The following is a 55,490-nucleotide window of genomic DNA, read 5'->3' on the forward strand; positions in this document are numbered from 1 at the left end:
CGCCCGCCATCACGTCACCGGCGAGCCGCTTCCCCAGGACATCGTGGACCGACTGGAAGAGTCCCGCCTGTGGGGTGAAGGCTTTGCCACCACCGAGTACCTGGGCGCCGCCCTGCTTGATCTGGCCTGGCACACCCTGGAGCCTGGCACCATCCCGGAAGACGCCCTGGAGTTTGAGGCCAAGGCCCTGGCCGCCGCGGGAATCGCCCACCCGCTGATTCCACCGCGCTACCGCACGGGGTACTTCCAGCACATCTTCTCGGGGGCGGGATATGCGGCAGGCTACTACTCGTACATTTGGAGCGAGGTCCTGGACGCGGAGACCGTGGACTGGTTCAAGGAGAACGGTGGCCTCACCAGAACCAACGGGGAACGGTTCCGGCAGGAGCTCCTCTCCCGCGGCAACAGCCGCGACCCGCTGGAATCCTTCCGCATCTTGAGGGGCCGCGAAGCCGGCCTCGAGCCGCTGCTCAAGCGCCGGGGCTTGGAGTAACCCCATCGATTGCAGAGCACTTGTCGTTCAGAGCCCCGAAAACGACGTTTACGGAGCAACCGATTTAAGAGAACGACGCCGGTCCCCCACCAGAGAAGGCGGGGAACCGGCGTCGTAATTACTAGCTGGCGACAATTGCACGTAACTCTCTTGGCTTAATAAGAGAGACTGCAGAGGCTCCATGAAGGAGGCGCGCCGGCGCCGAGTTTATGGAGAGGCAGTCGAACGGCAGAGGATCAGCGCCGCCAGGCGCCAGAAGGCGCCACAAGGAGAGAGTTACCAGCCGCGCTCGGCCAGGCGGTGCGGCTGGGGGATCTCGTCGACGTTGATGCCCACCATGGCTTCGCCCAGGCCGCGGGAGGCCTTGGCGATGACGTCGGGGTCGTCGTAGAAGGTGGTGGCCTTCACGACGGCGGCGGCGCGCTGGGCGGGGTTGCCGGACTTGAAGATGCCGGAGCCGACGAAGACGCCGTCGGCGCCGAGCTGCATCATCATGGCCGCGTCAGCGGGGGTGGCGATGCCACCGGCGGTGAACAGCACCACGGGAAGCTTGCCGGCAGCGGCGACTTCCTTGACCAGTTCGTACGGGGCCTGCAGTTCCTTGGCCGCCACGTAGAGCTCGTCCTCGGGCAGCGAGGAGAGCTTGGCGATCTCGGAGCGGATCTTGCGCATGTGGCCGGTGGCGTTGGAGACGTCGCCGGTACCGGCCTCGCCCTTGGACCGGATCATGGCCGCACCTTCGTTGATGCGGCGCAGGGCCTCACCGAGGTTGGTGGCGCCGCAGACGAAGGGGACGGTGAAGTTCCACTTGTCGATGTGGTTGACGTAGTCGGCCGGGGTGAGGACCTCCGACTCGTCGATGTAGTCGACGCCGAGGGACTGCAGCACCTGGGCCTCGACGAAGTGGCCGATGCGGGCCTTGGCCATGACCGGGATGGACACTGCGTCGATGATCTGGTCGATCATGTCCGGATCGGACATCCGGGACACGCCGCCCTGGGCGCGGATATCGGCCGGAACGCGTTCCAGCGCCATGACTGCCACGGCACCGGCGTCTTCGGCGATGCGGGCCTGCTCGACGTTGACGACGTCCATGATGACGCCGCCCTTGAGCATCTCGGCCATGCCGCGCTTCACGCGGCTGCTGCCCGTGACGCTGTTCGCGGACGAACCGGCCTCGTTGCTTACATCAGGTGTAGACACAAAAACCCCTATGGGTAGACAGATGATCTTCGCCGGGCATGCGGCGGCAGCTGCCGGGTGAGCACGCACGGATTGCCGGGTCCGTTGACCGGGCACTTATATACTAGTCCCCCGCCGGCCGGCCGGCTTAATCAGGCTTAATCAGCCGGAGTCGGTTCCGCCAGCGACTGCCGGCGTACCGAGATGACGCGCTGCACCACGGTGATGAGGCTTGCCGCGGCGAGGAGGACCAGCGTCACCAGGAGCACCACTGGCGGCAGGCCCAGGCCGGTCAGGCCGGTGACCACCAGGACGGAGACCAGGCGTTCGGCGCGCTCCGCGATTCCTACGTTGGCACTGAATCCCAGCGACTCCGCCTTGGCACGGGCGTAGGAGACGACCATTCCCAGGACGAGGCACAGTAGGGCTGCGACGGCGATGGCCGTGTTGTTTCCGCCGGTGAAGAACCAGACGGATACGCCGGCAAAAAGTGCCCCGTCCGCGATCCGGTCCAGGGTGGAGTCCAGGAAGTTGCCCCAGCGGCTCTTGACGTCCTGCATCCTGGCCATGATGCCGTCCAGGACGTCGGAGAAGATGAAGGCGGTGATGAACAGGGTGCCCCAGAAGAGCTGGCCCAGGGGGTAGAACACCAGGGCGCCGGCCGCGACCCCGGCAGTACCGAGGATGGTGACAGCGTCGGGCGATATACCGATTTTGAGGAGCCAGCGGGCCAGTGGGGTGAACAGCGCGGTGAAGAAGCCGCGGGCATGCCTATTCAGCATGCGACTCCCCGGGCCAGGCGTCGGCCACCTGCTGCCTGACCTCGTCAAGGGTCTGGGTGATGGCCTTGGTCTGGGCGATGATCGGGAAGAAGTTGCCGTCGCCGCCCCACCGGGGAACGATGTGCTGGTGGAGGTGGGCTGAGATCCCGGCCCCGCCAACGACGCCCTGGTTCATCCCGAGGTTGAAGCCGCCGGGGTTGGATACTTTGCGCAGCACCCGCATCGCCGTCTGGGTCAGCTCCGAGAACTCGGCTGTTTCTTCCACGGTGAGGTCTGTGTAATCGGGGATGTGCCGGTAGGGGCAGACCAGCAGGTGGCCGGGGTTGTACGGGAACAGGTTCAGCACCACGTAGCAGGTCCGGCCGCGGTGGACGATCAGTGCTTCTTCGTCCGTGCGGGCAGGACCTACGCAGAACGGGCAGTCATCCTGGTTCTTGAACTGGTGCTGCCCGCCCTTGATGTAGGCCATGCGGTGCGGAGTCCACAGGCGCTGGAAGGCGTCCGGGACACCGGCGAGGGCGAAATCGTCGGTAACGCCGGCATCGCCTGGATACCCTGCGCCTGTGTTCTCCTGCACTTGCTGCTTCCGTTCGGCTAGCTGGTCCGGTTGCGGACGGCGTCGGTAATCCGTTTCACTGCTTCGGCGACGGGCACCCCGTTGTCCTGGCTGCCGTCGCGGAAGCGGAAGGACACGGCGCCGGCTTCAGCGTCGTCGCCGCCGGCGATCAGCACGAACGGGATCTTGTCCTTGCTGGCGGTCCGGATTTTCTTGGGGAACCGGTCCGAGGACGTATCCACCTCGGCGCGGATGCCCTCGGCCTTGAGCTGGTCCACGACGTCGAACATGTACTCGTTGAACGCTTCCGCCACCGGGATGCCCACCACCTGGACCGGAGCCAGCCATGCGGGGAAGGCACCGGCGTAGTGCTCGGTGAGCACGCCCATGAAGCGCTCCACCGAGCCGAAGAGCGCACGGTGGATCATGACGGGCCGCTGCCGGCTGCCGTCGGCGGCCTGGAATTCCAGTTCGAAACGCTCGGGCAGGTTAAAGTCCAGCTGGATGGTGGACATCTGCCAGGTGCGTCCCAGCGCATCCTTGGCCTGGACGGAGATCTTGGGACCGTAGAAGGCCGCTCCGCCCGGGTCCGGCACAAGCTCCAGCCCGGACTCCTGGGCCACCTCCGCAAGGGTGCGCGTGGCCTCCTCCCAGGTGGCGTCGTCGCCGACGTACTTCTCGGGATCCTTGGTGGAGAGCTCGAGGTAGAAGTCGTTCAGCCCGTAGTCCTTGAGCAGGTCCAGGACGAAGGTGAGGGTCTTGGTGAGCTCGTCCTTCATCTGCTCGCGGGTGCAGTAAATGTGGGCATCATCCTGTGTCATGCCCCGGACCCGGGTGAGTCCGTGCACCACGCCGGACTTCTCGTAGCGGTAGACGGAACCGAATTCGAACAGCCGCAGGGGCAGTTCGCGGTAGGACCGGCCGCGGGAGCGGAAGATGAGGTTGTGCATGGGGCAGTTCATCGGCTTCAGGTAGTAGTCCTGGCCGGGCTTGCGCACGGTGCCGTCCTCGTTGAGTTCGGCGTCCACGTGCATGGCGGGGAACATGCCGTCCTTGTACCAGTCCAGGTGACCGGAGACCTCGTAGAGGTGGCCCTTGGTGATGTGCGGGGTGTAGACGAACTCGTAGCCGGCCTCGACGTGGCGCTGGCGTGAGTAGTCCTCCATCTCCTTGCGGATGATGCCGCCCTTGGGGTGGAAGACGGGCAGGCCGGAGCCGAGCTCGTCCGGGAAGGAGAACAGGTCCAGCTCAGAGCCCAGCTTGCGGTGGTCGCGGCGCTCTGCCTCGGCGATGCGTTCCTGGTAAGCCTTGAGGGCTTCCTTGGTGGGCCACGCGGTGCCATAGATGCGCTGCAGCTGCTGGTTCTTCTGGTTGCCCAACCAGTAGGCGGACGACGACCGCGTCAGGGCGAAGGCGTTGGAGATGAGTTTGGTGTTGGGCAGGTGCGGGCCGCGGCAAAGGTCGCACCAAACGGTGGCGCCTTCCTTGCGTTCCACGTTGTCGTAAATGGTGATGTCGCCGGCGCCGACCTCAACATTGACGCCTTCGCCGGCCTCGGCGGCATCGTTCTTTTTGCCCAGGAGCTCGAGTTTGTAGGGCTCGTTCTTCATGGCTTCGCGGGCCTCGTCCTCGCTGACCACGCGGCGGACGAACTTCTGGTTCTGGTTGATGATTTTCTGCATCATCTTTTCGAGGGTTTTGAGGTCCTCGGGGGTGAACGGTTCAGCGACGTCGAAGTCGAAATAGAAGCCGTCGGTGATGTAGGGGCCGATGCCAAGCTTGGCGTCCGGGCGCAGCTGCTGCACGGCCTGGGCCATGACGTGCGCGGTGGAGTGGCGCAGTACGTTCAGGCCGTCGGGCGAGTCAATGGTGACGCCTTCCACCTCGGCGCCTTCGGGAAGTTCCTGGTCCAGGTCCTTCAGCTCCCCGTTAACGCGGGCAACAACAACGTCACGGCGCTCAAAGAAGAGTTCCGCACCGGTGGTCCCGGTAGTCACCTTGGTCTCTTCGCCATCGACGAGAAGGGTGATCTGCTGGGCATCTGACACGGGTGTCTCCTATTCAATGTTTAGGCTTCATAGCTTGTGGCATACGGGGACCACAGCCAGCCACCGTCAATGCTATCGGTTCGGGTAAGGGCCGACCAACGCGGCACACGGCCGGGTTACCCGTTAAAGCCGGTGATGGCGAGTGTCCTGCTGATGCCGTCCAGCGGGTGCGGGCCGTCACCCGGGACCGGTGTGCCGGGCTCCGGGAAGGGCAGGGTCTCCGGCCTGGCAAGGTCCCACGCCATGCTTGCGCTGATGCTGATGCCCCGCGGGCCGGTCCTGCGGGTGGTGCCCCGGATCAGGAGCAGCCGTGTGCCAAACAGGAGCGGCCCGGCACTTTCCTGGGCTTCATGGAAAAAGACGGAATCGACGCAGCCGGTGCCGTCGTCGATGCTGATGAACACCACCCTCCGGCCGCCCCTCATCGGTGGAGTCTGGGTGGCCACCCGAACCCCCGCCACCAGGACTTCTGTGCCGTTCCGGAGGCTGAGGAGCTTGTCCGCCGTGGTGACGCCCAGCCGTTCGAGCAGGGGACGGTGGCTGTCCATGAGGTGGGTGCTGACGTCCACTGCCATCAGGTCCAGTTCGGCCCGGACGTTTTCCACCAGGGTGGGGGCGGGAAGACCTGGCTTGAGGTTGCGCAGTTCAATGTCCCCCAGGGGCAGGGACAGTTGCCCCTCCACCACATCTGTACCTTTGCGCGCCCCAGTGGAGGACTGCAGCTGCTGCAGGTGCTGGACCAGGTCTGCACGGTTGGCCGTACCCCCGGCTTCGCGGTGCAGGGAATCGAAGGCACCCAGCTGCGCCAGGCGGCGGATGCTTGGCCTGCTGAGCCGCGAGCGCGCCCGGAGGTCTGCCAGGGAGTCGAATGGCTGGCCGGCCACGATCCGCTTCAATTCTGCCGCGGACAACCCATAGATGCCGTTCAGGCTAAGCCTGATCCCCAGCCTTCCGGCATCCTTGCCTGACTCGACCCGCTCCACCCGGTATTCGGCCTTGCTCCTGTTGATGTCCAGGGGAAGGATGGGGATGCCAAGCCTTCGGGCTTCGGCCACCAGCAGGCGCTTGGGGTACATACCGGGGTCGTGCTCCCACAGGCCGGCCAGGAAGGCCTCGGGGTGGTGGGTCTTCAGCCAGGCTGACTGGTAGGTGGGAACGGCGAAAGCGGCACCATGGGCTTTGCAGAAGCCGAAACTCGCAAAAGACTTCAGCGTTCCCCAGACCTTGTCCACCACCTCAGGGGTGTATCCCTTGGCTTTGGCGTGGCGCCGGAAATATTCCTCCACCTGGGCTTCGCCGGCTTCGCTGCTCAAAGCCCTGCGGAATTCGTCGGCCTTGGCCAGTCCGCAGCCGGTCATGATGTCCAGGGTCTTCAGAATCTGTTCATGGAACACGGTGACACCGTGGGTTTCCTTCAGCACCGGTTTGAGGTCAGGGTGGGGATAGACCTCTGGGGCGAATCCGTGCCGGTGTTCCAGGAAGGGGCGCACCATGTCCGATTTCATGGGGCCCGGACGGAAGAGGGAAATATCGATGATGAGGTCGTTGAACTCCCGGGGGGCCATTTTGCCGATCAGCTCACGTTGGCCCGGGGATTCAATCTGGAAGCAACCAAGCGTGTGCGTGCTTCTGATCAGTTCATAGGTGGCTTCATCGTCGAGGGGAACGGCGTTGAGGTCAATCCGCCCATCGGCGGCGATGTAGTCGGGGCCTGAACCGTCAGGCCCTTGCGGGTGGTGGCCTGCCGCGACGACGTCCTTTTTGGTGGGGTGGATGCGGATGATCTCCCTGACGGCAAAGGCCATGGCACTTTGCATGCGGACACCCAGGACATCGAGTTTGAGCATGCCCATGGGGTCCATGTCATGTTTATCGAACTGGCTCATGGGCAGTCCGAGGCCGCTTGGCTGGACGGGAGTGCGGTCCAGGAGGGTGGCGTCGCCCAGGATCACGCCGCACGGATGCATGGAGATGTGGCGGGGCAGCCGGTCCAGCCGCTCGGTCAGGTCCACCAGCAGGTCGAGCTGTTGGTTTCCGTCGGCATCGCGCTGTTCCACCCGGCCGGCAAACTCCCGAAGCTCGGGTTTTTCCTGCAGCGCTTCACGGAACTTCCGGGCCGAAAACCGCCACAACTGCTTGGCGATCTCCCCCACCTCGCCGTCGTCCATGCCCAGGGCCAGTCCGGCATCACGCACAGCTCCCCGCGCCCGGTACCCGTTCTGCATGCTCATCAGGGTGACCCGCTCGCGGCCGAAACGCTCGAAAATCCTGCGGTAGACGTTGTGGCGTTCCGCGCTTTCGACGTCGATGTCAATGTCCGGGAGCGTGGCACGGTCATTGGAGAGAAACCGTTCAAAGATCAGGTCATGCTGGAGGGGGTTCACATGGCTGACCTCGATCAGGTAGTTGACCAGGCTGGATGCCCCGGATCCCCTGGCGGCGGCCCTGACGCCCATGTCCTGGATCATCCTGGATACTTCCGCCACGGTCAGGAAGTAGGAGGAGAACCCGAGGTTCCGGATGATGCGAAGCTCGTGGTCAAGCCGGGCCAGCATGTCCTGCTCCGGTTTGCCTGCCATCCCCGGAAACCGCCTGCCGATTCCGGCCTGGCAGCGCTGGATGAGCTCAATGTGCGGATCCTGGCTGATGCCTATGACTGATGCCTCCGGCACAACAGGCTGCTTCCAGCCCATGTCCGTGGCGGGATCGATCCGGCACAGATCGGCGAGCGCTTCCGTCTGCGCCATCAGCTGCCTGAGGTCGGCGGCACCGTAACCGGCAGCCGAAATGATTTCCCTTCCCAGGCCCAGCATCTGGTCCCCGGTCTTCAGCCACCCCTGGCCGGTGGGTTGCAGGAGCGGCTCACCTGCCAGTTCCGGGAGGGATTTCAAAGTGCGGGCAGAGTCCAGAACATCGGCGGTGGGGGCGCCGTCGGCGGCGCAGTACCGCACGGCGTTGGTAAGGATGGCGGGGACGTGGTGTTCCTCGGCAAGCCTCAACATACGGACAGCATGGGCTGTGCTGAAAGGCGACCCCGGCGCGCTGAGCTGGGAGACGATTTCGGCCACGACTGTCCCGGCGGGCATGGCATCCAGCCATTGCTTGAACAGGGTTCGGGGACGGAGGTAGCGCCGGCCGCCCATGGCCCGGCCGACGTCGGAATCGGGACCGAGCAGGACGGTCAGGACTGGCTTGAGGGTTTGGGGGTCGAGGGTCCGGGATGCGAGTTCGGCCCTGGTCACCGCCACGGGTACCGCTCCCCCGGCTTTACCGGAGGTCCTGGCGTGGGCATCGGAGACCAGGCGGCACAGCGCACGGTACCCGGCCCCGTTGTTGTGCCCGCGTGCAAGTACCACCACCCTGCCGGCAAGCTGGGTGCGGTGGTCGCCGTCGTCGTCAAATACTGCCAGGTCCACCCCGACGATGGGGTCGATGCCCGCAGCCATGCAGGCCTTGAGGTGCTTGATGGTGCCGTATAGCCCGTCACGGTCGGTACAGCCCAGGGCGGTGGCGCCGTCGGCGGCAGCTGCACTGGCCAGTTCTTCAGGCCAGGAGACTCCGTAGTGGGCGCTGAATGCAGTGGAGACGTGGAGGTGGGTGAAGCTCATGCTGTTCTGTGGTCGCGCCGGACAGGGCGGAGGGCATCATGTATCCGCAGCAGCCGCCAGCGGCCGCTGCGGAGATGGCGGGTCAGGTCAAGGGTGAGGGGCTCTTCGACTGCCGGCCCGGGTGCCGGCACACGCCGGGCCTTGGCGGGAAGAACCTGGACGCGCCAGATTTCGTGGTCCACCACACCCTGCCCGCTTCCGAGCGGAGCCCGGCTGTCTTCGGCCCACCACTGCCGGCGTTCGTACCAGCGGACAGGTTCGGCACAGACGGTGTAGGCCCTGCCCTGCCAGGTCAGGGATTCAGGCTGCCCTTCGGTGGAACACATCACGTCCACGGACTCGCTGAACATGCCCATGGCGCCTCCCGACGGTGATTTCCTCTGCTCATTCGAATAAGTGTTCGAATAAAACCAGTTTACGCCGGGCGGCCAGCAAAACATAGGCGGGGGTGGACGGGGCGTCCGGCAGGGAGCAGGATGTTGGCATGAGTACCGATGACGCGCTCCTGAAGCAGGCCAGCATCAAGACCGAGGACTCCACCCTCGTGGCACAGTTCGACATAGACGGCGCCATTCCGGATTCCGGCGCCTATGTAGTGGGTTTAATGGGTGCCTCGCCGGACTATTCACTGCAGCGGCGGCTGTGCATTGAGTTCATGAACGGGGAGGCCATTGCCTGCTACTCGTTCAACCGGGACCAGGGAATCGAGGAAGACTACGACCTGTCCGGAGTATCACACTCGGAGAACAGCATTACCGGCAGCTTTCCGCTCACTGCCCTGAACGGGCTCGGGCAGGGGCACGTCCTGTCAGCCTTCAGCGAGGCGGACGGCCGGGAATTCCAGCACGGGGTGCCGGTGGAGGAAGCCATCTAAGGCTCCTCCACCCCCGGCGCGGCTGGTCAGCTGTTTTCTTTGTGGATCTTCAGTTCAAGTTCAATGAATCCGGAGATCATTGCCCGGTAGGTTGATTCGACGATATCCGGGTCGATGTCCTTTTTCTCGGCCGCGGAGCGCACGTGCTCGATGATGCGCTCCACGCGGCCGGGCGCCCGTACCTCGGCGTCATCACCCTTGAGGGTTCCGGCGATCCTGATCAGCCGTTCGCGGCGGGCAATGAGGGTGACAATCTGTTCATCCACCTCATCAACGGCAACGCGAACGGCAGCGAGCTGTTCCTTGTCGGCCCGGGCATCCCTATCGTTTCCTTGAATTGTCGCCATCATCTGACAGTATCGAAGCATGGAGCCCAGAGTCGACTTTATCTCCCTCGGTGTCCGCAGTGTCCAGGAGTCGCGGGCCTTCTATATTGACGGCCTGGGGTGGCCGGTCCACCGCGAAGTGGCCGGCGAAGTGCTGTTCATCCAGGTGAACCACGGCCTGGTGCTTTCCCTGTGGGATGTCCGCCAGATGCAGGCGGAGGCCGGGGTCAGCCCTCCTGGCGGCGTCCCCCGCATTACCCTGAGCCATAACCAGCCCAGCGCGGCCGACGTGGACCGGGTGATGGAAGAGGCCGCGGCCGCAGGAGCAACCGTTATTGCCGAACCCGTCACCCAGCCGTGGGGAGGCTACACCGGGTACTTCGCCGATCCCGACGGGTTCCGCTGGGAGGTTGCCTACAACCCCTCCTGGACAGTGGACGACGACGGCACGGTCACCGTGTAGCGTCGCGGGGCCTTGGCGGGCGGCTGCTAGAACAGTGTTTGCACCGGGCGGATCAGTTCCGGGCCGTTGTTGCGGACATTGCCGACGTCCCGGCCCACGGATTCCACCTGCCACCCGGCGGCGGCTTCCTGCACTCCTGACCGCACCAGGTCCACCAGCGCCGCGGGGTCGCAGGCCTGCGGGTCCAGCCATGCGTCCGTCGTGGCCTTGTCCATGGGCAGCGGCACGCGGTCATGGAGTTCGGTGAGCTTGCCGAAAATTCCGTGTTCACTGCCCGGCGGCGGGGTGTCCGCCGTGAGGATGGATGTGGAGAGCAGCCAGCGGCCGGGCTCCCCGTCCGGAACCGAGGGGTCCTTCCACCATTCATAGAGGCCGGCGAACGCCAGGCTCCGGCCCGGGCCCGGGTGCACATAGTAGGGCTGCTTTGATTTTCCCGGGCCCTGTTTCCATTCGTAGTAGCCGTCAGCAGGGACGGCGCAGCGCCGGGACTGCACGGCCTTCCTGAAGGCCGGTTTCTCCAGCACGGATTCGCTGCGGGCGTTGATCATGCGCGAACCGATTCCGGGATCCCTGGCCCAGGACGGGACCAGGCCCCAGCGCGCCACGTGCAGCTGGCGTACCTGCCGGGCCGCGGCGCCGTCCCCGATGATGCGTTCCAGCACGATGGGGACGGCATCGGTGGGTGCCACGTTCCAGGACGGCGGAAGGCTGACCTCGTCCTCCAGGCCGGCATCGAATTCGGCCAGCAGGTCCCCCACGGCGCGTGCCATTACGTAGCGTCCACACATGGCACCAGCTTGCCAGGGCGCGCCATAAACTGTCATCCGGCCGCGCCCGGGCCTGTTCGGCACCGGGGAATACCGCCGGCCGCGCTACCGTTGACCGTAAGGAAACCTTTCAAGCGACGTTTAGGAGATCCCTGTGGACTTCACTCCCGAATCCGGCACCATCACCATGTTTTCCACCACCTGGTGCGGCTACTGCAACCGGCTCAAGAAGCAGCTGGATGCGCAGGGCATCGGCTACACGGAAATCAACATCGAAGAGGTGGACGGCACCGCGGAACTCGTGGAGCAGCTCAACGGCGGAAACCGCACCGTCCCGACGGTGCTCTTCCCGGACGGATCCGCCGCCACCAACCCGTCGGCCGCCGAGGTGAAGAGCCGCCTGGCCGCCTAGCCGGACGTCCGGCCGGGCCGCAGTGGACATGCCGCGCCGGCCGGTACCGGCTGAATTAGCTGCGGGTCATGCCCCCAGGCTGCTGAAGGAAGCAGTTTCCAGGGAGGCATGGCCCGCATACGTTTGCAGCAGGGCCTGCTCCACAGCGTCCACTCCGAGTCCCGGCACCAGGTCATTGGCGGCGCCGGCGGTGGCGGGGTCCCAGTCCAGTCCCAGTGCCGCGTAGCTGTCGGTGAGGACCTTGCGGATCGGGGCGGAATCCTCCACCACGATCACGGAGCTGAATAGCCAGCCGCCGGAGACCACCCGCTGGGCGGTTCCCACCAGTTTCACCCGGCGGGAACTGTCCGCCGGATCCGTTCCATGCACGCTGTATTCGCCGGGACAGTACTCACCGGGGATTTCGCCCACTGCGGCCTGCACCCCAACACTTCGCAGCGCCTGGGCGAAGAGCCCGCCGAAGTACCCGAAACGTGCCTTGGACCCTGCGACGGCGTCCGCGTCTGGTTCGATGTGGTCCACCACCAGCGTGCCCTGGTGGTAGGCCGCGGCACGTCCCCCCGCCCGCCGAACCAGGGGCTCGAAGCCGTTGTCGCGGCAGGCCTGGGCAGCTGCCTCGAAGCCCGGCAGCCTCGTATCCCGCTGCCCGAAGGCCACGGTGGGAGCGGGCCGGTAGAGCCGGAGGGTGGGGCCGATGCCGCCGTTCCTTGCCCGGGCGAGCAGCTCGAGGCCGAACTTCAGGTCGCGGCCAGCGCCGAGGGACACGTCCTGGCGCACCACCGTGAGCGTGCGAAGTCCAGTACCGGTGTGGTGCATTGTGGCGAAGCTCCCTGGCTAGGTGTCGGCGGTTCCGACAGGTTCGATGGCTTGCGGTCCGGGCAGGCCCTCCTTAGGTTACGCCCGACGGCGGCACCGGCCTTAACGCCCCCGGCGCCCCACCCAGAGGGCGTGCAGCAGCGGAACCGCCGACCCGGCCATCAGCACGCTGCCCAGCGGCAGGTCGTCGGAGCGGACGATGGCCCCTGCAACCAGCAGGGCACCGAACACCACGCCCGAGGCGGTGCGGCGCACGGCACGGTCCAGGCGTGCGGCCTGCCGTTCCAGGCGGGGAACGGCCACCTGCAGCGATCCCTCCTCCAGGCGCCCTGCCAGGGCGTCCAGCCGGCCGGGAAGACGCAGTGCGGTGCCGGCGGCCTCGACGGCCTGCCGGGCCGCGTCCTGGAGCAGGTTGCCGCGTTCATCCCGCAGCAGCTGCGCGGCATAGGGCTCCACGGAATCCCAGAGGTTGAAGCGTTCGTCCAAGGCGCTGCACACACCCGAGGTCAGGGACATGGCGCGGATGATCAGCAGGAAGTTCTCCGGCAGCTGGAACGGCAGCGACCGGACCACGTCACCGAACTCCACGGCAAAGTCACGGAACTCCCTCGGATCAACCTCGCGCAGTTCGGCGAAGCCCATGCCACCGAAGCGGGCAAAGAGCTGCGTCATGGCACGCTCCAGGGCCACACTGTCAGCGGAGGGCATCAGCACGCCGACGTCGTTGATCGCCGCAACGAGTCCCTTGCCGTCGCGGGCGGCGGCGGCAATCAGCAGCTTCCGCAGCCCGGTGCGCGTGCCGGCCGTTACTTCGCCCATCATGCCGAAGTCGATGAAGGTCAGCTTCCACGGCAGATCGCCCATGCCGGCGGGCTGCGGGGTGACGAAGATGTTCCCGGGATGGGGGTCGGCGTGGAAGAACCCGTTGGTGAAGAGCTGGTCGAACATGATGGACGCAAACACCGGGGCGACCGTTGCGGGGTCGATGCCGGCAGCACGCAGGCCCTTGACGTCGGTGATTTTGATGGCCGTGACGTCCTCGAGGGTCAGCACCCGGCGGGTGGTGCGTTCCCAGACAACGTCCGGTACCGCCACCCGGCTGTCGCCGGCGAAGTCCGCGGCGAAGCGCTCGGCGTTGACGGCTTCGTGGAGGTAGTCGATTTCCGCCAGGCTGGTCTGGGCGAATTCCTCCACCAGGGCGGGCATGTCGGCGCGCCGGGAGACGAGCCGGACGTGGCTGAGCCAGCCCGCCACCCGGCGGAGGGCAGCGAGGTCGACGTCGACAATCGCCCCGATGCCCGGCCGCTGGACCTTGAGGACCACGGCGTGGAGTCCGGTGTCGCCGGCGTCCACGGGGTTGAGCCGTGCCCGGTGTGCCTGCCCCAGCGATGCTGCCGCGATCGGCGCCTCGTCCACGGATTCGAAGACACGGGCCAGTGGTGTGCCAAGTTCCCTTGCTGCAAGGGCGGAGATGGCGGGAAATGCCACCGGCGGTACCTCATCCTGCAGTCCTTCGAGCTCCTTGGTGATCTCCGGGGGCAGGACGTCGAGCCTGGAGGACAGGAACTGGCCCACCTTGATCATCAGGCCGCCAAGTTCCACCGCCAGGTCGTGGAAGCGCCGCGCAAAGCGGCGCATCCGCGTGGAGCGTGTCCGGGCGGCGATCCGGCCCAGTCCAATGCGGGGCAGGAACAGCTCAAACCACCACGTCGAGGCGAGGTTCCAGGCTGCGAAGCGCAGGATCCGCCGGTAGCGTCCGGCGTGCTCCCGCGCGGGAAGCTGCGGGGCTAAACCCTCCTGGACTGTGGACGCCACCCGCGTCAGTCCTGGGCGAGGATGGCGTACAGCCGGCGCCGGGCCTCGTCCAGTACCGCCACCGCCTGCTGCACCTGCCCGGCGGACCCGGTGCGGCCAACCTGTGCCGCCGCCTGGGCCAGCTCCATCCCGGCCCTCGGAAGGGAGGTGACCCCGCCGGACGCGGCAGCTGCCGGATCCCAGGGGGCAGCGCCGTGCCGGGCCGCGGCCTCCTCGCGGCCGGCCTCCGTCAGCGAGTAGATCTTGCGGCCGTTCGATTCCTCGGCGCTGATGGATCCCTCATCGGCCAGCAGCTGCAGGGTGGGATAGACCGACCCGGCGCTAGGTTTCCAGCTGCCGCCGCTGCGCTCCTCGATCTCGCGGATGATCTGGTAGCCGTGCATGGGCCGCTCCGCGAGCAGGGCAAGCACGGCCGCCCGGACTTCGCCTTTCCCGGCCCGGCTTCCCATCCGCCGGTCGATGCGCGAACGCAACTCCTCGACCGCCTGCCACATGCCGTCCAGGCTGCTTCCGCCGTACCCGCCGGCGGGTGATGAAGCACGCATGATGGACTCCTTCGTCAAATCGTGAACGATATACAACGATACTCAGCGATACATGCGGCCACCACAGCTGCGGCGGCACCGCCGGTCATGGATGCAGGCGGCCACTCCGCCGGGCGCAGGCGGGTTTGCTCAGGTCCGGCGCAGGGTCAGGATCTGTTCGGCCCGCCCGAAGGGCCCCTGCCTGTCGTGCAGCACCGTGGACGTCAGCCCAATTCCGTCGCGGCCGAACGACACCGCGTTGTCCAGCCCCAGCCATTCCCCCTCGGGCCTGCGGTACATGTGGACCTGCAGGTCCAGGTTGGGGAACGCATAGCTCCCCTGGCCCGGAGGGACGCGGGCGGCGATGCCATTGGCTGTGTCGACCAGTCCCATGAGCCGGGCGAAGTCGCTGCTGTCCGCGTGATCGGTCAGGGGATGGTCGGTGCGGAGCCAGACTTTCCCGGCGCCGGGCCTGTGCCCTTCGGCCACCCTCATTTCGAGCGAGCGGATGTAGCCTCCGGGCCAGACAGCCGAGCCATCGTAGGGCTTGCATTCGTCCGGGCCGGGGATGGCAGCATCTTCGACGGCGGCCACGGCAGCCGTGTCACTGGTCAGCATGCGCCACCCTGAGGCCCGGATTGCCGTCCGCCCGCCGGCAACAAGCTCGGCCTGCACCAGTTCAATGGTGCGGCCGGGCCGCAGCGTGGTGGTGTCGATCCGGAATTCTCCGCCCGGGATCAGGCCCAGGATCTCATAGCTGATCCGGGCCATCCGCATGTCATCCCGCGGTTCGTGCCGCTCCAGGACGTCGGCCATCAGCCCTGATGCCGGTGCCATGTGCTGTTCGTGGACGTTCCATGCCCCCTGGGCGTGGATGGTGGACCGGAAGCGGCCGCCGCCAAGGTCCTGGTAGTAGAAGTTGCCGTCGGCTAGTTCGGGCAGGTCTGCAGTCAAGGCTGGCCCCTTACGGAAAGTCAGTGAATTGTCACTAACTCTATCCCGCGGTGCCTGCGGGCGGCGCGCTGCGGCGGCTGATGAAATGTTGGAAGCTGCGGGGGGCAATCGGACTAGACTCAGGAACTGGTCCTGTCAGCAACCTCGAACGAGGTGTTTTATGCGCGTCATCAGCTATAACCTCCGCAAGCACAAGGCCAGCGGCGAGCTCCTCGCCCTGGCACGGAACCATGACATCGATGCGCTGTGCCTGCAGGAGGTGGATTCCAGCGACCTTCCCGAGACCCTGGGGCCCCTGCACCTGGCCGACGCCACGAAAGGCAACCGGCTGGGGCTTGCCATCTATTACCGCACCAGCCGGTTCACGGCCCTGGACACGCAGTCCTTCGCACTGAAGAAATCGATGCACGACCGGGTCCTGGCGCCGGCGCACGAGCGCCTCATCGGCACCAGGGTTATGGACAACGAGACGCAGCACGAGCTGGTGATCGGCTCCTTCCACGCCGCCCCGCTGACGGCATCGAACTCGTTGCGGCGCAAGCAGATCCATGCGGCCCATGCCGAGCTGCTGAGCATGGGCAAGGGTCTGATGACCCTGATGGTGGGCGACTTCAACTATCCGTTCTTCACCAAGAACCTTGATATGCACATGAAGAACTCGGGGTATGCCCTGTCGCTGAGCAACCGGCGCACCTACACCCGCTACAAGGTCTTCAAGGGCCACTTCGACTTTGCCACCTCGCTGGGCCTGGACATCGCGAGCGTTGAAACGCTGCCGCGGGGCAACTCGGACCACCTGCCCATCCTGGTGACCGCAGAGTACGGCGAAGGCTACTAGGACGTCAGGGCGTGGGCAGCCGGTAAATCCGTGCGTCGGCGTTGCTGAACACGAGTTCAACACCTGGCTGGGATTTCAACCAGTCTTCCATCTGGGCGGAGTTGCGCTCGGTGGTCTGGCCCTGGAGTTCGAGGCTCGCCTCTGTTGAGCGCATGAGCAGCACGTAGGCACCGGCGGGGTTGTGCCGGCCGTAGTTGTAGAAAATCGGCCCGCAGCTCGCTGCCGACAGGTTTCGCCGGCACAGATCGTCCATTGTCCGGTACCGGTGTTCCAGGTAGGCGTCGCTTCGCCATGGCGTGGGGTGGGCAGCGGAGATGATGGCCGCGCCGTGGGGCGCCATCTTTTCAACTTCGGCCACCGCGGCCATCTCACTTCCCGTGAAGATGTCGAATTTGGTATTCCCGAACCTGCTGGTCTCGATCAGCAGGGAGAGCACCAGGAAGGTGGGGACGAGGACCGCCATGCTGCGGAGGGGAAGGCGCGCGCTGCCGTCCTTGGGCAGCAGGATCGAGGACGCCTGCAGGGCGACGAAGGGCAGTGCGAACAAGGAGACGCGGATGAGCATTTCCCCGCCGTAGGACTGCATCGGGAAGAGCAGGATCGGGGTAACTGCGAGCAGGACCACCCGGATGTCGAGGCGCTTCGCGCGCCAGTCCCGCAGCGCACCTGCCGCGGCGAGGGCCCACAGCACGATGGTCAGGACCATGCGGACCTTCACCACGAGCGAATGGCCGGGGGTACCCGTCACGCGGTCGACGACATTCGCCGCAACCGCCCCCTGTAGACCCGCGTCCTCAAGCGGCGGGTGGCCGATGAGATAGGCACTGGCAGGATAGACCAGCCAGAGCGCAAGGATCACGGCGGTGATCAAGGGCAGCCGGCTGGTCCAGACACGTCCGCTGAGGCAGAGGGCGATCATGGCAATGAGCATCATGAAGGGCGTCAGCTGGTGGCTGGCACAGATAACGGCGACCAGCAGGAGCACCGCCACGAACGCACCCACCCGGTGCCGCGGCCGCTCCTCGCAGGGGGACCGTCCCCGCCACCACGCCGCAAGGTTGGCGGGCCTGAAGCCGCGGAACGTCCCCGGCCGTGATGCCAATGGGCCGAACAGCAGGGCGATCACCACGAGGTACAGGAAGAAGGCAAAGGCCTGGGGCGACAGGTAGTCCTGGTCCTGCCAGTTACCGAGGCAGAAGAGCCAGAGAACAAGCCAGCGGCGGCGCGGATCAGCCGTCAGGAACCGCGCCAGGACACCCAGGCCGGCAAGCCACAATCCTACGTTCACCACGGGAGCCCAGAGCGCTATCGTTGCCGGCGCCAGGCCTGTGGCCTTGATGATCGTGGCCAGCAGCGCGAAATAGCCCGGCCAGTTGAAGTAGGCGTCAATATCCGGATCGATTTCCTGGGTGCTCGAAAGGGCGTCGGCGATCCCCAGATGCCGGAACGCGACTTCGCCGCGTGGTACATCGGTGACAAAGGCCGCCGTTCCGAACAGTTCCAGCACCAGCACCGCGAGCAGCCACATCATCACTGCCCGTCCCGCCGGTCCGCCGGCGTTGCCGCGCAGCGCCGCGACGAACGTGACGTTGATGAGCACGAGGCCTATCCAGTAGGGGTAGGGCAGCACCGCGACGAGGCCGAGGTCACTGGTGACGGGTACCGCCACGGTGGAGGCCGCCCCCGCAACGAGCAGCAACGATATGAGGCCCGCCAACGCGAATCCCAGGTCGTGGAGCCGCAGCCGCCCCTGGTTGCGCCGGGGGGCATCGACGGCGGCGGTCACAGTGCCTGCACCAGGGGGACGAACGGGTGCTGTGGGTATGCCTCGGAGGCGCCGAAAGCCTGATGCCGCTGATGTATGGTTCGGGCCGGGACCGCTGCCGGCCCGTGGCCTGGCAGTCCGCCGTCGGGCGCCGATGGTGCAACAGGTGAGAGGAGGGGAAGAGGCAACTGGCTCACCAACCTTGCTGTATTGCGCGGACTCATGTTCGGCCAATGGGTCAAGGCCCCGGAATGCGGCATGCCAGGGCTGCTGCGGCGGGTGTCCGGTTGCCTGTCTGTCCAGCCTTCCAGCAGCCACGACGTCGCCGTAGCCTGGAGCATACGGCTCCGGTCCTGCGGCGGGCACCAGTAGTGGGTACCTAATTTCGCAGCCGGACTTACCCTGTTTTGGGGGCAGTCACCAGGCGTTCTCCCGGGCGGAACTGCTTTTCGACGGGATCCAGCCCCTCAGCGCAGCGTCCGCGCGTGCATCAGGGGCAAGGCCTGGCTACCAGGATTCTTCGGCGTCCAGCCTGGCCATCAGGTCCGGCCAGGACGCGGCGAAGCCGGGATGCAGCTCCAGGGAGTCCACATCAGCCACTGGAATCCACAGCAGCGCGATGCTTTCAGGATCGCTGATGACGGGCTCGAAGGATTCCTGCACCCGCACCACCACGGTGGTGTAGGACCAGTAGCCATGGTCCAGCACCGAGGTGAACAGCACTTCCACGCTGTCCGGCGGGACGGCGGCTTCCTCGTAAGCTTCCCGGAGGGCACCATCAACCGCTTCCTCGCCCTCGTGCAGCGCACCGCCGGGCAGGCCCCAGGTACCGCCGTTGTGGCTCCAGACGGCACGGTGCTGCAGCAGCACCCCCTTTGCGGGGTCGTAGGCCAGGACTCCCGCGGCGCCGAACCTGCCCCAGTACCGGCCGCGGTCACCTTCCACCCAGGCGTCGCCAGGGTCCCGCGGACCGGTGCGCGGCGGCGGGGTGGAGGACATGCTGGAGGGCAGTGGGTGATCCATCACTCCAGTTTGACAGGTGAAGCGCCGGGATGCAGTCCCGCGTCAGGTGTCGCGTCCGTGGTCGACGGCGAAATCGCCGCCGGGATACATGACCGTTTCGTGCCCGTCGTCGAAGCGGACAACGTAGGGCGGGCGTCCGCCCTCGCCACGGACTTCCAGGATCACTCCATGCCGGTCCGAGGACCCCACCGTCCTTCCATGGACCACGATGCGGTCTCCTTGGGCTGCCTCCATGGCAATCACCTCCAGCCCCAGATTACGACTCCACGCAGGCGTGGAACAGGGCGACGTGGCAGGATTCCGGTATGCCGTTGAACCTGGTCCTCATCGCCGATACCCACGTGCCCAAACGCGCCAAAACCCTGCCCGCGGAGGTGTGGGCCGCCGTCGAAAAGGCCGACGTGGTGTTCCACGCCGGGGACTGGGTGGAGGCGGCGCTGCTGGACGAATTCGAACGCCGGAGCAGGCGGCTGCTCGGCGTGTATGGCAACAATGACGGACCCGACCTGAGGCGGCGGCTGCCGGAAACAGCCACCGCAACGCTCGGCGGCATCCGCTTTGCCATGGTGCACGAGACAGGCCAGGCCAAGGGCCGCGAACTTCGGTGCGAGGCGCTGTACCCGTCGGCGGACGTGCTGGTGTTCGGCCACAGCCACATCCCCTGGGACACCACCTCACCCCGCGGACTGAGGCTGCTGAATCCCGGGTCGCCCACGGACCGCCGCCGCCAGCCGGCCTGCACGTTCATGGAGGCGGTGGTCGATGCCGGGCAGCTGGCACGGGTCACCCTGGTGGAGGTCGGCCGCGGCTGACACCGCCCGGGCTTGGCAGGGCGGTGAATCTTTGCTTAGGCTGGGAAACGTAAGCATGCTTAGCTTTTGCTGTTGCCGGTGGGCAGCCGCAGTTTCCCCGGAGTCCGGGCGGTGGACCGGCCCGGAGTCCGCACGAACAGGAGGACCGCCATGACTGACCAGTACACGTTCCGCAATCCCGTTACTGCCTACGAAAAGATCTCCCCGCCCAAGCAGCACCAGCCGGAGCCGGGCCTGGATGCAGAACTTGAGCCCAGGGCCGACCTCGGCGAGGAGACGTACCGGGGCACGGGGCGGCTGGAAGGCCGCCGTGCGATCGTGACCGGCGCCGACTCGGGGATTGGCGCCGCGACGGCCATCGCCTTCGCCCGGGAGGGTGCCGACGTCGTCCTTTCCTACCTGCCGCAGGAAGAGGAGGACGCGGCCCGTATTGCGGGCATCGTCGAAGCGGCCGGCCGGAAGGCCGTGAAGGTCCCGGGAGACCTCAAGGACTCCGCAGCCTGCCGGGACCTGGTGGACACCGCGGTGGCCGTCCTGGGCGGCGTGGACATCCTGGTCAACAATGCCGGGAAGCAGGTGGCCCAGGAGGACCTGCAGGACATCACGGACGAACAATTCGACCACACGCTCAAGACCAACGTCTACGCCATGTTCTGGGTGACCAAGGCCGCCGTTCCGCATATGCCGGCGGGGTCAACCATCATCAACACCACGTCCATCCAGGCCTACAATCCGTCGCCAACCCTGGTGGACTACGCCACCACCAAGGCCTCCATCAACAACTTCACCAAGGGCCTGGCCCAGCAGCTGGCGCCTAAAGGGATCCGGGTGAACGCCGTGGCTCCCGGCCCCATCTGGACGCCCCTGCAGGTCAGCAGCGGCCAGCCAAAGGAGCAGCTGCCGGAGTTCGGCCAGTCCACTCCTCTGGGCCGCGCGGGCCAGCCCGCCGAACTCGCCCCCGCCTACGTCTTCCTGGCCTCCCCCGAGTCAAGTTTCGTGGTGGGCGAAACATTGAACGTCAACGGCGGCAGCCCCACCCCGTAGCGGCGGCTCCCGGGGACCGCCGGCGGTGACTGCGCTCAGCCGCCGGCCTCGTGGTCCGATGCATCCTGGGCCGCCAGGAGCTGGTCAGTGGCGGGGTCCGGCTCGCCGCCGAAGAATTGGGCCAGCACGGTCTTGAACACTGTTTCTCCGGGTGCGGCCCGGAGAAACAGTGTCATGGACGAGCGGAGCTTTTTGGCGTCAATGCCGCCGAAGATGTCCTCTGCCGACTGGTCGGCGTGGTTCGCCAGGACCATGGCACATTCAAGCAGCCGGGGCCCCAGGACCTCGTGGTCCAGGTACGCACGGGCCTCGGCGAGCGAGGAAATGGCATACCTGCGCGAGGTCTCACTCTGCCCGAGCCCGGCAATCTGCGGGAAGATGAACCACATCCAGTGCCCGGACTTGCTGCCCACCTGGAGCTCCCCCAGGGCCTGCTCATAGGTTCCGCCGCTGTCCTGGGCAGCGACGAAGCGGTCAAGGCCAAACGGTTCATTCATGGCGTTCTCCTGGGTGCGTTCAAAGGGACAGGTCTTCCTCAAGGGCTGCAGCGGCAGCCTGCAGCTGGGGGTCGGGGTCTTCCCGCCACCTCGCCAGGACAACGGCAGCCCGTTGCCGCTCCCGCTCCCCCAAACCGGCCAGCATCGGTGCCAGCACATCGGCGAGCAGCGGCGCTGCCAGGTCCCGCGACTGGGCGGACCGCAGGAACCCCTCCAGCCGGGTCAGGTCCGAGTGCCGGAGCAGCCCAACCCGCGACTGCAGCAGCACCACGGCGGCCAGGCGGCGTTCGAAAACCGGCCGGACGCCCGGCCGCGGCTGGCCCCACAGGGCGGAGGCCAGCATGACGGTGGCGTCATGGTCAAGGTCCTTGAACTTCCGCAGGGCATCGCGGACCGTGCCGCGGACTGCGCCGACCGAGGAGCCATAGGAGGCAAGAAGCCCGCCCACCCGGTGCGCCACCTCGTCCGCGCGGTACCAGGCACCTTCGTTCTGGAGGGTCCGGTCGATGAATTCCGCCGCGGCGGACACTGTCTCCGCAGCGCCCGTCATTGTCCGCGCCCCGTGGCGGCGTGCAGGATACAGAACGGCGTCCAGGGCCGCGCTTCCAGCCGGCCCTCGGCGATGGGTTCCCCGCACACTGCACAGAGGCCGTAGGTGCCTCCGGCGAGCCGGGCCAGGGCAGCTTCGACCTCATCAAGTCCGGCCGAGCTTTGCTTCAGGAGCGCCGAGGCCTGCGAGAGTTCGAAGGCGATGGTGGAGCCTTCGGGGTCATGCTCATCGTCGACGTTGGAGTCGCGGCGTGCCAAGTTTGCCGACTCAATGTCGGCGCGCAGCGCGGGCAGCAGTGCCAGGCGCCGTGCCCGCTCATCTTCGAGCAGCGCGCGGAACCGTTCGAAATCTGGCATGGGGAAAGCCTAGCGCGTCAGTCAGTACCAGTTCAGGGACACGGAGTGGTTCCAGGCGGCACACGGGGAGCCGTAGCGGTCCCGGATGTAGCCGAGGCCCCACTCGATCTGGGTGCGGTAGCTGGTCAGCCAATCGCCGCCGGCGCTGGCATACTTTCCCGGCGGCAGGGCCTGGGGTATCCCGTAGGCGCCTGAATAGGGGTTGGTGGCGGTGGTCAGCCACCCCGATTCCTTGGTCCAGAGCTGGGCAAGGCACAGGAACTGGTCCTGGCCCCAGCCGAAGGCGGCGAGGCGTCCGGAAGCGTAGCTTTTCGCCGCGGCCGGGTCATTCACGGACCCGCCGGGAACGGAAGGCACGACGACGGCGGGCGGGGATGGCGGGGCGGGTGCCACGGGAGCGGTGCCGGGAGCAGGCGGCCCAGGGTCGCCGGCGGGAACGCCGGGCTGCACGGGATTTGGCTGGACAGGGTTTGGCTGGACGGGTTTTGGCTGAAGTGGGTTCGGTTGCGTGGGGCTTTCCTGCCCTGGAGTACCGGACAGGGCCGGGGTCCCGGCGGGTGCGGGCTGCCGGGCAGCGGCGGCCGCTTGCCGGCGGGCCTGTTCCTCTGCCGCAGCACGCTTGGCCTCCTGGGCCTTTTCGTAGGCAGCCAGGGCCGCCCGGCCCTGCCGGTACTCCCCCTCAAGGGCCGCCGTCGTTCCCTTCAGGGCTGCGAGCTGCGCCGTCAGCTCCGTGCTGTGCTGCTGCTCCCGGGCCAGCTGCCGGTCGAGCGCGTCACGCGCCGAGCGGGCAGTATCCAGTGCTGCCTTGGCCTCCGCCGACAACCGCTCCCGCTCGTTCCTGGCAGCCCTTTCCTGCTCGGTGAGTGCGGCGGCGACCTGGCCCGTGGCCCCGGCCTTTTCAACCAGTGCGGCGGTCTTGTCCCCGACGAGCTTGACCAGGTTCAGCCCCTGCACGCTGTTGGTGCCGAGGGCGTCCAGTGCCACGAAGAAACCCGCGTTGGTGCCGCCGGTTTTGTAGGACTGCGCGGCAAGGGCGCCCAGGTCTTTCCGGTGCCTGGCCAGTTCATCGTTGGCCCTTGCCGCCTGCGCGGACAGGGTGTCCAGCCGCTGTGTCGCGGAGTCGAGTCCGGCCTGCGCCACGGCGTAATCGGCCGCCGACCGGACGGCAGCGTCCCCGGCGGCCTCCGATTGCTCCTGCAATCCGTCCAGGAGGCCGGTAATGGCGTTGATTTCGGCTGCTTTCGCGGCCTCCGATGACTGCGCGGCGTGCACGTCAGCCCAGGAGGGGTAGCCGGCAGTCGGGTCCTGATCGTCCGCCGTAGCCGCGTGAAGGGGGGAGCCGGCCACGGCCAAGGCCAACAGGACCGCGGTCAGCGGGAGCCGGGGGCGGATCACGAACAGGGGCATAGTCCCGAAGCCTACCCTCCGCTATGGCCCGCAGGCATGGATCCGTGTCGTGATTGTTACCCGGCCCTTCGCGGCGTCCACCAAGGTCACCACGGGAAAGTCGGGCCAAGTCCATTCGCTGGCGAATCTGAGAGAATCGCCTCGCATGTTATCCAAATGTGACAATTGCGGGGAGCTCGGGTTATGGTCGTTTGGTGTCCCTCTCAGTCGGGACATTCCCATCAGTATGCCGAGCCCTGCCGCTGATCATGGGATACAACCGCTCCAGCTGGCAGGGACGGGGGAACCAAGTTTCCACGGCCACATGTGGCCTAGGGGTTAAGTCGATAGCGCCTCCGTATGTCGCGGGGTGCTTCCGGCCGGGTATCTCCAGCCCGAACCCGACAGCTCACCCCGCAGGCATGGGAGAGGCGATCAACCGTGTCAAAAATTTCAACTTCTGCCCGTCACCGCGCGACTCCGGCCCGCTCCATTGTGCTCGAGGGCCTCGCCGTTACAGCCAAGTCCCAGGCCCGCACACTGGGCCGCCCTGCGCTCGCCGTAGCCGCGGCATCCGGCATTGCGTTCGGTGTGGGCGCCCCGGCCCACGCGGGTGTGACCGGAGCGGACACCACTGAGAACAGCAGCGTCCAGGCCTACTCGGCGCCTGCCGCGCCCGCCGTGGCCCCCGCGGCGGCCACGGGGAACGTGCACACCGTCGTTTCCGGTGACACCCTCGGCGCCATCGCCTCGGCCTACGGCGTCGGCCTGAACGACCTCCTGGCCGCCAACGGCCTGGGTCTGTCCTCGATCATCTACCCGGGCGACCAGATCCAGATCCCTGGCGCGGGCTACACGGCGGCTCCGGCACCGGCTCCGGCACCGGCGCCCGTCCAGACTGCGGCGGCCAGCGCACCGACGAACACCGGCATGAACATGTCCTACGCTTCAGCCACCCCGGCCGCGGCCACCACGGGCACCGGAACAGGCGCGGCCATCCTGGCATCCGCCTACAGCCAGGTCGGTGTGAACCAGGACTGCACCGCGATGGTCGAGAATGCACTGCGCTCCGTTGGCAAGAGCGTCGGCGACCTGGCCCCGACCCAGTTCTTCCAGTATGGAACGGTGGTTGGTGCTCCGGCCCCCGGTGACCTCATCATCACCTCCGGCCACGTGGGCGTCTACGCCGGCGACGGCCAGGTTGTGAGCGGCGGCGTTAACGGATACACCACCCAGGTCCACTCCATCAGCTGGCTCAGCGGCTACTCCGTGGTCCGCGTAGCCTAGGTTCCCACAGCTTCGCCCGGCGAAGCGGTGTCATACAGAAGGGCGGCAGCCGGTATACCGGCTGCCGCCCTTCCGCGTCCCGCCGGCGCGGCGAGCCTGCGGCCGGCGCCTTTGACAGGTCACGTACCGCAGAAGGTCATGTAGTTGCCGAAGTCTTCGGGGGCACCTTCCGCATACCTTTCCAGGCCGGTCCGCTCAGTAAAGGGGTCGGTGACGGCCTCCAACAGCCGCTGCAAGGGAGCAATGTCTCCCGCGGTCCCGGCGGACAGCGCCTCCTCCACGAGGTGGTTACGGGGGATGTAGGCCGGGTTCACGCTGTCCATCAGTTCCGCGTCGGGGTCCAGCGCCTGCCACCGTCGGATCCAGCTATCGAAGGCTGCAAGGTCAAGGACCATGCCACGAACCGGGCGCAGGTTGCCCCGGGCAGCCTTGCCGAGGTTCCGGAAGAACCGGGTGTAGTCCACCGGGCCGTCCTTCACGAGGGCGACAACGTCGTCCACCAGCGCTGAGGCGTCTGCGGCCTCTTCCCCGCCGGCCGCGGCCAGGCCCAGCTTTGCGTTCATCCCGCTGGACCACGCCGCGCTGTACTGGCGCCGGAAGCCGCCCAGCACGTCCACCGCGGGGGCCACAGCCTTCTCCTGGTCCTCGTCGATAAGCGGCAGCATTGCCTCGGCGAGCCGGGCGAGGTTCCATTCGGCAAGGACGGGCTGGTTGGCGTAGGCGTAGCGGCCGCTGACGTCGATCGAGCTGTAGACGGCGGCCGGGTTGAAGGCGTCCAGGAACGCACATGGGCCGTAATCGATCGTCTCTCCCGAGATGGTCATGTTGTCCGTGTTCATGACTCCGTGCACGAACCCGACGAGCATCCACCGCGCCACCAGTTCGGCCTGGGCGGAAACCACCGAGGCGTACAGCGCGAGATAGGGATTGTCCGCGTCGGCGGCGTGTGGATAGTGCCGGCTGATGGCGTGGTCCGCAAGGCGCTTGAGGAGGCCGGGGTTTTCGGTGGCCCTGGCGTATTGGAAGCTGCCCACCCGCAGATGGCTGCTTGCCACCCTGGCCAGGACGGCGCCGGGCAGCATGCCGTCGCGCCGGACCTGTCGTCCGGTGGCCACCACGGCGAGCGAGCGGGTGGTGGGAATGCCCAAAGCGTGCATGGCTTCACTGACAACGTATTCACGGAGCATTGGTCCGACGACGGCGCGGCCGTCTCCGGCCCGGGCGAACGGCGTGCGGCCGGACCCTTTGAGGTGCAGGTCCACCAGGCGGCCGTTGGTGTCCGTGAGCTCACCGACCAGCAGGGCGCGACCGTCACCGAGGAGCGGTGAATAGCTGCCGAACTGGTGACCGGCATAGGCCTGGGCCACGGGAGTGGCGCCGGCGGGAACATGGTTCCCTGCCAGCATCCGTATTCCTTCGGGGCTGCGGAGGTACGCGGGATCAAGCCCCAGGTCCTGGGCCAGCCTGGTGTTGAGGACCAGGAGTTCGGGATTGGGTGCGTCCTCGGCCTGCCAGGGAACGGCCAACTCCGCCAGTTCACGGGCGAAGCGGCCGTCGAAAATGACCGTGGATTCAGCTGCTGCCGTCATGATTAAACCCTATCGCCGTTGATTGGCCTGCTGCGTGCCGGGGTTGCCGCCGCGGGGGAACGGCAATGCGGTCCAGGTCGCCGGCGGCGATGACGTTGCTGGCGGGGGCCCGCTCCCGCGCCTGCTGCGCGAGGAGCGAAACGTCGTCGCCGTACCGGGACGAGAAATGGGTGAGGACCAGTGTCCGCGCCCTCCCGGACGATGCCAGGTCCCCTGCCTGCCCGGCGGTGAGGTGCAGGTATTGGGCCGCCAGCCCGCCGTCGTCGTCACTGAACGTTGACTCGGTGACCAGCAGGTCGGCGCCGTCGGCCAGTTCCTCCGCGCCCGGGCACGGTGCCGTGTCCATGATGAAGGCAAAGCGCTGGCCCGGACGCGGAATGCTGACCTCCTCCAGCGTCACTGGGCCGAGGCGGCCGGTGCGTTGCAGGCGGCCGGCGTCCGGTCCGTGGATCCCGGCGGCCCGGAGCCGCTCGGGCAGGATGGTGCGGCCGTCCGGCTCGGCCAGGACGTAGCCGTACGTCTCGATGCGGTGCTTCAGCGAACGCACGGCCAGGCCGTCGGCCACATGGCCCGCGGCGGAGTGCGGGTGCAGCCGAAGGTCGAGGCCGGGGGTGCTGACGGAGATGAGGGCCCTGACGACGTCGGCGCCTGAGGCGGGATAATGGAGGTGGACCGGGTGGGCTACGCCGTCCAGGACCATCCGGGACAGGACTCCGGGCAGGCCGAAGCAATGGTCGCCGTGCACGTGCGTCAGGCAGATCCTGGTGATGCTGCCGGCGGAGACCCCTGCATGGATCATCTGGCGTTGGGTTCCCTCGCCGGGGTCAAACAGGAACCCTTCACCGTCCCAGCGCAGGAAGTAGCCATTATGGTTCCTGGTCCGGGTGGGAACCTGGGATGCGGTTCCCAGCACCACGAGTTCACGCACCGCCGGCAGCTGCCGGTCCGGCCCGCAGGCCTTTGGCGTAGGCGGCCTGGCCAGCATGCTGGAGGCAGTCCCCCAAAATACTGACCAGCCGCACGCCCAGGGTCACGGGCGGATCCCAGTGCGTGTCCACCACCCGGTTCAGGCCGGAGTCGTCGGCACTGTCCAGGAATTCGGCAGTCTGGCGGTGGACGGCCCGGTAGTACTGCAGCAGCAGGTCCCCGGACGCCCGGACGGCGTCCACCTGCCCGCTCGAGTGCCCGTAGCCCGTATCGCCGGCCGCCAGCGGGAGGCCGAAGCTGGAAACGAAAGCCTCCGCGGTCCAGACCTGTTCCAGCCCGGCGGCGGCCGCGACCTGCGCGTCTTCAACGCGGCCAAGGTGCCAGACCAGCCATGCGATGGAGTTGCCGTTGCCGGACGGGCGCCTGTGCAGGTCAGCGTCGTTGAGCCCGTCGAGGATCTGCTCGACCAGGCCCGGAAGCCTGCCGAAGGCCTCCTGCAGCAGTTCTTTCGAGTGCATGGCTCCCCTCCCAGCGCCAGACCGGCCTGATTGCTAGCGTTCCAGGTCGTCGGGTTCGAACTCGCTCAACGGCGAGCCGCCGAAGTTCTCCTCGTCGTCGCTGGCATCCGCTTCGAGGCCGGTTGGTGCCTCGCCAAAGTCCACATCGGCCGCCGCCTCCCCCAGCGTTGGGGAATCCGGCGGCACCTGCTCGTCGCCGGCACGGTAGCGGGCCTGCGCGGTTTCGTCCCGCAGCGTCTGCTCGCTCAGGAAGTCTTCCTCTTCACCGCTTACCCCTTCGTCCTGCAGCAGTGGGTCTTCCCGCCAGCGGTCGGGGTTGTTTTCGGCAGCTCCGGGATAGCTGTCCGGCTCCCCGGAGACAGGGTCCAGTTCCAGGGATGACGCCGCGCCGGGAGTTTCGTCGAGAATCACGTCGTTATCCTCTACGACTTCCAGTTCATCGTCGGGGACATTCTGTTCAGTCATGTTGCTGCCTTTCTCGTTGTCCGGAGGCTCACAATAGTAAGCATACTGAGGAAGCGCCGTGCCTGGGAACCATGCGGTGCGCCAGGAGAAACTACGCTTTGAGGTTCAGTCACGGCAGGAGGACCCATGGAAAGCAATGCAGCGCCGGAGGGGCGGGGGGCGGAACCGTCCCGGCCGCAGTCCCTCCCCGCAAGGATGGCGGCACTTTGGGCGGACGGCCTGGGCCGGGCTAGCATCCGATCGGTCCAGGCACTCTCCGTCCTGGCGCTGGCCTGGGTGGTGGTGCAGGCCGTCACCCGGGTTCCGCTGGTCCTTGTCCCGGTCCTGATTGCTTCGATCCTGGCATCGGCGATGGCCCCGGCGGTCCGTTGGCTCGCCTCACGGGGCTGGCCGCGCGCCCTGGCGGTGCTGGCGTCCTTCCTGCTGATCGTTGCGGTCATGGCAGGTGTGGTGGGAGGCATCACGGCCGTGGTCCGCGACCAGGCGGGGGTCCTGGCGGCACGCGCCGAGGCCGGAATAGGGCAACTGCAGCAATTCATCACCACCGGTCCAGTCGCCCTGACCAGCGACCAGATCGATGCGGCCCGCGGGGAGTTCCAGAAATTCCTTGCCGGGGGCAGCCTGGGCGCCGACGCTTTGACCGGCCTGAGGACCGCCGGGGAGATTGCGGCGGGAACCGTGCTGACGGCGGTCATCCTGTTCTTCTTCCTCAAGGACGGCGGGCAAATCAGGGCATTCCTCATTGGGTTTCTGCCGGCGGGCCAGCAGGGCAAGGCACACCTGGCGGCGGAACGGAGCATCGTGGTACTCGGCGGGTACGTCCGCGGTACCCTCATCATCGCGGCCATCGACGCCGTGATTGTCCTGGCCGGGCTCCTGATCCTGCGGGTTCCGCTGGCCGTCCCGCTGGCAGCGGTGGTGTTCCTGGGCGGCTTCATCCCCATCATCGGAGCGACCGCCGCGGGCAGCCTCGCCGTACTGGTGGCGCTGGTGGAAAACGGACCGGTTACCGCACTGGTTGTCCTGGTAATCCTGGTGGCTGCCAACCAGTTTGAACACCACATCCTGCAGCCGCTTTTCATGGGACGCGTCCTGCGGATCCATGGACTGGTGATCATCCTCGCCCTGGCTGCCGGGGCGACGCTTGCCGGCGTCATCGGCGCCCTGTTGGCGGTGCCCGTGGCCGCCGTCGGCTGGACCATCTACAAGACAATTGCTGACAGGGACGCGCCGGGCCCGGAACCAATCGCGCCGGCGGCACCGGAGGCCCCGCGCTGAACAGCGCTTCCGTGACTTTTGGCCCTACAGTGCCTGCGGCTAGGGGGCCAGTCTGGAGTGGCAGGAAGACCAGTTCACGACGAACAGGAAGTGCGGCCATGCCATCCCGGAAACCCATCGCTGTATGCACCAACGACTCAGCCCAAAGCCAGGCAGCTGTCCTGTGGGCAGCGCGGCGCGCCCACCGCCAGGGCCTGCCGCTGGTGATCGTCCATGTGGTCGATGACCGCTGGGTCGCTGAACCCTATCCATGGTTCGGAACGCTGCAGCAGGCCGGCGAAGAGCTCCTCAAGACTGCCGCCGGGCGCCTCGAAGGGGCGGTGCCCATCACGCCGGCGACGGAACTGCTCACCGGAAGCGTGGGCGGGTCCCTGGCCAAGTACTCGAAGAAGACCTCCATGATGGTGGTCGGCTCAGGCAGCGGCCACATGGGCGGCGCCCTCGCTGACCGGGCACTCCAGGTGGCCACGGGGGCCAAGGTCCCGGTCGCCGTCGTCGGAACCCACGATCCCGAGGGCAGGTCCGGCGTGGTGGTGGGCGTCGACGGCTCAGCAGAAGCCACGCAGGCGGTGGCGTTCGCAGCCGCCGAAGCGGACCGCGACGGGGACGAACTGACGGTTGTCTACGCAGTGAACGCTCCAAATCCGGTCGTCGATGCCGGACTGACACCCGCTGCCCTCGCGGACGCCATCGTGGAGGAGGAACGGGTTGTGCTTTCGGAGACCGTTGCCGGCCTCAAGGAAGACTATCCGGACCTGACGGTGAACCAGCGCCTCGAAACAGATAAGGGAGCTGTGGATGCGCTCGTCGATGCGGCCGCCGGAGCACGCCTCCTGGTTGTTGGCAGCCGCGGCAGGGGTGCCTTCAAGCGCCTGCTGCTTGGTTCAACCGCGCACGGTGTCCTGAAGCATCTCCCCTGCACCACCATCATCACGCGGACCGAAGCAGCCAAAGGCACCATCTAGGCCGCACCGCCCGCCGATCCCGTTGCCCTACTCCGGCGTACCCGTCGCGGAAGGTTAGGCCGTCATGAAAAAACCTGCTGCCATCATCATGCTGATCCTCGGGATCCTGATCGCGCTTCCCGGACTGGCCGCGCTGGCAGGAGGAGCCGTGGCATCGGCCGTGGGCTCGATCCAGGGCGACGGATACCTGACGTCCGGCACGTCGCGCTTCTCCGTCAACTCCTTCGCCCTGACTTCGCCGCGGGCGGACGCGATCGGCGAGGACGTGCCGGGACGGCTTCCCTTCGACATCGGCACCCTCCGGCTGCGGATCGGCTCAGTAACGCCGGACAAACCCGTGTTCATCGGCATCGGGCGGCAGGACGACGTCGAACAGTACCTGTCAGGCGTGCACCACTCGGAGCTGCTGAACATCCGGCAGCGGCCTTTCCGCGCCGACTACCGTGACGTACCCGGCGGCAACCCCGCCTCGCCGCCCACCGGCCAGGGCTTCTGGACTGCCTCCGTCTCGGGGACCGGCGAACAGGAACTCACCTGGAACATCACGCCCGGGGCATGGGAAGTGGTGGTGATGAACGCCGACGCCTCCGCAGGCATCGACGTCCAGGCACAGGCGGGCTTCCGCTCCGACCTGATCCGGCCGGCAGCCACCGGCCTGCTCGTGGGCGGCGTCATCGCCCTGGTCATCGGCATACCGCTGATTGTCTTTGGCGCCGCTGGGTTGGGACGGCACGCAGGGCCGCCGATTTCCGGCGGGCCTGGTCCGGGTGCCGGAGGGCCGGCGGCCGGTGGACCTGTGATGGCGGGACCAGGTTACCCGGGCGGGGGCTACGCCGGCCCGTACCAGACCGGTCCGTACCCGCCCGGCCCCTACCCGCCAGGCCAAGGGACTGCCGGACCACCCCTCCCCGCACCGCAGGGAGGAGGAAGCCCAGGCCAGGTCCCGGCCTCCGCGCCGGCTGCAACGTGGGGGCAAGGCAACGCGACCGCCGCACCCGCCCCCGTGCCTCCGCTCCAGGCGTCCGGCACGGCCTCCGGCGGCCCCGGTGCTTACCCCGCCAGGCTCGTCGGGGACATCGATCCCGGCCTGTCCCGCTGGATGTGGCTGGTCAAGTGGTTCCTGGCCATACCGCACTTCATCCTGCTGTTCTTCCTCTGGTTCGCGTTCGTGGTGACCACCGTCGTGGCAGGGTTCGCCATCCTTTTCACTGGCCGGTACCCACGGGCCCTGTTCGACTTCAACGTGGGCGTTATGCGCTGGAACTGGCGGGTGGCGTTCTACGCCTATGCGGCCGTCGGCACGGACCTGTACCCGCCGTTCACCCTGAAACGCACCAACTACCCCGCCGACTTCGATGTGGACTATCCGGAGCGGTTGTCACGGGGCCTGGTCCTGGTGAAGTGGTGGCTGCTGTCCATTCCGCACCTGCTCCTGGTGGCGGCCTTCGCCGGAACCACAGGGTCGGTGTGGAGGTGGGAGGCGAACGACAACGTGGTGGGCAGCACCTATGAGCGCGGTTCAGGCCTATCCCTGCTGGGGCTGCTGGTCCTGATCGCGGCCGTGATCCTGTTGTTCACCGGCCGCTACCAGCGCCCGCTGTTCAACCTCATCCTCGGCGTGGACCGCTGGATCTACCGGGTCATGGTGTACACCGCGCTGATGCGGGACGAATATCCGCCGTTCCGGCTGGACCAGGGACCCACGGAGCCCGCATGGGCTGCAGCGCCTGCGTGGCCTGCAGGACCGCCCTCCCCGGGCGGCGCACCGCCGCCACCGGCGCCGTGACCTTAGGCCCTACCCCATGGCAGGTCCCCGGGCGATGATGGGCGGGACAACACGGATCCGATCAGGGAGCGGGACATGAGCATTGCCGGGGCACCGATAGCAAGGATTGTGGTGGGCGTGGACGGTTCGGAGGCGTCGGTGGAGGCGCTTCGCCAGGCCCAGCGGCTTGCCACCCCCCTGGGGGCCAAGGTGCAGGCCCTGGCCTGCTGGGAGTACCCCCAGATGTACAGCGGCTACGTCATGATGGGCGTCGAGGGCTTCGAGGAGGGGGCCCGGAAGGTCCTGGACGAGGCAGTGGCCCAGGCCTTCGGTCCGGGCATCCCGGAAAATGTCACCGCCACCCTGGTGCGGAGCCATCCGCGGGAGGCGCTGATCGACGCCAGCCGGGACGCTGACATGATCGTGGTGGGGCGCCGGGGGCACGGCGGATTCGGCGGCCTGCTGCTGGGTTCCGTCAGCTCCGCGCTGGTCGCCCACGCACATTGCCCGGTGTTGGTGGTCCACAGCCCGGAGACCCCACCGGGCGGCCCCAGCGGTTCCTGACCTGCCCAGGAGGGCATAGGCCAGGGTCAGCGCAAGGGGTGGGTGATGGCAGTGCCGGATGGTGGAGCGCGACGGCGGGCGCCCGCCGTCGCGCTCGCAGTCGCGTTGGTGGTGCTCGCCGTCGTCCTGGCCCTGCTGCTTCCGGCGCGGACGGCCGGTCCGCCGTCGTCATCCCCTTCCACGTCCGCGCCGGCATCCGGACAACCGTCCGGCACGACCGGCCCGTCCTTCTCCCCGCCGCCGTCGGAGACGGATACGCCTGAAGCCGGCCAGACTCCGGTGGAGCCGCCCGTCACGGTCCCGCCAATCGCCGAGCCCCCGCCCGCCGGGCAACCGGGTGAACCCCCGGCCCAGCCAACGGCGCCGGCGGAGCCAGGCGCACCCCCGCCGCCGCCGTTTCCGGAGTCCCTCCGCGGCCAGGACCTCACGGTCATCCCGGGGGCGGGCCGCGTGGTTGCCCTCACCTTCGACGCAGGGGCAAACGCGGCCGGATTGCCGAAGATCCTGGCCACCCTGTCCTCGAAAGGCGTTGCCGGAACGTTCTTCCTCACTGGGAACTGGGCGGCCAGCAACCCGCAGGGCGTGTCAGATATTGCCGCGGCAGGGCACCGGGTGGCGAACCACTCCATGACGCATCCGGGGTTCACCGGGCTGGACAGCGCCCGGATTACGCAAGAGGTGCTTGCGGCGGAGCAGGCAATCCTCGCAGCCGGCGGCGATCCGCGGCCCCTGTTCCGCTTTCCTTTTGGTGAGCGCGACGCCCGGACCATCGCCGCGGTCAACTCGCTGGGATATGTGCCGGTCAGGTGGACGGTGGACACGCTGGGCTGGAAAGGAACCAGTGGCGGTGCCAGCGTCCAGATCGTTGCGGACCGCGTCCAGGCAGGACTGCAGCCCGGTGAAATCGTCCTCATGCACATTGGTTCCAACCCCGACGACGGCACCACCCTGGATGCCGACGCCCTGCCCCAGGTCATCGATGGCATCAGGGCTGCGGGCTACGGCTTCACCACCCTCGATGCGTTGCTGGGCCGGTGAGGGAGGCGGTTCCCGGGAGTCGGGGGCCAGGGCTGCCGGCATGCAGGTGCGGCGGCGTGCGCCTTGCGTCGTTCAGCCCCGGCCGCGCGCGGGCACAGCGTCCGGGACAATGCGGAGCAGGACCAGGCCGGTGACCAGGGCCATCGCTGCCGCCATCAGCACGGCGGCAGCGACCCCGATAACGGCGACCAGCCAGGCTGGCTGGCCCGGCTGCCACAAGGGCGGGGCAACAAGCGTGAACACTGCCAGGCCGGCCGCCCAGGCTGCGGCGCTCCCGGCAATCCAGCGCCACGCCCGGCTGATCAGGTGCTGCCGCTCCAACCTCCGCAGCTCACACCACTGGGCGGTCCCGATGGAGCCGAGCAGCACAACGGCCGCCAGCGTGCCTGCGCCAATCCGCGCGGCCGGGGGCCAGTCCTGCCACCCTGCAAAAGTCGACGGCAGCATCCCCACGGACCAGGCGACGCCGGCGGCCAACCCCGTCAGCACAGTCCACCGGGCCGTGGACAGGCCCGGCAGCCGGACCCGCAGGATCCGGGCCTGGAACCAGCCGAGGATCCCGCCCTCGGCAAGGCCCGCCACAACCAGCAGCCCAAAGAGAGCGTCCGGCAGGAACGTGGCGGCAACGAACTGGGCAAGGGCCGGGGCCAGGAAGCCCAGGCTTTCGCCCAGGGTGACCCAGCCCACCCATCCGGCGAGGTATGCACGTCCGGATGTCCCGCCGTCGTCGGCCCTTGCGGCAGGTTCCACTGGCCGCCTTCCTTTCGCAAGCGCGCACTCCCATAAGCCACCCGCCGTCCAGCATCATGCCGGCGCCCGCCCCGTGCCAGTGCCGAAAGCCCCTCCGGCCGCCGGAACAGACGGCAGGAGGACCCCGCCTCCGGAACAGGACCAATGGCTCTCCCCCACGCACGCGCAGCGGCCAATACTGGTAACGGAAGCAGACGGTTGGCGTCCGCCTTCATGGACCGGAGGTCATGGAAGTGTACGGCTGGAATGACGGCATGGGCTGGTGGGGCTATGTGCTGATGAGCATCAGCATGGTGGTGATCTGGGGGGCAATCATCACCGGTATCGTCCTGCTGGCCCGTTTCCTGCGCACACCGTCCCCGCACGCCACCCAGCCGCCGCCTTCGCGTGCCGCGGAGGACGTCCTGGCCGAGCGGTTCGCGCGCGGGGAAATCGACACCGCGGAATACCAGAACCGGCTGGCTGTCCTGCGCGGCCACCCGGGCGCTTGAGTTTCTGGCCCTGGGCAAAGGACATAAGGGGGCAGTGGTGCCACTCTCTGAATTCGAGAAACGCGAACTTGAACTGATCCGCCAAGGCCTGGAGCAGGAAGACCCCAGGCTGGCCGCCCTGCTTGGCCGGCACGCCGTTGGACTGTCCCTGCGGAGCCGGGTCACGCGCGGCCTGGTCCTCTTTGCAGCCGGCGTCTGCGTCCTGCTCCTGGGCCTGGTGATCCGGGTCCCTTACGTGGGCATCGCGGGGTTCGCCGTCATGAACGCCGCGTGCTACTGGGCACTGAAGGACCTTCGCTGGTCTCCACGGAAGGTGGACGGCCAGGTCAACCAGATGGAAGGCAACAACGGATGAACGGGGCTACGGGGGCCGGCAAGGAGTCCTCCGCGGAAACGCGGGCGCTGCAGTCCGTGGAGGCCCACCATGCCGGGATGCTGAAGCAGTTGAACGTTCTGGTGGGGCTGCTCACCGAAGCGGTGGAGGCAGGGGACGCCGCTGCCGGGCAATCAACCCAGGCGGCTTTGCTGGATTGGTGCGACAAGGAACTCGTTCCGCACGCCCTGGCGGAAGAGGGCCCCTTGTACAGCGGGCCCCACGGGATGCCGGAGGCGAAGCTTCTGGTGGACGGCATGCTGGCCGAGCACCAGGTGATCGTGGACCTGGTCGAGGAGCTGAGGACGGCGGACGGGGTCCCTGCCGCGGTCGCCGCCGGCGCCATCCAGCGGATCTTCGCCCTGCATCTGGACAAGGAGAACCGCCTGCTGATGCCTTTCATCGTGGCCTCCCCCGGGCTGTCCCTTAGCCGGGCGGTTGAAGGCCTCCACGAACTGGTGGGTACCGGCGGGCATGCCGGTTCCCACCACCACGCTGCACCGCACGGCGAAGAAAAGGACCGCCACCGGCACGGGCAGCACGGGCACGGGTAATGCGGCGGGAGCAGTACGACGCCGGGTTGGGCCTTCGCGCTTCAGGGCACCACAGCGGCGCCGGCCCCGTCAGGACGGGTCCCGGTTGCCTTTTCGGGGGCGTGCACCACCAGCACGGGGCAGTGTGCGTGGCTCACGCATGCTGAACTGACCGAACCGGGAACGAAGCTTCCATGTCCCCGCCGGCCGACGATCACCAGGGATGCGTTGCGGCTGGCGTCAATGAGCACCGGGCCGGGCTTGCCGCGCACCAGCCGGGGATGCACAAAGCCTGGCAACTCCCCGAACGCGTCCGTCAGGGTCTGCTGGAGCACTTGGTCGGCCGCGTACCTGAAGCCCTCGATCCCTACTGCCAGGTACACCCCGTAGCCGGCCGGAACGTCCCAGCAGGCCCACGCCTCCACCCGGGCCGAGAGCGGCTCTGCCAGCGCCCCGGCCACGCGCAGTGCAGCCATGGACGCTTCAGATCCATCCACGCCCACGATGATCCTGGGGTGGTTTCCCGGGGCAGCCCCGGTTGCCACACCAGTGGCTGGTATCCCGTCCCCTGCTGGTGCCACGTTCCCTCCTTGGTGCTGTTGCCCCAGCCTGGACCGGAAACGCGCCCGGGAACAGTGCCAAAAGTCATCGTGCGCCGGGCTACCGGGAGGACGGGCAGCGGCGGATGGCGGGGTTCCCTGCGGCGCGCGGACTTTGGTCCCTTCCCGGGCACCCCTTGACGGGTAAGAATGGGGGCAGGCCCTCCCAGGGGCCACCCCGCTGTCGTCGGGGTACTGATCCTGAAAATGTGGGGAGCTCTCGGTGCATAAGGGTGAAGCAGGAACTGACGGGGCCACAGGATCTCCGGGACCCGTCCGGGTGTTCATCCTGGATGACCACGAGCTTGTCCGGCAGGGGTTGAAGGACCTGCTGGAAGGTGAAGGATTCCTCGTGGTCGGCGAAAGCGGATCCGCTGCGGAGGCCACCCGGCGCATCCCGGCCCTTCATCCGGACATCGCAATCCTTGACGGGCGGCTTCCGGACGGAACAGGGATCGAAGTATGCCGGGACGTGCGTTCCCTCGATCCGCGCCTGCGGTGCCTGATCCTTACGAGCTACGACGACGAGCAGGCACTCCGTGGCGCAGTCCTGGCAGGCGCGTCCGGGTACATCCTGAAGCAGATCAGGAGTGATGACCTCCTGGCCGGAATCCGCAGAGCCGCAGCGGGTGAATCGTTGTTCGAACCCGGGGTGGAGCAGCAGATCATCACGGGTCTTTCCACGGTGCACACCGATCCCAGGCTGGAGGGCCTCAGCGCCCAGGAGAAGAAGGTGCTGGCGCTGATCGGCCAGGGGTTGACCAACCGGCAGATCGGCGACGAGCTGTTCCTGGCCGAGAAGACCGTCAAGAACTACGTGTCATCCATCCTGGCCAAACTGGGGTTCGAGCGGCGGACGCAGGCAGCGGTCTACGTCACCAAGAGTTCCTCCGACTCCGCTTAACGGGCGGACCTGCCCGCAGGCGCACTAGGCAAGCCTGGCGGACCACCTTACGGTGGTGCCCACCCCCGGGGTACTTTCGATGGTGCAGCTGCCTTTCAGCAGTTCAGCGCGGCGCCGCATGTTCGCCAGGCCGCTGACGCGGGCAGGCTCCGTGAAGCCTTGGCCGTTGTCACTGATCACGAGCTGTACCCGTTCCCTGCCTGCTGCGGCATCCCCGGTGCCGGGATCCGGACGCTCCACGGCGACCGTCACCTGGATGTCGTCGGCGCCTGAATGCCGGAGCGCATTACTGAGCGCCTCGGACAGCACGGACAGGAGGTGGACGGACACGTCCTCCCGAATGGAGTCCACTGCTCCATCCAGGGACACCTTGGGTGTTACGGCATAACTGCGCGAGCTTTCCCGGACCGCCCGCAGGATACGTCCCGTCAAGGGTTCGCGCTCCTCATCCGCGGTGCGCAGCGAGTAGATGGTATCCCGCAGCTTGCGGATGGTTTCATCGAGTTCGGTGGTGACGGCCGCGATGCGCTCATGCGCCACGGGGTCCAGCGTGTACCGGCGCAGGCTTTGGATACTCAGCCCGGCAGCGAACAGCCGCTGGATCACCAGGTCGTGCAGGTCCCGGGCGATCCGTTCCCGGTCGGTGAAAAGGAGGTTCTGTTCACGCTGGGCGTTCGCCCGCGCAAGGTCCAGGGCAAGGCCGATCCGGCTTCCGAAAATGGCGCTGGACTCCGCTTCGGCCTGGTTGAAGACCGCCGTCCCCTGGGCGCGTGCCAGCAGGAGGACGCCGTTGTCGCTGCCGCTGTGACCCAGCGAACAGACCAGGACGGAGCCAAGCTTCTCCGCCACCCCGTCATCAAAGAGCTGCCGCGGATCCCTGGCCACGAACGATCCCCCGTTTTCCACAACACCCGCCAGCGAAGGCGGAACCTTCAGCTCCTGGCCCGCCCGGAGACCCTGCACGCCAACGGATGAACGGCACCGAAGGGCACCGCCGCCGGCCGGGACGGCAATGACCGCAAGCGTGGACTCCGACACCCTCAGGGCGGCATCGGCCACGATATCCAGTTGCTCCGCGTCCCCGGGCTGTGACGCCATGATCAACCGGCTGCTCAGTTCCATGCCTGCCTCCAGCCATTTCTGCCGGCGGCTGCTGTCTTCGAAGAGGCGGGCATTCTGGATGGCGACGCCCGCTGCGGCGGCCAGGGCCACGGCGAGGTCCTCGTCCTCGGTGGTGAAATCCTCGCCGCCCTGCTTTTCCGTCAGGTACAGGTTCCCGAAGACTTCGTCCCGGACGCGGACCGGAACGCCCAGGAAGGTCCTCATGGGCGGATGGTTGGGCGGGAAGCCGGAGGCAATTGGATGCTGGCCGAGGTCGTGGAGCCGCAGGGGCCTGGGTTCCCGGATGAGCAGGCCCAGGACGCCGTGCCCTGTGGGCAGGTCACCGATGGAACGGATGCCTTCCTCGTTAATCCCCACGGTAATGAAGTGGCTTAGTTTGCGGTCTTCGCCGATGACGCCCAGGGCACCATACCGGGCGCCCACCAGTGCGCACGCGGACCGGACAAGACGGTCCAGCACAGCTTCCAGGCTGAGGTCCTCGGCAAGGGCCACCACGGCGGCCAACAGGGCATTCATGCGCTCCTGGGTATCCAGGAGTTCATGCCCGCGGGCCGTGTAGTCCCGGAGCATGTCTTCAACTCTGTCCCTCATGGGCGCGTGCCAGGGGTGCTCCATGCTCACGTTCCACCTCCTGCGTCAGGAACCTGCGGCGCTGCAGGCTACCGGCGAGATCCAAGTGTCCGGAAAACGGAGTCCTGTCCCCGCCCCCAAACCGGACCTTCACGTCGATTGGAAGACCGGCCTGGGACCATTGTAGAAGCCCACGTCAACGGCCTGTCCTGCCGTCCGGCGGCCCGCAGCCCCGCTGCAGCGAAGGGCGGTGCCACCTGCGGGACCTTCTTCCCTACCGGCACCACTTTTCCCGCCCTAGGCTACGGCCATGAACAGCGCAGCGACTGCACCTGAAATCAAGGAACTCGGCGTCCACGACTGCTGGCGGTACCTCCGTTCAACCTCCATTTGCCGGATTGCCTTCAGGGACGGTGACGGCGTGGAAAACTTCCCGGTGAACTTCGTACCCACCAACGGCACCCTGCTGATCCGGACGGGCGAAGGGACCAGGCTTGCCGCCCTGGACGGGCGGACACCGGTCGCCGTGGAGGCCGATGGAATGAACCAGTACGGCACCATCGCGTGGAGCGTCATCCTCAAGGGCCACGGCGCCGTCGTCTCGGATGAGGAGGAGATCCAGGACGCCATGGACGCAGGACTGTCCCCGTGGCAGCCAGGCCAAAAGAACGTCCTGCTCCGGATCACGCCAGAGGAGCTCAGCGGCCGGCGGTTCGTCATCGCCGCACCCACCCACTGGTGGCCGCCCCGCGAGCCCTCGGCGGATTAGTCCCCCCGGGTCGGACCGGACCCCGGCCGGCCCCACCCCCCCCCCACCACGCACCCCGCACCCACAAGGATGGTTCTCTATGGCACCTGCCCAGCCCATCGCCGTCGGCATCACTGATTCCCCGGCGTCCAATGCCGCACTGTTGTGGGCGGCAGCCCGGGCCAACAGGCTCAAGTGCCCGCTCGCCGTCGTCAATGTTGTTGACGACCGGTGGATGGCAGCGGAAGTCCTTCCCTACCTTGAAGTCCTGCGTGAATCGGGGCTGGCCCTGCTGAAGGAAGCCGGTGAAAAAGCCACTGCCGCCGAACCGGGCCTGCACGTGACGCTCCAGCTGCTGGAGGGAGGCGTCGGTGCCGCGCTGGGTGACTACTCGAAAGAGGCCTCGATGCTGGTGCTTGGCACCAGCGGCAAGACCCGGGGTGCGCTGACAGACCGGGCCCTGCAGGCTGCTGCCGCGGCGGAATGCCCGGTTGCCGTCATCGGCGACGGCCAGGACGCCGGCCGCGGCATCCTGGTGGGCGTGGACGGATCCCGCGAAGCGACGCAGGCCGTGGCCTTTGCCGCTGCCGAAGCCGACGCGCTCGGCGAGGAACTCACCGTCCTCTACGCGTTCACCGGTCCCAACCGCTGGATCGCCGCCGGGCTCCCGCAGAGCAGCTTTGCCACCCACGTGATGGAGGAGGAGCAGATCGTGCTGGCCGAAACCGAAGCCGGGCTGCGGCAGGACTACCCCGACCTCCCGGTGCATTCGGTCATGGAAACTGTGCTGGAACCGGCGGACGCCCTGGTCCGTGCAGCCGCCGGCGCCCGGCTCCTGGTCCTGGGCAGCCGGGGTAAGGGCGGCTTCGAAAGGCTGTTCCTCGGGTCCACGGCACATGCTGTCCTGTCGCAGCCCCCATGCCCCACCGTCATCACCCGGATGCACAAGCAGCCGCATAGCGACTGATCCGCACTGCAACCGGGCGACGCCGTGCCAACAGCCGGGAAGAGCGAGGCAGCTGCCGGGGAAAACGGGGCAGCTGCCCCCGGCCTGGACAGCTGCCATGCCGGGGCAGGACTGTCCACCGCCGAGGTGCGGGAGCGGACCCTTGCCGGCCGCGTCAACAGTGTGCCGACGGCCACCAGCAGGAGCATCGGGGAGATCGTCCGGGCGAACGTCTTTACCCTGTTCAACGCGGTGGTAGGTGGATGCTTTATCCTCCTCCTGGTGCTGGGGCAATGGCGGGATGCTCTCTTTGGGCTGTCTGCCGTGAGCAATTCGCTGATCGGCATTGTCCAGGAGTATCGGGCCAAACGCTCCCTTGACCAGCTCGCCATCCTGGAGGCCGCCAGGACCACGGTGGTCAGGAACGGTGGCAGGGAACTTATCCCCTCGGGGGAACTGGTTCCTGACGACCTGGTGGTGCTCAACGCCGGGGACCAGGTCACCGCGGACCTGGTGCTCCTTGCCGGCAGCCCCCTGGAAGTGGACGAGTCCCTGCTGACCGGTGAATCCGAACCTGTTGCCAAGGCGGACGGCGACGTGCTGCTCTCCGGTTCCCTGATCCTTGCCGGCAACGGCCGCGCCGTCGTTCTCAAGGTGGGACCTGACACGTTCGCGTACCGGCTGGCAGCCGAGGCGCGGCGCTTTTCCCTGGTGACGTCAGAGATAAGGCGGGGCCTGGGGAAAGTCTTCGCCGTGATCAGCTGGCTGCTCCTTCCCACGGCCCTGCTTCTCACGAATGCGCAGATGCAGGACCAGGGCGGCTGGGCCGGAGCCATCGGATCCGGACGGTGGATCCCGGCCGCCGTGGGGGCCGTCGCGGGCATCATGGCGATGATCCCCCTCGGACTGCTCCTGATGACCAGCGTCGCCTTTGCCGTGGGCGGGCTCCGGCTGGCACGCCAACAGGTGCTGGTCCAGGAACTCGCCGCAGTGGAGGTGCTGGCGCGGGTGGACGTCCTCTGCCTTGATAAGACCGGCACATTGTCCTCCGGTTCCATCGTGTTTGATGCCCTCCACGGCGCCGGCACCATCCCCGCCCCCGGCTGGCAGGCGGCAGTGGAGTGGTTCGGCGCCAACGCGGACGCCAGCAGCACCAGCGCCGCCATGGGTGTGGCGTTTCCCGTGCCGGTGCCGCTGCAGGCCCTGGATTCGGTTCCGTTCTCGTCCGCCCGAAAGTGGAGCTCGGTGACCTTCGCGCCGGAATCCGCCGCACCGGGCACCTGGGTCCTGGGCGCCCCCGATGCCGTGTTCGGTTCTCCCCGCGCTGCGGAGGCGCACGGCAAGGCCGCCGCCCTTGCCTCAACGGGCCTGCGTACCTTGGCCCTGGCACACACACCGGCGCCGCTGCCGCCGGACACCGCAAATCCGTGCCTGCCGGCGGAGCTTGCCCCGGTCATGCTGCTGACCTTCCGCGAGAGCCTCCGCGCGGACGCGGCCGCGACCCTGGACTATTTCCGGCAGCAGGGGGTCGCCGTGAAGGTCATCTCCGGCGATGATCCGCGGACCGTCGCGGCGCTGGCGCGAAGCGTGGGTTTTGGCTCCGGGGAGGCGTATGACGCGCGCACGCTCCCGGACGACCCGCTGCGGCTGGAGGAAACCGTGGAGGCGCAGAGCCTGTTCGGAAGCGTGACCCCGTCACAGAAGCGCGACCTGGTCCTGGCCCTGAAGCGGCGGGGACATACCGTGGCAATGACCGGGGACGGGGTGAATGATGTCCTGGCCTTGAAGGAAGCGGACCTGGGCATCGCAATGGACTCTGCCTCGCCGGCAACCAAGGCCGTGGCGCGCATGGTGCTCCTGGATGGGCGGTTCGAACGTCTGCCCGCAGTGGTGGACGAGGGCCGGCGGGCCATCAGCAACATTGAGCGGGTCTCCCTGGTCTTCCTCAGCAAGACGGTCTACGCCACCGTCATATCAGTTATGACCGGCGTTCTGGTGCTGGCCTTCCCGTTCTTGCCGCGGCAGCTGTCGGCCCTGGACGGACTGACCATCGGGCTGCCGGCATTCTTCCTGGCACTGCAGCCCGGAGGACAGCGCTACGCCCCCGGATTCCTCCGGCGCTCCCTCGCCTTCGCCGTCCCGGCGGGCATCTGCACGGCCGTGGGCGTCCTGGCCGTCAGCGCCTACGCCCAGACCTGGGGCGGACACAGCCAGGACGCAGCGCAGTCCGCCGCCACCCTGACCCTGGGGCTGCTGGCCGCGTGGATCCTGGTCACCGCCTCCCGCCCCCTGAACCGGACCAAGGTCCTGATCCTCGCGGGCATGTACGCGGGCCTGGTCCTCCTGTTCACCGTTCCGTTGGCGCAGGACTTCTTCCGGGTCGAGTGGCCCACCGGCGGGCTCCTCATCCTTTCGGCAGTTGTTGCCGCGGCAGGCTGCATCGCCATCGAACTAGCCGCCCGCTTTGGCCGCAGGCCGGACACACGTTCCGGCTTCCCGCTGGGACCTTTGACTCTGGATGCGGGGTCACCGGAGCGGGATGGTGGAACTGCCGGACAACGCCAAAATCCGGCTCCACACAGCAGGAGGCAAGAATGACTGACCTGATGAAATGGTTTGATACCCGCCGCTCCCCCATGGATGTCATCGAACGGCTTTTCGAGGGTGACATGGGGACCTCCGCCATCCGGGTTGAAGAGATGGTGGACGGCAACACGCTCGTTGTACGGGCGGAGCTGCCCGGGATCGATCCGGAGAAGGACGTGGACGTGACCGTTGCCGATGGTGTCCTGACGATCAAGGGCGAGAGGCAGGAGAAGAAGGAACACAAGGAGAAGGACAGCTACCGGTCCGAGTTCCGCTACGGCTCCTTCGTCCGGCGCCTTGCCCTTCCCAGCGGCGTGCAGCAGTCCGACGTCAAGGCGTCATACAAGGACGGCGTGCTTGAGGTCCGGGCTCCCCTGCCGGAACAGGGGCAGGAGACCGGGGCATCAAAGATCCCCATCACCAGGGGCTGAAAAGAACGTACGACGCCGGTGCCTGGCCCCGTGGGGCCGGGCACCTTGGTGCCGCCCCACCGTGGCCCGTTATCCCCGTTGTTTCCTGCCGGCCGCGGCCTCTTCGGCCGCCGCGATCACCGGGAGGGTCCGGACGAACGTGTCCGGATTCAGGGACACCGAGTCGATTCCCTCACCGACCAGGAATTCCGCCAGGTCCGGGTGGTTGCTGGGCCCCTGCCCGCAGATGCCAATCTTGATGCCGGCGGCATGGGCCTTGCTGATTGCCTGGGCGATCATGGACATCACGGCCGGGTCCCGTTCATCAAAGAGCCCGGCGAGCTCCTCCGAATCCCTGTCCACCCCCAGCACCAGCTGGGTCAGGTCGTTCGAACCGATGGAAAACCCGTCAAAGCGCTTGGCGAATTCCTCCGCGAGGACCACGTTCGACGGAATTTCACACATCATGTACAGCTGCAGGCCCTCCGCTCCCCGCACCAGCCCGTGCTCTTCCATCGCCTCGATGACTTGGTCCGCTTCCCGCACCGTCCGGCAGAAGGGGACCATGACAATGACGTTGCCGAAGCCCGCCTGTTCCCGCACCCGTTTAAGGGCTTTGCATTCCAGCGCGAACCCCTCCCGGTAGTGGCTGCTGTAGTAGCGGGAAGCGCCGCGGAAGCCCAGCATGGGGTTTTCCTCGGGACGTTCGAAGGAGCTTCCGCCGATCAGGTGGCTGTACTCGTTGCTCTTGAAGTCGCTGAGCCGCACAATCACGGGCTTGGGATAAAAGGGGGCAGCGATCTTGGCGATCCCTGTGGCGAGCACGTCAATGAAATACTCCTGCGGGTCCTTGTAGCCGCCGGTGAGTTGCCGGATCCGTGCCGCCTCTTCCTGGTCAGCGACCCGTTCGGGGTGGACCAGCGCCATGGGGTGGATACGGATCAGGTTGTTGATGATGAATTCCATCCGGGCCAGGCCCACCCCCGCAGCAGGCAGCCGCCACCAGGTAAACGCCGCCGCCGGGCTGGCGATGTTGACCATGACTGCGGTGCTGGTGGCGGGGAGGCCGGCCATGTCCACCTCCTCCACCGAGAACTCCAGCAGGCCCTCGTACACGTGGCCCTCCTCACCTTCGGCACAGGACAAGGTGACCGGGGCGCGGTCGGCCAGGACTTCGGTCGCGTTGCGGGTCCCGACGACCGCGGGCACCCCCAGTTCCCGGCTGACAATCGCGGCGTGGCTCGTGGGGCCGCCGTGGTCGGTGATGATCCCGGCGGCGCGTTTCATCACAGGGACCCAGTCCGGGTCCGTCATGCGGGTGACCAGCACGGAGCCGTCAACAAAGGATTCGATGTCTTTGGCGTCGCGGACCACGCATGCCTGCCCGGCGGCGATGGAGTCGCCGATGGCGGCACCGCTGACCAGGACCCGTCCGGGCTGCGCCAGGTGGTAGGTCCGGAAGGAGGACGTGCTGCGGCGCGCCTGGACAGTCTCCGGCCGCGCCTGGACCATGAAGAGTTCCCCGGTTAGCCCGTCCTTGGCCCATTCCATGTCCATGGGCCGGCCGTAATGAGCCTCCACCGCCGCCGCCCAGCGTGCCAGCAGGACAATCTCAGGGTCGTCCAGCACCAGCGCGCGCTGCTCACGGTCGGTGGTCTCCACCATCATGGTGCGTGCGTCCCCGCCGTGGCTGTAGACCATTTTGCGTTCCTTGGCCCCCAGCTGCCGCTCGATCACGGGGCTGAAGCGCTGATCCGCCAGCAGCGGCTTGAACACCTGGTACTTGTCCGGGTTGATGGTTCCCTGGACCACCGTTTCCCCCAGCCCCCAGGCTGCGCTGATGACCACCACGCCGGGAAAGCCGGATTCGGTGTCGATGGAGAACATCACTCCCGAGGCCCCGAGGTCGGAGCGGACCATCCGCTGGACCCCCACGGACAAGGCAACGTCCAGGTGGTCGTACCCCTTCATCTCCCGGTAGCTGATGGCGCGGTCTGTGAACAGCGAGGCGTAACAGCGCCGGCATGCTTCCAGGACGGCGCGTTCGCCGGCCACGTTCAGGAAGGTTTCCTGCTGGCCGGCGAAGCTTGCATCCGGAAGATCCTCGGCGGTGGCGCTGCTGCGCACCGCAACCGCCAGCCGGGCCTGCCCGGTGCGCTCGCAGAGGACCCGATAGTGTTCCTGGATGTCCGCCGCGATGTCGGCGGGGAAGGTTGCCTGCAGGAACAATTCCCGGATGGCCGCCCCTGTCTGGCGGAGCGTGGACCGTCCCGTCCGCTGCTCCTCCATGAGGGTCCTGATCCTGGGTTCGAGTCCGTTGGCGCCAAGGAAGGCCCGGTAGGCGGCGGCCGTGGTGGCGAACCCTTCGGGAACCCGGACCCCGGCGGATTGCAGGGCACGGCTCAGTTCGCCCAGGGAAGCGTTCTTCCCGCCTACCGAGGGGATGTCCGCGATCCCGGTATCTTCGATCCACGTGACGTTGGCGTTGGCCAGGGAGATTTCTGTGGGGACGCTCATGGCTCGATTCTTGCCCCAGCCTGCCGGGGCAGTCAGAGGCTTTGGTCCTAGCTCCGCCGCAGCCGGCCGCGGACCGACTTGTGGATCCAGTCAGCGGCCAGGACGGCGGGGACTGCCAGGGCGGCCAGCAGGAAGCCCATGGGTCCCGGCGGTGCCTGTCCCAGCAGGCTTGCGAGGTAGGGCACGTACAGGCACACGGCCAGGACTGCCAGTTCGGCCAGCACGGCCCATACCAGGAGCCGGTTGGTCACCCAGCCCAGCTTCCACGGTGGCACCGTGGCGCTGCGGCAGGCAAAGGCATTGGCAAGCTGGCCAAGGACGACGGCGGTAAAGGCGGCACCGGAGGCGGCCATCAGCAGTCCGGCCGGTGGAACCTGGCCGCGGGTCCAGCCGCCGTCGGCCAGGACCGCGGAGAAGACGGCCATTTCCATGGCTGCTTCCACCGGACCGAGGATGCAGAAGACCCGGATAATCAGGTGGCGGTCCATGAGGTGGCGCCGCTCCGGCGGACGCGCCAGCACGCGTTCGCCCGGTGGTTCCGCGCCAAGTGCCAGTGCCGGCAGCAGGTCGGTGCCGATGTCCAGGGCAAGGATCTGCAGCACCCCCAGGGCCAGCGGAAACATCCCGCCGGAGAGCGCCCAGATCACGAAGGGGGTCAGTTCGGCCACGTTGTCGGTGAGGTGGTAGGTGAGGAACCGGTGGATGTTGGCGTAGGTGGCGCGGCCCTGTTCAATGGCAGCCACGATGGTGCCGAAATGGTCGTCGAGGAGGACCAGGTCCGCGGCTTCACGCGCCACGTCGGTCCCGCTCAGGCCCATTGCCACCCCAATGTCAGCCTCGCGCAGGGCGGGACCGTCGTTGACGCCGTCGCCCGTCATGGCCACCACGTGCCCGCGGGACTGCAGCGCCTTGGCCACCCGGAGCTTCTGCTCCGGGGAGACCCTGCTGACCACCACGCCGTCACGGTCCAGGAGCGCGCCGAGCAGCTGTTCGTCGTCAGGAAGGTCCGCCCCCTCCAGGACGTATTCCGGTGTACCGGTCAGGCCGATCTGGCGGGCAATGGCACCGGCCGTGGCAGGGTGGTCACCGGTAATCATGGCGATCTTCACGCCGGCCTGCCGGGCCGTGCGGATCACCTCTCCCACGTCCGGCCTGGGCGGGTCCTGCAACCCGACCAGGCCCAACAGCTCCATGTCCGTTTCCAGCTCGGACGCGGGGCTCGACAGCCACGTACCGGGCACTCCGTCCAGCCGGCGGCGGGCCACCGCGATGACCCGCAGGCCACGTGATGCCATCACCTCCACCTGTTCCTTGACCGGTCCTGGCACCGATCCGCACACGGGCAGCACGGTTTCCGGGGCACCCTTGCACAACAGGTCCGCCCCCACGATGGCCGACTCCCTGCGCCGGACCGGATCAAAGGGCAGCCTGCGTGACGGTGCGGCCCCGGCCTCCGTGCCCGTCAGCCGGCGGGCCAGCACGTCCAGGGCCGCTTCCATCGGGTCGCCCTGCGCGCGCCACTGGCCGTCATGCAGTTCCGCCCGCCCCTGCGACGCCGTCCGGGCTGCGAGCGCGGCAGCGGCTGCCCTTTCGACGCCCGCACCCTGGATCTCTGCGGAAGGGGCATAACCTTCGCCCGTGAGCTGGACGGATCCTTCCGTGGTGAAGACCTCGACGGCGTTCATCCGGTTCTGCGTCAGGGTTCCCGTCTTGTCCGTGCAGATGAAGGTGGTGGATCCGAGGGTTTCCACGGCTTCAAGGTTCCGCACCAGTCCGTTGCGGGCGGCCATGCGTTGGGCGCCCATGGCCAGGGAGAGGGTCACCGTGGGCAGCAGGCCCTCGGGAACCAGTGCCACGGCCACACCGATCGAGAAGAGGAATGAATCGCGCCATTGGAATCCCACCAGCAGGGATGCCAGGAAGAAGACTGCTGCGATGCCTAAGGCCATCCCGGCGGTAATCCGCACGATGCGGCGCAGTTCCTGGGCAAGCGGGGTGGGCGGAGGGATGGCCCCGCTGGTGAGCGCGGCGATGCCGGCAAGCCGCGTCCTGGCGCCGGTGGCGGACACCGTCGCCTCCGCATAGCCGTTGACCAGGAACGTGCCGCCCCACGCCGCATCCCCCGCCGCCTTGGGCACCGGGACGCTTTCGCCCGTCAACATGGACTCATCCACGGCGCAGCCCGACGCGGAGAGCAGTGTCAGGTCCGCGGGGACGCGGTCGCCGGCGGAGAGCAGCACCACATCGCCGGCCACCAGTGCACTGGCGTGGACCTTCCGCGCCGTCCCGTCCCGCCGCACCATCACATCGGCCGGCAGCAGGCCGCGGAGCCTGGCTGCCGCATGCTGGGCACGTTCCTGCTGGATATGGGCGAACACCCCGTTGACAATGACGACGACGATGATCGCCACGGCCAGTTGCGGCATGTCCGCGATGAAGGCGAGCGCGGCGGCGCACCACAGCATGAGCGCGAAGAAATGGGTCATCTCCCCCCAGAGCTTGCGCCACTGCGGGACCGGCTTTTCCGCTGGAAGCTGGTTGGGGCCCGCCTCCTTCAGGAGTTGGGCGGCCCGGTCAGAACTCAGGCCCTCCGCGGTCCTCACACAGGGTCCGCCTCCTGCCCCACCAGGAGCACCGGGCAGGCGGAATGCGCGGCGCATGCCTTGCTGACCGAGCCCATGGACGATTTCAGCAGGCCGCCCTCACCGTGCCGTCCCACCACCAGCATTTGTGCGCGGCGGCTCTCGTCCACCAGCACCTTCGCCGGCGGCCCGAACTTGATGCTGACATCGATGTTCTCCGGCCGCTCCCCGGAAAATGCCCGGCCGAGGGCATCCTCCACCAGGCGGCCTGCGGCGTCCTCGAGCCTTGCGGTGAACTGGCGGTCAGCCCCTTCGAGGCGGGACATGACCAGGTAGTCCGGCATCCCGACGCAGGAGATGACCTCGAGCCGGGTGCCCAGCCGGGAGGCCAGCGTCCCCGCATACCGGAGGGCGGCGGAGGAGTATTCAGAGCCGTCGACGCCGACGATGACGGGCTTCGCCCCTGTTTCTGCGTTCATGGACACTACGTTCCCGGCTGGGCTGTGGGCTGGGAAGGGCCAAAAGTCATGCCGGCTGCAGCTGCCGCACCGCACGTTGGCGCCCGGCACCGTGCAGCGCCCGCAGGCCATTAAGGATCGTGGCAAGATCCACCAGCTCCTGCAGGAGGGCACCGGTCACGGCCGGGATGTATCCCGTCATGGCGATGGCCATCAGGACAATGCTGAGTCCTATTCCGGTCCAGATGCTCACCAGGGCCACGGACACCGTCCGCTTTCCAATGGCCACGGCGAGGGCCACCTTGGACAGGTCATCGAGCATGACCACCACGTCCGCTGATTCACTGGCCGCCGTGGCACCCTTGGCACCCATCGCAATCCCCACGTCGGCCGCTGCCAGCACGGGAGCGTCGTTGACGCCGTCGCCTACCATCAGGACGGGCCGTTCCTGCAGGGCGGCAACGGTGGTGACCTTGTCTTCGGGGAGGCATTCCGCCTGGATCCTGCCGATTCCGGCTTCCCTGGCAATGTGCGCGGCCGTGGCGTGGACGTCGCCGGTCAGCAGCATGGTGTGCCTGACGCCCAGGGCGTGAAGCCGGGCAAGCGTATCCACCGCATCGTGGCGCAACGGGTCTTTCATGACCAGGGCGCCCGCATATTCGCCGTCCACCCCCACGTAGACCGCCAGTTGGCCGGCGCGCAGGACAGCCTCCTGGAAACCCGTCGACAGACTTCCCACCAGGCCGGCTTTGCCCACCACCACCCGGTGACCCCCGCACTGGGCCTCCACCCCCTTCGTGGCACTTTCCGTTGCGTGCTGGACGGGCAGGAGATCAAGGCCGGCGGCTGTGGCGGCCTGGATCACGGAAGCTGCCAGCACGTGGGAGGAATATTGTTCGGCGGAGGCCGCCAGTTGGAGGATCCTGTCCGCGCCCAGGGCGAAACCCAGTCCTGGCGCCACCCGGAGTTCGTCCAGGACGGGCCGGCCCGAGGTCAGGGTTCCTGTCTTGTCAAAGACGGCTGTCCTGGCCTTTGCCAACTGCTCCAGGGTGCGGGTGTTCTTGATGATGATGCCCTTGTGGGCCGCTTGGCTGGTCCCCGCCAGGAACGCCACTGGTGCGGCGATCAGGAGCGGGCAGGGCGTGGCAACCACCAGGACCTGCGCGAAGCGCAGCGCCTCTCCCGAGAGGAACCACCCCGTCGCCGCCATCAGCAAAGCGAGCAGGGTGAACGGCACGGCGTAGCGGTCGGCGAGCCGGACCACGGGGGCGCGGCTGTTGGAAGCCTCCTCGACCAGGGCGATGATGCGGCTGTACTGGGAGTCGGCAGCGGTGGCTGCTGCCCGCACGCGAATGGCGGCCTCCCCGTTGACCGAGCCGCTGAGCAGCCCTTCCCCCCTGCTGCGCTCCACCGGCAGGCTTTCCCCGGTCAGCGATGACTCATCGAGAACCGCCGAGTCGGACAGGAGTTCGCCGTCGACCGGTACCAGCTCGGAGGGCCGGACCACCAGGACGTCCCCGGGAACAACGTCGCCGATCGGCACCTCCTCCAGCGCAGCCCCGGGGCCCTCCCGGTGGGCGAAGCGGGGTGCCCGGTCCAGGAGGGAGCGCAGTTCCCGGGCGGCGCGCCCCTGCGCGAAGTCCTCCAGCGCCTCTCCGCCGGTGAGCATCAGGATGACCACCAGCGCCGCAAGAAACTCGCCCACGGCGACGGTACTGACGATCGCCATCAGGGCCAGGAGGTCGATTCCCCACCGCCCGGCACGCAACGACCGGACCATGCCGGCGGCGCGGACCAGCACGATCACGGCGGCATAGCCGGAAGCCAGTGTACGGACCTGCAGGTCCAGCCCCGCCTGCAGCAGCACCAGCGTGAGCGCCAACGCCAGGCAGGTGAGGGCGACGCCGGGATACCGCCTGAGGACGTCCCACACCTTAGCCAGTGGCGCTTTTGGTGCGCTCCCGTCATCAGCGCTGCCCGGGCTTTCACCGATCCCGGCAGGCAGGGAAGTGGGCCTCCTCATTCAGCCCCCTTTCCGCAGCCGCCGGTCAGTGTTGTGCCACATGAGGCCGAACATAGCCGGGGGCAGCCTGCCGGGCTAGGGCATTTGGGCCCCCGGCCTGTACCTGCTGCCCGCCGCGGGCATGACCTTCGACCCTGCCCCGGCGCCTCTGCCGCTGGCATGGTGAAGGCAGGAACGCCCGACCAGCCAGACCAGGAGCGCCGGATGAATTCCGTTTCCGCCTACAACGCCGCCGGTCCGGCCGATTCTGGTTCCCCGGCGGGCAGCGGCAGCGCTCAGGCAGACGTGCCGGCCTCGCAGCCCTGGACCCTGGAGCGGTTCTTCGACGGAGCACCGGCAGCGTTTGAGCTGTACCAGATGGCGGAGCGGATGGCGGCCGAACTTGGCCCGCACGAGGTGCGCGTCAGCAAGAGCCAGGTTTCCTTCCGCCGGCGGCGGGGTTACGCCTACTTATGGCGCCCCGGGATGTATGTGAAGTCCGCCGTTCCGCTCGTCCTTTCCCTCGCGCTGCCACGCAACGTGGACTCGCCCCGTTTCAAACAAGTGGCGAAGCCGGCACCTGGCATGTGGATGCACCATCTGGAACTCACTGACAGCGGGCAACTGGATGCCGAGGTCCGCAATTGGATGCGCGAAGCGTACGGGGCCGCGGGCTGAGACACTGCCCTAGAGTCCTATGGCACTGTCAGCCTGCCAGTGGAAAGGCAACGCTGGTGGCATGACTGACAATGGCCAGCAGCCGCACAGGGTCCACATCACCGGACAACCCGTGGCGGTGGTCCGGGAACGCGTCCCCATGGACTCCCTGACGGGCTTCTTCGACCGTGCCTTCGGTGCCGTGATGGCCGCCGTCCAGGCGCAGGGTGCCATCCCGGCCGGACCGCCCTTCGCGCTGTACCACGGCATACCGGGAGCGTCGGTGGATGTGGAAGCAGGGTTTCCCATCCAGGGGAGCTTCCACGGAACCGGTGGGGTAACCAGCGGGATGCTTCCTGACACCGACGCCTTCGAAGCCATCCACACCGGGCCTTACGACCAGCTCGGGACCACGTACGACGCCATCAGGGAACACATGCGGGCCGAAGGCGCTACTCCCGGCAGCGATATGTGGGAGTACTACCTGTCCGACCCGCTGAAGCAGCCGGATCCCGCTACCTGGCAGACGCGCGTGGTCTGGCCGGTCGCCTAGGATCCCGGCCCCTGGCATACCCTCAGCGACCTGGTGGGCTGGCTTACGGGGCCTTTCGGCGGCTGAAGGTAAGATCCCAGGGCTGCGCGCCCCGGCCCGTCTCGGACCAGCCATCCCGCGTAATGTCCTGGCACAGCTGGTGCAGGCTCGCCTGCAGCCCTGGAGCCCTGGAGCCCAGGCTTCCTCGGGCGGCGTCGCGTTGAGCGGCGGACCGGGAAAGGTGTCGCTCACGTAGAGACGGCGGCCGTCGCTGGCCCTGGCCACGAACCGGAGCTGTGTCCGCCCGTACTGCGAGCCGAGGGTGTAGAGGATGCGCGCCCACCATGTGCGGGAGGCTGCGTCCTCCAGCTCAACGCCCAGCCGTTCCTCCCCGCCTGGGCTGCCGGTGCCACCGGCAGGGCCGGATTGCGGGCGTTCCGTTGTCATGTCTTCCTCCGGGTAAATCCGTACGCTTTCAGCTCCCCAGTCTTCCAAGGGCCGGATGTATGCGGCAGGGCCGGTTGTCACGGCATGGCCCGCTGGCATGTTCCGCGACCAGGATCAGGGACTTTGGTCCCTATAACACGGCATGGTCCTTTGAGAGGGTTGGTGGGGCCGGAAGACGCACCGTGGCTGGGGTGTGCGTCCCGGTTTTGCTGGGCCGGGAGTCGGCCAGCCCGCCCCGGCGTCAATGACGACGCCGGACACGGCGGCAGGACGCTTGAGGAGAACAAAGCATATGGCAGGTACGTTCGAACTGTTTGTTGATGAAGAGTCCCGGATCCGGTTCCGGATGGTGATGCCGGATGGCCACGTGCTGGCGGTTTCCGGCCAGTTCACCGACAAACGGGCGGCGGCCGCTGCCATAGAAGAGGTCCGGGAATGTGCCGGGACCGGCCTGATCCGGGACGTGGTGCTGCCGGCGCCGGAAATTGTCCGTGCCTGCCCGCACCAGGCGCGCCACGCTGCGCGGCGCGGCGTACGCGCGTTGGGCTCCCTGGGCGCAGCCTGAGCAGGCACCGGGCGGGCCCGGCCTCACGTGGCCACGCCGGCGCCCCGGTTCTAGAAGCCCGAGGAACTCCCGGAGCCCGAGAAGCTTCCGCCACTGCCGCCATACCCTGTGGTGCTGCCGCCGCCCCTGGCGGAGTTGACGCTGCTGACCCCGGTATTGAAGCCGGAGTTGAAGGTGGCCACGGAGAAGAACGTGTAGGACGGGTACACCGTGCCCAGGATGCTCGGTTCGTAAATCCGCTGCCTGTGGTGGTCCAGGCCGCCATGGGCCGTCTCCATCTGCTCACGCATCATGGCGGCCTCACGCTCGTTCCTGGCGAAGCCCTGGATCACCGTCTCCGCATGGTTCTCCAACAGTTCCGAAAGCCGCGAGCGCGCTTCGTAGAGCCTGTCGAGCGATGTTTCCGGGCTGATCCGCCCCTCAGCAAGTTCCGCCGTCCACCGTTCAACCTCCCGGAGGCTTTCATCACGGAAGGACCGCAGGGCGGTGGCCGTGGCCGAATCCCCCTGGCCGTGGCGCTTGGCAAGAAGCTGCTCCAGCCCTGCCAGGTCCTTGCGGAACGGTGCGAGTTGCCGGTCCCAGGCAGTGGGCCAGGTGCCGGCCCGGTTCAGCAGGGCATTGCTGTCGGCGATGACGTCATCCAGGGCATCCAGCTCCGCGGCACTCTCCGCGAACTGCCGCGCAAGCTTGAGGCTTTTCCTGCTGCTCAGCGACCGTTTCCCGAGCGCGTGAACCCGGTTGGACAGTTCCGTGGCAGCGGCATAGCGCTCCATGAACGTGCGGTGCTTCTCGAGCACCTGGCTGCCGTAGCGCGAGGAACCGGGAATGGTGGACGCGTTCAGCTCTGTGACGTCCAGATCCATGCTGACGTTGGAGTAGCTGCGGTCTCCGCGATCAATCTGCCTGCGGCATGCTCCCCTGGTCACGGCACGCACGATCAGCCATGCCGCTGCCCCCAGCGCGGCGAGACCACCGGTTACCCATGCTGTTACCAGGAACGCGGTCGAGCGGTACCAGGGCTGGTTGATGAGTTCCGCGGCACGGCGGATTCCAGCCACCGTGCCGTCAGTCCACTGTGCGTCACGGAACAGTTCCTTTGTGGCGTCCTGGATGTCGCTGCGCTGCTCCAGCGATACTTTCCGGTCCTCGCCCATGTACGTGCCCACGTGGCGTCCCACCGGGTCGAGCGCGAAAATAAACAGGCCGTCGGCCCACTTTTGTCCGTCCGCGCTGATCCATTCGGAGTGCCTGGAGCGGGCGAACCTGAGGACCTCCTCATTGAGGTTGTCCCCGGCTTTTCCGTTATACGTGAAGACTGCAACCTTCGTGGGCTCGTAGAACTGGATGCGTTCGACGGCGGGGAGCAGCGCTTTTTGATCGAGCACCCCTGCCGTGTCCTCCACCACCACGG

At 67.4% G+C, this 55,490-nt stretch carries 55 protein-coding genes and 1 riboswitch (2 of these 56 cut by a window edge); of the genes, 24 read left to right on the top strand and 31 right to left on the bottom strand.

All coding sequences use genetic code 11. The features are described 5' to 3' along the window. On the top strand, positions 1–493 hold the final stretch of the coding sequence (locus PUN71_RS05310; RefSeq protein WP_277797591.1) for a M3 family metallopeptidase. It extends 1,520 nt beyond the left edge of the window; the window shows 493 of its 2,013 coding nt (coding positions 1,521–2,013); its start codon lies beyond the left edge, outside the window; it ends in the stop codon at positions 491–493. 276 nt (positions 494–769) lie between these two features. Here the strand turns inward: PUN71_RS05310 and pdxS are convergent, their stop codons facing one another. The 6 genes from pdxS to PUN71_RS05340 form a co-directional block, all read right to left on the bottom strand. Then, positions 770–1,696, bottom strand: coding sequence for a pyridoxal 5'-phosphate synthase lyase subunit PdxS (pdxS, locus tag PUN71_RS05315; RefSeq protein WP_043454486.1), 927 nt, complete (start codon positions 1,694–1,696; stop codon positions 770–772). Between the two features lie 137 nt (positions 1,697–1,833). After that, positions 1,834–2,457, bottom strand: coding sequence for a phosphatidylinositol phosphate synthase (gene pgsA / locus PUN71_RS05320; protein WP_277797592.1), 624 nt, complete (start codon positions 2,455–2,457; stop codon positions 1,834–1,836). Continuing rightward, the gene (locus tag PUN71_RS05325; protein ID WP_043454492.1) at positions 2,447–3,034 is read right to left on the bottom strand and encodes an HIT family protein; all 588 of its coding nucleotides are present in this window, start codon (positions 3,032–3,034) and stop codon (positions 2,447–2,449) included. Before PUN71_RS05325 ends, pgsA begins: the two co-directional genes overlap by 11 nt. Before the next feature lie 17 nt (positions 3,035–3,051). Next, the gene (gene thrS / locus PUN71_RS05330; protein ID WP_277797593.1) at positions 3,052–5,061 is read right to left on the bottom strand and encodes a threonine--tRNA ligase; all 2,010 of its coding nucleotides are present in this window, start codon (positions 5,059–5,061) and stop codon (positions 3,052–3,054) included. A gap of 116 nt (positions 5,062–5,177) precedes the next feature. Further along, complete coding sequence (locus PUN71_RS05335; protein ID WP_277797594.1) at positions 5,178–8,669, bottom strand: DNA polymerase III subunit alpha; 3,492 nt, start codon at positions 8,667–8,669, stop codon at positions 5,178–5,180. After that, complete coding sequence (locus PUN71_RS05340) at positions 8,666–9,025, bottom strand: DUF6504 family protein (protein WP_277797595.1); 360 nt, start codon at positions 9,023–9,025, stop codon at positions 8,666–8,668. The genes PUN71_RS05335 and PUN71_RS05340 overlap by 4 nt, the downstream gene beginning before the upstream one ends. Before the next feature lie 128 nt (positions 9,026–9,153). Here PUN71_RS05340 and PUN71_RS05345 point away from each other — a divergent pair, with 128 nt between their 5' ends. Beyond that, positions 9,154–9,543, top strand: coding sequence for a hypothetical protein (locus PUN71_RS05345; protein ID WP_043454503.1), 390 nt, complete (start codon positions 9,154–9,156; stop codon positions 9,541–9,543). 26 nt (positions 9,544–9,569) lie between these two features. Here PUN71_RS05345 and PUN71_RS05350 read toward each other — a convergent pair whose 3' ends face one another. After that, positions 9,570–9,893, bottom strand: a complete 324-nt coding sequence (locus tag PUN71_RS05350) for a chorismate mutase (RefSeq protein ID WP_043454505.1) — start codon at positions 9,891–9,893, stop codon at positions 9,570–9,572. A gap of 16 nt (positions 9,894–9,909) precedes the next feature. On the opposite strand from PUN71_RS05350, the gene PUN71_RS05355 reads away from it, so the two are divergent. Next, the gene (locus PUN71_RS05355; protein WP_277797596.1) at positions 9,910–10,332 is read left to right on the top strand and encodes a VOC family protein; all 423 of its coding nucleotides are present in this window, start codon (positions 9,910–9,912) and stop codon (positions 10,330–10,332) included. Between the two features lie 26 nt (positions 10,333–10,358). Here the strand turns inward: PUN71_RS05355 and PUN71_RS05360 are convergent, their stop codons facing one another. Further along, positions 10,359–11,120: an SOS response-associated peptidase gene (locus tag PUN71_RS05360; RefSeq protein ID WP_277797597.1), complete on the bottom strand. Its 762-nt coding sequence runs from the start codon at positions 11,118–11,120 to the stop codon at positions 10,359–10,361. Between the two features lie 133 nt (positions 11,121–11,253). On the opposite strand from PUN71_RS05360, the gene PUN71_RS05365 reads away from it, so the two are divergent. Then, the gene (locus tag PUN71_RS05365; protein WP_043454512.1) at positions 11,254–11,511 is read left to right on the top strand and encodes a mycoredoxin; all 258 of its coding nucleotides are present in this window, start codon (positions 11,254–11,256) and stop codon (positions 11,509–11,511) included. A gap of 66 nt (positions 11,512–11,577) precedes the next feature. Here the strand turns inward: PUN71_RS05365 and PUN71_RS05370 are convergent, their stop codons facing one another. The 4 genes from PUN71_RS05370 to PUN71_RS05385 form a co-directional block, all read right to left on the bottom strand. Then, entirely contained in the window at positions 11,578–12,327 is a 750-nt protein-coding gene (locus PUN71_RS05370; RefSeq protein WP_277797598.1) for a lipoate--protein ligase family protein, read from the bottom strand. Positions 12,328–12,429: 102 nt separating this feature from the next. Next, positions 12,430–14,142 carry an ABC1 kinase family protein gene (locus PUN71_RS05375; RefSeq protein WP_277797599.1) on the bottom strand — a complete coding sequence of 571 codons (1,713 nt, stop codon included), beginning with the start codon at positions 14,140–14,142 and terminating at the stop codon, positions 12,430–12,432. A 5-nt stretch (positions 14,143–14,147) separates the two neighbouring features. Further along, on the bottom strand, positions 14,148–14,687 hold the full coding sequence (locus PUN71_RS05380; protein WP_277797600.1) for a PadR family transcriptional regulator: 540 nt from the start codon (positions 14,685–14,687) through the stop codon (positions 14,148–14,150). Between the two features lie 129 nt (positions 14,688–14,816). Beyond that, the gene (locus tag PUN71_RS05385; protein ID WP_277797601.1) at positions 14,817–15,620 is read right to left on the bottom strand and encodes a thioesterase family protein; all 804 of its coding nucleotides are present in this window, start codon (positions 15,618–15,620) and stop codon (positions 14,817–14,819) included. Between the two features lie 160 nt (positions 15,621–15,780). Here PUN71_RS05385 and PUN71_RS05390 point away from each other — a divergent pair, with 160 nt between their 5' ends. Next, on the top strand, positions 15,781–16,458 hold the full coding sequence (locus tag PUN71_RS05390; RefSeq protein WP_277797602.1) for an endonuclease/exonuclease/phosphatase family protein: 678 nt from the start codon (positions 15,781–15,783) through the stop codon (positions 16,456–16,458). Between the two features lie 4 nt (positions 16,459–16,462). Here the strand turns inward: PUN71_RS05390 and PUN71_RS05395 are convergent, their stop codons facing one another. The 3 genes from PUN71_RS05395 to PUN71_RS05405 form a co-directional block, all read right to left on the bottom strand. Beyond that, positions 16,463–18,244, bottom strand: coding sequence for a glycosyltransferase (locus PUN71_RS05395; protein ID WP_277797603.1), 1,782 nt, complete (start codon positions 18,242–18,244; stop codon positions 16,463–16,465). Positions 18,245–18,730: 486 nt separating this feature from the next. Continuing rightward, on the bottom strand, positions 18,731–19,246 hold the full coding sequence (locus PUN71_RS05400) for an NUDIX domain-containing protein (protein ID WP_277797604.1): 516 nt from the start codon (positions 19,244–19,246) through the stop codon (positions 18,731–18,733). A 42-nt stretch (positions 19,247–19,288) separates the two neighbouring features. Further along, entirely contained in the window at positions 19,289–19,480 is a 192-nt protein-coding gene (locus tag PUN71_RS05405) for a DUF1918 domain-containing protein (protein WP_277797605.1), read from the bottom strand. Between the two features lie 71 nt (positions 19,481–19,551). Between PUN71_RS05405 and PUN71_RS05410 the strand changes: the two genes are divergently transcribed. Together PUN71_RS05410 and PUN71_RS05415 are read left to right on the top strand one after the other, a co-directional pair. Continuing rightward, positions 19,552–20,058 carry a metallophosphoesterase family protein gene (locus PUN71_RS05410; RefSeq protein WP_043454534.1) on the top strand — a complete coding sequence of 169 codons (507 nt, stop codon included), beginning with the start codon at positions 19,552–19,554 and terminating at the stop codon, positions 20,056–20,058. 150 nt (positions 20,059–20,208) lie between these two features. Beyond that, positions 20,209–21,102, top strand: a complete 894-nt coding sequence (locus PUN71_RS05415; protein ID WP_277797606.1) for a glucose 1-dehydrogenase — start codon at positions 20,209–20,211, stop codon at positions 21,100–21,102. 35 nt (positions 21,103–21,137) lie between these two features. On the opposite strand, the gene PUN71_RS05420 is transcribed toward PUN71_RS05415, so the two are convergent. Genes PUN71_RS05420 through PUN71_RS05435 form a run of 4 tightly spaced genes read right to left on the bottom strand, consistent with a single transcriptional unit; the run spans position 21,138 to position 23,912 of the window. Continuing rightward, positions 21,138–21,599, bottom strand: coding sequence for a DUF1810 domain-containing protein (locus PUN71_RS05420; RefSeq protein ID WP_277797607.1), 462 nt, complete (start codon positions 21,597–21,599; stop codon positions 21,138–21,140). 19 nt (positions 21,600–21,618) lie between these two features. Continuing rightward, the gene (locus PUN71_RS05425) at positions 21,619–22,149 is read right to left on the bottom strand and encodes a DNA alkylation repair protein (RefSeq protein ID WP_277797608.1); all 531 of its coding nucleotides are present in this window, start codon (positions 22,147–22,149) and stop codon (positions 21,619–21,621) included. Then, positions 22,146–22,505 (bottom strand): TraR/DksA family transcriptional regulator, encoded by a 360-nt coding sequence (locus tag PUN71_RS05430; protein WP_277797609.1) that lies wholly within the window; start codon positions 22,503–22,505, stop codon positions 22,146–22,148. The genes PUN71_RS05425 and PUN71_RS05430 overlap by 4 nt, the downstream gene beginning before the upstream one ends. A 21-nt stretch (positions 22,506–22,526) precedes the next feature. After that, entirely contained in the window at positions 22,527–23,912 is a 1,386-nt protein-coding gene (locus PUN71_RS05435) for an aggregation-promoting factor C-terminal-like domain-containing protein (RefSeq protein WP_277797610.1), read from the bottom strand. Between the two features lie 247 nt (positions 23,913–24,159). Continuing rightward, a riboswitch (cyclic di-AMP (ydaO/yuaA leader) is annotated at positions 24,160–24,329 on the top strand. 3 nt (positions 24,330–24,332) lie between these two features. Between PUN71_RS05435 and PUN71_RS05440 the strand changes: the two genes are divergently transcribed. Next, positions 24,333–25,178, top strand: coding sequence for a C40 family peptidase (locus PUN71_RS05440; RefSeq protein WP_277797611.1), 846 nt, complete (start codon positions 24,333–24,335; stop codon positions 25,176–25,178). Positions 25,179–25,297: 119 nt separating this feature from the next. Here PUN71_RS05440 and PUN71_RS05445 read toward each other — a convergent pair whose 3' ends face one another. The 4 genes from PUN71_RS05445 to PUN71_RS05460 are packed head-to-tail and all read right to left on the bottom strand — an operon-like array spanning position 25,298 to position 28,677. Further along, the gene (locus tag PUN71_RS05445) at positions 25,298–26,767 is read right to left on the bottom strand and encodes a protein adenylyltransferase SelO (RefSeq protein ID WP_277797612.1); all 1,470 of its coding nucleotides are present in this window, start codon (positions 26,765–26,767) and stop codon (positions 25,298–25,300) included. Beyond that, positions 26,751–27,695 (bottom strand): ribonuclease Z, encoded by a 945-nt coding sequence (locus tag PUN71_RS05450; protein ID WP_277797613.1) that lies wholly within the window; start codon positions 27,693–27,695, stop codon positions 26,751–26,753. Before PUN71_RS05450 ends, PUN71_RS05445 begins: the two co-directional genes overlap by 17 nt. Continuing rightward, positions 27,688–28,212, bottom strand: coding sequence for a mycothiol transferase (locus PUN71_RS05455; RefSeq protein ID WP_277797614.1), 525 nt, complete (start codon positions 28,210–28,212; stop codon positions 27,688–27,690). Before PUN71_RS05455 ends, PUN71_RS05450 begins: the two co-directional genes overlap by 8 nt. A 33-nt stretch (positions 28,213–28,245) precedes the next feature. Then, entirely contained in the window at positions 28,246–28,677 is a 432-nt protein-coding gene (locus tag PUN71_RS05460) for a hypothetical protein (protein ID WP_277797615.1), read from the bottom strand. A gap of 126 nt (positions 28,678–28,803) precedes the next feature. Between PUN71_RS05460 and PUN71_RS05465 the strand changes: the two genes are divergently transcribed. The 5 genes from PUN71_RS05465 (at position 28,804) to PUN71_RS05485 (ending at position 34,287) form a co-directional block, all read left to right on the top strand. Further along, the gene (locus PUN71_RS05465; protein ID WP_277797616.1) at positions 28,804–29,955 is read left to right on the top strand and encodes an AI-2E family transporter; all 1,152 of its coding nucleotides are present in this window, start codon (positions 28,804–28,806) and stop codon (positions 29,953–29,955) included. Between the two features lie 98 nt (positions 29,956–30,053). Then, the gene (locus PUN71_RS05470; RefSeq protein WP_043451125.1) at positions 30,054–30,920 is read left to right on the top strand and encodes a universal stress protein; all 867 of its coding nucleotides are present in this window, start codon (positions 30,054–30,056) and stop codon (positions 30,918–30,920) included. Between the two features lie 64 nt (positions 30,921–30,984). Then, positions 30,985–32,706 carry a DUF4389 domain-containing protein gene (locus tag PUN71_RS05475; RefSeq protein ID WP_277797617.1) on the top strand — a complete coding sequence of 574 codons (1,722 nt, stop codon included), beginning with the start codon at positions 30,985–30,987 and terminating at the stop codon, positions 32,704–32,706. A 75-nt stretch (positions 32,707–32,781) separates the two neighbouring features. Further along, the gene (locus tag PUN71_RS05480) at positions 32,782–33,249 is read left to right on the top strand and encodes a universal stress protein (protein WP_277797618.1); all 468 of its coding nucleotides are present in this window, start codon (positions 32,782–32,784) and stop codon (positions 33,247–33,249) included. A gap of 45 nt (positions 33,250–33,294) precedes the next feature. After that, positions 33,295–34,287 (top strand): polysaccharide deacetylase family protein, encoded by a 993-nt coding sequence (locus PUN71_RS05485; RefSeq protein ID WP_277797619.1) that lies wholly within the window; start codon positions 33,295–33,297, stop codon positions 34,285–34,287. 72 nt (positions 34,288–34,359) lie between these two features. Here PUN71_RS05485 and PUN71_RS05490 read toward each other — a convergent pair whose 3' ends face one another. Further along, complete coding sequence (locus tag PUN71_RS05490) at positions 34,360–35,037, bottom strand: hypothetical protein (RefSeq protein WP_277797620.1); 678 nt, start codon at positions 35,035–35,037, stop codon at positions 34,360–34,362. A gap of 227 nt (positions 35,038–35,264) precedes the next feature. Between PUN71_RS05490 and PUN71_RS05495 the strand changes: the two genes are divergently transcribed. From PUN71_RS05495 to PUN71_RS05505, 3 genes are read left to right on the top strand one after another with little or no spacing between them, the layout of a single operon-like run. Then, the gene (locus PUN71_RS05495; RefSeq protein ID WP_277797621.1) at positions 35,265–35,528 is read left to right on the top strand and encodes an SHOCT domain-containing protein; all 264 of its coding nucleotides are present in this window, start codon (positions 35,265–35,267) and stop codon (positions 35,526–35,528) included. Positions 35,529–35,565: 37 nt separating this feature from the next. Beyond that, positions 35,566–35,883, top strand: coding sequence for a DUF3040 domain-containing protein (locus tag PUN71_RS05500; protein ID WP_277797622.1), 318 nt, complete (start codon positions 35,566–35,568; stop codon positions 35,881–35,883). Continuing rightward, entirely contained in the window at positions 35,880–36,455 is a 576-nt protein-coding gene (locus PUN71_RS05505) for a hemerythrin domain-containing protein (RefSeq protein WP_277797623.1), read from the top strand. The genes PUN71_RS05500 and PUN71_RS05505 overlap by 4 nt, the downstream gene beginning before the upstream one ends. A gap of 41 nt (positions 36,456–36,496) precedes the next feature. On the opposite strand, the gene PUN71_RS05510 is transcribed toward PUN71_RS05505, so the two are convergent. After that, a complete protein-coding gene (locus PUN71_RS05510; RefSeq protein ID WP_277797722.1) occupies positions 36,497–36,979 on the bottom strand; it encodes a universal stress protein in 483 nt (160 codons plus the stop codon). Between the two features lie 334 nt (positions 36,980–37,313). Between PUN71_RS05510 and PUN71_RS05515 the strand changes: the two genes are divergently transcribed. Beyond that, a complete protein-coding gene (locus PUN71_RS05515; RefSeq protein WP_043451113.1) occupies positions 37,314–37,937 on the top strand; it encodes a response regulator in 624 nt (207 codons plus the stop codon). A 24-nt stretch (positions 37,938–37,961) separates the two neighbouring features. Here the strand turns inward: PUN71_RS05515 and PUN71_RS05520 are convergent, their stop codons facing one another. Continuing rightward, positions 37,962–39,674 carry a GAF domain-containing sensor histidine kinase gene (locus tag PUN71_RS05520; RefSeq protein WP_277797723.1) on the bottom strand — a complete coding sequence of 571 codons (1,713 nt, stop codon included), beginning with the start codon at positions 39,672–39,674 and terminating at the stop codon, positions 37,962–37,964. Between the two features lie 265 nt (positions 39,675–39,939). Here PUN71_RS05520 and PUN71_RS05525 point away from each other — a divergent pair, with 265 nt between their 5' ends. From PUN71_RS05525 to PUN71_RS05540, 4 genes are all read left to right on the top strand, one after another. Further along, positions 39,940–40,398: a pyridoxamine 5'-phosphate oxidase family protein gene (locus tag PUN71_RS05525; RefSeq protein ID WP_043451112.1), complete on the top strand. Its 459-nt coding sequence runs from the start codon at positions 39,940–39,942 to the stop codon at positions 40,396–40,398. Positions 40,399–40,477: 79 nt separating this feature from the next. Continuing rightward, on the top strand, positions 40,478–41,344 hold the full coding sequence (locus PUN71_RS05530) for a universal stress protein (RefSeq protein ID WP_277797625.1): 867 nt from the start codon (positions 40,478–40,480) through the stop codon (positions 41,342–41,344). A 24-nt stretch (positions 41,345–41,368) separates the two neighbouring features. Further along, entirely contained in the window at positions 41,369–43,921 is a 2,553-nt protein-coding gene (locus PUN71_RS05535; RefSeq protein ID WP_349361802.1) for an HAD-IC family P-type ATPase, read from the top strand. Next, positions 43,918–44,340, top strand: coding sequence for an Hsp20/alpha crystallin family protein (locus tag PUN71_RS05540; RefSeq protein ID WP_043451108.1), 423 nt, complete (start codon positions 43,918–43,920; stop codon positions 44,338–44,340). Before PUN71_RS05535 ends, PUN71_RS05540 begins: the two co-directional genes overlap by 4 nt. 69 nt (positions 44,341–44,409) lie before the next feature. On the opposite strand, the gene ppsA is transcribed toward PUN71_RS05540, so the two are convergent. Genes ppsA through PUN71_RS05560 form a run of 4 tightly spaced genes read right to left on the bottom strand, consistent with a single transcriptional unit; the run spans position 44,410 to position 51,899 of the window. Beyond that, positions 44,410–46,836: a phosphoenolpyruvate synthase gene (gene ppsA, locus PUN71_RS05545; RefSeq protein WP_277797626.1), complete on the bottom strand. Its 2,427-nt coding sequence runs from the start codon at positions 46,834–46,836 to the stop codon at positions 44,410–44,412. A gap of 47 nt (positions 46,837–46,883) precedes the next feature. After that, a complete protein-coding gene (locus PUN71_RS05550) occupies positions 46,884–49,439 on the bottom strand; it encodes a cation-translocating P-type ATPase (RefSeq protein WP_277797627.1) in 2,556 nt (851 codons plus the stop codon). Continuing rightward, the gene (locus PUN71_RS05555) at positions 49,436–49,897 is read right to left on the bottom strand and encodes a universal stress protein (RefSeq protein WP_043451166.1); all 462 of its coding nucleotides are present in this window, start codon (positions 49,895–49,897) and stop codon (positions 49,436–49,438) included. The genes PUN71_RS05550 and PUN71_RS05555 overlap by 4 nt, the downstream gene beginning before the upstream one ends. A gap of 46 nt (positions 49,898–49,943) precedes the next feature. Continuing rightward, positions 49,944–51,899 (bottom strand): heavy metal translocating P-type ATPase, encoded by a 1,956-nt coding sequence (locus PUN71_RS05560; protein ID WP_277797628.1) that lies wholly within the window; start codon positions 51,897–51,899, stop codon positions 49,944–49,946. Positions 51,900–52,103: 204 nt separating this feature from the next. Here PUN71_RS05560 and PUN71_RS05565 point away from each other — a divergent pair, with 204 nt between their 5' ends. The 3 genes from PUN71_RS05565 (at position 52,104) to PUN71_RS05575 (ending at position 54,079) form a co-directional block, all read left to right on the top strand. Then, positions 52,104–52,556 carry a DUF5655 domain-containing protein gene (locus tag PUN71_RS05565; RefSeq protein ID WP_277797629.1) on the top strand — a complete coding sequence of 151 codons (453 nt, stop codon included), beginning with the start codon at positions 52,104–52,106 and terminating at the stop codon, positions 52,554–52,556. A gap of 61 nt (positions 52,557–52,617) precedes the next feature. Continuing rightward, positions 52,618–53,088, top strand: a complete 471-nt coding sequence (locus PUN71_RS05570; RefSeq protein WP_277797630.1) for a GyrI-like domain-containing protein — start codon at positions 52,618–52,620, stop codon at positions 53,086–53,088. Between the two features lie 718 nt (positions 53,089–53,806). After that, entirely contained in the window at positions 53,807–54,079 is a 273-nt protein-coding gene (locus tag PUN71_RS05575; RefSeq protein ID WP_277797631.1) for a YegP family protein, read from the top strand. Positions 54,080–54,129: 50 nt separating this feature from the next. On the opposite strand, the gene PUN71_RS05580 is transcribed toward PUN71_RS05575, so the two are convergent. Next, positions 54,130–55,490, bottom strand: partial view of a DUF5129 domain-containing protein gene (locus PUN71_RS05580; RefSeq protein WP_277797632.1) — the 3' portion only. 97 nt of this gene lie beyond the right edge of the window; 1,361 of the gene's 1,458 nt are visible here — the last part of the coding sequence; the start codon falls outside the window, past its right edge — the gene reads right to left on this strand; the stop codon is at positions 54,130–54,132.

This window comes from Arthrobacter sp. NQ7 (assembly GCF_029581595.2).
Lineage (GTDB): Bacteria > Actinomycetota > Actinomycetes > Actinomycetales > Micrococcaceae > Arthrobacter > Arthrobacter phenanthrenivorans_B.

Excerpts from the sequence above, each read along its gene's own strand:
- pgsA (WP_277797592.1), bottom strand. The coding sequence starts at position 2,457 with ATGCTGAATAGGCATGCCCGCGGCTTCTTCACCGCGCTGTTCACCCCA.
- PUN71_RS05335 (WP_277797594.1), bottom strand. The coding sequence starts at position 8,669 with ATGAGCTTCACCCACCTCCACGTCTCCACTGCATTCAGCGCCCACTAC.
- PUN71_RS05340 (WP_277797595.1), bottom strand. The coding sequence starts at position 9,025 with ATGGGCATGTTCAGCGAGTCCGTGGACGTGATGTGTTCCACCGAAGGG.
- PUN71_RS05345 (WP_043454503.1), top strand. The coding sequence starts at position 9,154 with ATGAGTACCGATGACGCGCTCCTGAAGCAGGCCAGCATCAAGACCGAG.
- PUN71_RS05350 (WP_043454505.1), bottom strand. The coding sequence starts at position 9,893 with ATGATGGCGACAATTCAAGGAAACGATAGGGATGCCCGGGCCGACAAG.
- PUN71_RS05355 (WP_277797596.1), top strand. The coding sequence starts at position 9,910 with ATGGAGCCCAGAGTCGACTTTATCTCCCTCGGTGTCCGCAGTGTCCAG.
- PUN71_RS05360 (WP_277797597.1), bottom strand. The coding sequence starts at position 11,120 with ATGTGTGGACGCTACGTAATGGCACGCGCCGTGGGGGACCTGCTGGCC.
- PUN71_RS05370 (WP_277797598.1), bottom strand. The coding sequence starts at position 12,327 with ATGCACCACACCGGTACTGGACTTCGCACGCTCACGGTGGTGCGCCAG.
- PUN71_RS05380 (WP_277797600.1), bottom strand. The coding sequence starts at position 14,687 with ATGCGTGCTTCATCACCCGCCGGCGGGTACGGCGGAAGCAGCCTGGAC.
- PUN71_RS05390 (WP_277797602.1), top strand. The coding sequence starts at position 15,781 with ATGCGCGTCATCAGCTATAACCTCCGCAAGCACAAGGCCAGCGGCGAG.
- PUN71_RS05400 (WP_277797604.1), bottom strand. The coding sequence starts at position 19,246 with ATGGATCACCCACTGCCCTCCAGCATGTCCTCCACCCCGCCGCCGCGC.
- PUN71_RS05405 (WP_277797605.1), bottom strand. The coding sequence starts at position 19,480 with ATGGAGGCAGCCCAAGGAGACCGCATCGTGGTCCATGGAAGGACGGTG.
- PUN71_RS05410 (WP_043454534.1), top strand. The coding sequence starts at position 19,552 with ATGCCGTTGAACCTGGTCCTCATCGCCGATACCCACGTGCCCAAACGC.
- PUN71_RS05415 (WP_277797606.1), top strand. The coding sequence starts at position 20,209 with ATGACTGACCAGTACACGTTCCGCAATCCCGTTACTGCCTACGAAAAG.
- PUN71_RS05420 (WP_277797607.1), bottom strand. The coding sequence starts at position 21,599 with ATGAATGAACCGTTTGGCCTTGACCGCTTCGTCGCTGCCCAGGACAGC.
- PUN71_RS05425 (WP_277797608.1), bottom strand. The coding sequence starts at position 22,149 with ATGACGGGCGCTGCGGAGACAGTGTCCGCCGCGGCGGAATTCATCGAC.
- PUN71_RS05430 (WP_277797609.1), bottom strand. The coding sequence starts at position 22,505 with ATGCCAGATTTCGAACGGTTCCGCGCGCTGCTCGAAGATGAGCGGGCA.
- PUN71_RS05435 (WP_277797610.1), bottom strand. The coding sequence starts at position 23,912 with ATGCCCCTGTTCGTGATCCGCCCCCGGCTCCCGCTGACCGCGGTCCTG.
- PUN71_RS05445 (WP_277797612.1), bottom strand. The coding sequence starts at position 26,767 with ATGACGGCAGCAGCTGAATCCACGGTCATTTTCGACGGCCGCTTCGCC.
- PUN71_RS05455 (WP_277797614.1), bottom strand. The coding sequence starts at position 28,212 with ATGCACTCGAAAGAACTGCTGCAGGAGGCCTTCGGCAGGCTTCCGGGC.
- PUN71_RS05460 (WP_277797615.1), bottom strand. The coding sequence starts at position 28,677 with ATGACTGAACAGAATGTCCCCGACGATGAACTGGAAGTCGTAGAGGAT.
- PUN71_RS05465 (WP_277797616.1), top strand. The coding sequence starts at position 28,804 with ATGGAAAGCAATGCAGCGCCGGAGGGGCGGGGGGCGGAACCGTCCCGG.
- PUN71_RS05470 (WP_043451125.1), top strand. The coding sequence starts at position 30,054 with ATGCCATCCCGGAAACCCATCGCTGTATGCACCAACGACTCAGCCCAA.
- PUN71_RS05475 (WP_277797617.1), top strand. The coding sequence starts at position 30,985 with ATGAAAAAACCTGCTGCCATCATCATGCTGATCCTCGGGATCCTGATC.
- PUN71_RS05480 (WP_277797618.1), top strand. The coding sequence starts at position 32,782 with ATGAGCATTGCCGGGGCACCGATAGCAAGGATTGTGGTGGGCGTGGAC.
- PUN71_RS05485 (WP_277797619.1), top strand. The coding sequence starts at position 33,295 with ATGGCAGTGCCGGATGGTGGAGCGCGACGGCGGGCGCCCGCCGTCGCG.
- PUN71_RS05495 (WP_277797621.1), top strand. The coding sequence starts at position 35,265 with ATGGAAGTGTACGGCTGGAATGACGGCATGGGCTGGTGGGGCTATGTG.
- PUN71_RS05505 (WP_277797623.1), top strand. The coding sequence starts at position 35,880 with ATGAACGGGGCTACGGGGGCCGGCAAGGAGTCCTCCGCGGAAACGCGG.
- PUN71_RS05520 (WP_277797723.1), bottom strand. The coding sequence starts at position 39,674 with ATGGAGCACCCCTGGCACGCGCCCATGAGGGACAGAGTTGAAGACATG.
- PUN71_RS05525 (WP_043451112.1), top strand. The coding sequence starts at position 39,940 with ATGAACAGCGCAGCGACTGCACCTGAAATCAAGGAACTCGGCGTCCAC.
- PUN71_RS05530 (WP_277797625.1), top strand. The coding sequence starts at position 40,478 with ATGGCACCTGCCCAGCCCATCGCCGTCGGCATCACTGATTCCCCGGCG.
- PUN71_RS05540 (WP_043451108.1), top strand. The coding sequence starts at position 43,918 with ATGACTGACCTGATGAAATGGTTTGATACCCGCCGCTCCCCCATGGAT.
- ppsA (WP_277797626.1), bottom strand. The coding sequence starts at position 46,836 with ATGAGCGTCCCCACAGAAATCTCCCTGGCCAACGCCAACGTCACGTGG.
- PUN71_RS05555 (WP_043451166.1), bottom strand. The coding sequence starts at position 49,897 with ATGAACGCAGAAACAGGGGCGAAGCCCGTCATCGTCGGCGTCGACGGC.
- PUN71_RS05560 (WP_277797628.1), bottom strand. The coding sequence starts at position 51,899 with ATGAGGAGGCCCACTTCCCTGCCTGCCGGGATCGGTGAAAGCCCGGGC.
- PUN71_RS05565 (WP_277797629.1), top strand. The coding sequence starts at position 52,104 with ATGAATTCCGTTTCCGCCTACAACGCCGCCGGTCCGGCCGATTCTGGT.
- PUN71_RS05570 (WP_277797630.1), top strand. The coding sequence starts at position 52,618 with ATGACTGACAATGGCCAGCAGCCGCACAGGGTCCACATCACCGGACAA.
- PUN71_RS05575 (WP_277797631.1), top strand. The coding sequence starts at position 53,807 with ATGGCAGGTACGTTCGAACTGTTTGTTGATGAAGAGTCCCGGATCCGG.